Genomic DNA, 57671 nt, shown 5'->3' with positions numbered 1-57671 from the left:
GTTGCCTTAATCGTTTAGCAACCTCGCGACTTATTGGAACCTCTCGATGCTTCCTGTTCTTTGCAATTTGAGAGGGAACGAGTATAGCCAGTTCTTTGAAGTCAATCTGATCTGCAGCGAGCGAAAGAGCTTCATTAATTCGAAGGCCAGTATCCATTAATAGAAGGACCAAAGTTTTGTCTCTCCATTGTGCAAAGAGCTTGTCCTCGTATGAAGCCAAAATAGCATCAACTTCCAAGTCGGTAAGCCCTTGAACCTCTTCGTGAGCATCGTCCTTTACAAGTGGGATATTGCTTGTCGGATTGGCCCTAATGATTCCTTCCGTGGATAAGAATCGAAATATAGTGCGCAAGTTCCTTAATCGAATATTGATTGTATAAACGGATAAACCTTTCGTTGTTCCTTCACGTTGAGTATCGCCTTGATAGGGCAGCCTTTCAGTTCGTAGGTAGTTAATGTATTCCCTTATATTTGTAGCGCTTATATCGTCGATAAAGTGTACTTTCGCGCTTAACCAATCTTTAAAGTACCTAACAGTATCATTATAACCCTTGATTGTGCTGGATCGAATACCTTCCGCTTCCTTTGCGCGAATGAAAATCTCGACCGCTTCATCAAGTGTATACCGGACATCACGAGTCTTTCGGTCATTGTTAGGCTGTCGGTCCTTAGAGACTTTAGGACCTCTTTCTGCAATAAATTTACGTCCCATTCCTTGAAAATCCTCCTTTTGAGAGGCCTGAAGTGTCCTATATACACATTTATACAAGTCCTACAGTGCATAAAAAAACACTGATATTATGTACCTCTTACCGGAAAGTTAAATCCGACAGAAATGCGATAATATCAGTGTTTATAAGGGTTAATGTCCCAGAGAGGATTCGAACCTCCGACCTACAGTTTAGGAAACTGTTGCTTTTTGCTATTTATGTATATTCCTTGATTTAAAAGGGTTTGTATGACTGAAAGTGTGAATATAGTTCCTACAGCCTAGTATGTAGTAAGTCCTACATACACTATTATTGATAACAAAGTAGTAGATGTCAATAGTCTCAATGTAAATAGTTATCGTACTATCACACAACTAGAACATATGTTTTGGTATAATCTATTTGAGGTGATGTCATGTCTTATCATATTATGCTGACAAGAAAAGTTACTGATATAAAAGGTCAATCACAAATTCAAGTCCAAGTAATGGATACAACAGCCCCACAAATTATTTATTTCACACTAGACGAGCATGAAAAGGACGACCTGCCGGAAGCACTAAAAGAATACATATGGGGCATTTTGCCGGATATTGAGAACGGCAGATGGCGTTATACCGGGAACTATCATAAATAAAAAGGGATTCAGATGCTTTACTGAATCCCCTTTATTTTTACCTATTGCCTTTTAATGCTGAAACTACTGTTACATTTGTAACTGGGTTATCCGACACGATAAAATTCTTTTGGTAGTTAAGATATTTGTTGACTATTTCTTCATAAGTCCCTGTATCCTTAATGAACTCCGGGTTGTATATAAAACATTTTACATGCTGTATTTGTGTAAACATGGTATCAGTGTGAACCATATCATTTCTTTTGAAAGGTTTTTTACAAACCATACAATGAGGTTGCACTTTTTCCCTCCCCATAAAACACCCCCTTTCTTTTTTAAACATACACATAGGAAGGTAAGAATACTTAAAAAATTAAAAATATACATTAATCGTTCACATGTCATTAAAGCTTCTACTACGAACGTAATTAAAAGTAATAAGGGAAAATACAAAGCTGTCGTCAACATAGATGCATGAGGATTATCTTACGATTTATTGTTTGCCTCTTCTTTTTCTTTCTTAATCTACAGCAGATTAAACAAATTCCAGGCATTCTTAAATAAAAGGTATGGATTTACCGTATCATTCGTTTTTTATTTTGATAAATATTGGTGGAAATTTTTGTTTAACCTTTATACAATCTAAAGGGAATGAATTTGTTTAAGACAATAAACCTTAAATTAATTATTAAAAAGGAGTAATTAAATTGCCAATTTTAGATTTTAAAGAAATTCCAAGAGCGAATGTTACTAACGGAGAACAAGATACATTCGAACTTTTTGCAAGAGATTTCTTAGAAATGCTTGGGTTTGAAGTAGAAACTGGACCTGATCGTGGACAAGATGGTGGAAGAGATCTAATTGTTATAGAAAAACGGACAGGGATTTTAGCAACTACTCAAGTGAGGTGGCTTGTAAGTTGTAAACATAAGGCTCACTCGGGACAGTCTGTAAACGATGCCGATGAGGCAGATATTAGTGATCGTGTAAGAGCACATAACGCGAACGGATTCTTGGGATTTTACTCTACTATAATTAGCTCCCCATTGGGAAGGAAAATTAGTGCTCTTAAATCAAATTTTGAAATTATGATTTTTGACCAAGAAAGAATAGAAGCACAGTTACTTGTAAATAATGAGGCTGCTGATAGTATTGCTCGAAGATATTTCCCTTTATCATATAACAGTTGGAAATTGGAGCAAAATGAACCTTCTAATTTATTTGATCAATATGAGCCTCTCCGATGCGAAAGATGTGGAAAAGACCTTCTTACAAAAGAGGCAATGCAATTATCTCTTATTTGTTTTGTGGAAGATGTTGATTTTGCAGAAAAACATGATTATGAAATATGTAAATATGAAAATATCTATTTTGCGTGTAAGGGAAGCTGTGATGAAATCTTAGAAACATATTATATACAGAAAGGATTTATCACTAAATGGGAGGACATATCAGATATTATGATTCCTAATCATTATCTATATTGGATTATGGCAGTTATGAACCGGATAAGGGATGGCGAGGATATATATTCGGATATACCATATGAAAAATTAAAGCAATTTATTTTGCTGGTCTCACAATTTGTTGTAAAAAACAGGACGAGTGAACAAACTGAGAGATTAAGACAACTAGCTGAAATACCTGAATATTTATAATATATTAATTTGTAAAAAATAGAAATATGGAGGAACTGCAATGCATGACACTATAACTAGTTATACTTCTCCCGGAATCTCGATTAAACCTATTTCTAAAAACTTATTTAAGTCCTGTTTTATTTGGCAGTTCGAAGATATACCAAAAGAAACATCAGGGTTTTATATCATTTACTCACGAATAGATATACCCCTTTATGTTGGGGAGTCACATGACTTACAGAATCGAATAAAACAACATAATGATGGTAGAACAAAAGGTGAGTATAGGAGAATTAAAAAAGAAATAGCTTTACATTTAAAGGGAGGATCCACAAAAAATACAGATTATGCAGAGTTAAAGAAATATTTTTATCGTGTTGAATATTATGAATGTAATTCTCTCGATAGACGTATTTATGAATTATTTTATATGTTAAAGTTTGAGACACCTTTTAATAAGAAACCTAACATTTATTGTGAATTTAATGGTCACAACTCGTTTAAATATGCAAAACAATATCTGGAAGAACACCTTGAGGAATTAGTTTGCTCAGTGGATGGGGACGAGGTAGATCTGCTCTTCTTTATCGAAGAAGAAGCTGAGTTTTATAAAACAGATCCGGTTGAAATAATGATATGGAAGATTCATAACGCAAAATTTGGTAATGAAAGTGATTTTAGGACTTTTTCAAGGGACATATCTTTAAAGACCAAAGACCTTGGAGTTGAATCGATTGATGGTTTGCCTTTAGAAACTTTTTTGCGTAAATTCATTATGGACCCTGCTAATCCGAAGTTACGTGAGACACTTTTTATTCATGGTTTAGATGAATTTTTAAATACATAGATAAATTTCTATAGATATAATTCAAGAAGAATGACCATCATTCCGATGTTCATTTTTTATTTTTCTAGAACTGTGTCTTAGGGATAATTTCCACAAATAACAATTAATTACCAATGAATGGTGCATAGTTCTGTCGTACAATTATCATGAGGTGGTTTATGTGTTTGTTTCACCGATGTTATTACAAAAGGTTGACAAGCCATTTGATGATGAATCATATATTACGGAACTTAAGCTGGATGGTATTCGGCTCATACTGTCAAAGATTGATAGCAAGGTTCGACTATACACCCGGCATAACAATGATGTAACTGCTAAGTTTCCAGAACTATTGACGATAGATATTCCAGACAGTACTGTATTAGATGGTGAGATTCTTGTTACAGACCAAACAGGAAAGCCAGACTTTGAAGCTATGATGAGCCGGTTCATGTCTAAACGAAACGTGATAGAAAATGGAACGTTAAGTTATGTTGTATTCGACGTTATTCAATATAAAGGGAAGTCCGTCACACGGCTCCCGTTAATAGATAGGAAGCAGCTGCTAGAAGAAATTATCTCCCAGGATACTAGTCTAATCGCAAAGGTTAAATATATTGAAGGTCATGGTTCTGCCTACTTTGATTTGGTACAGAAGCAAGGGCTGGAGGGAATAGTCCTAAAGCGTAAGGATTCTCGATACGAGGTCGGTAAACGCAGCCAGGCATGGCTCAAGGTGATTAATTACCAGTATGAGGACGTTTGTATCACTGGGCTTAGAAAGGGCGAATTTGGGCTTCTACTAAGCTTTCTGGATGGTAAACCAGCTGGACTAATGGAGTTCATGCCACCAGCTGAACGGAAGAGCCTTTACCAGCAGCAACGAATTGTTTCAGAGGATGAAAAATTTAATTTTATCGAGCCATTCAAATGCCGGGTGAAGTACCGGAACTTAACTAAAACTGGGTTGCTCCGGATACCATCATTTGTGGAGTGGTAATAAAAAAATAATGAATCTAGAAGGATGAAATCGTAAAGATTTCATCCTTCTTTATGATAGATTATATATATTGGTAAAAAAGTTTTTTGAAAGTGTTGGAGGACTAAAAATGGGTGCAATTATATTTACGTTTATTATTCTTTTATGTATAGCAGTCGTAATCATGTACTTGTTAGTAACTTTGATAAAATGGCGTTCAAATCTTGCAAGAAAGATTGAAATAATTGGCTATACAATACTTATAGCCTCTATTTTATGGACTGCTGTTGCGAATATGACGAATGATATGTCGACTGGAAGTGATTATCTTATTTTAGATGAGAAATTGAATGCTTTGTGGTTTCTGGAAGATAAAAAGATAGCTTATATAAAAGATGGTGACATTGGTTCTCTGCAGGAACAACATGACAGGTGGTATAATGATTTGGTCGATTTAGAAGTTTCATCAGAATATGTTAAAAAACAAGAAGAAATTGCCAAAATAATTAGTTATGGACTATTTGTTTTATCGACATTGTTTATCTCTGCTGGGAGAATTGGTGAACTATTCGTTACAAATTCAAATGAAGAGGAAGTTAATAAGCGAAAATCAAGATATAGATCGAGGTTTAAAGGGCGTAGGAGACTTAAATAGGTGTTGGAGCGTTACGGGCTTGGAGTTTATTCCGAGCCCTTCTTTTTTTACATACAATTGATACAAAATACATTATTTTGACCTCTTCTCAACTTAAACCTTTCTCTTTAGTTTTTGCGTAGATTGTAGACCGTGGGACACCTGTCATTTTAACAATATCGTTGACGCTCAGACCATTAGATTCTCTTTCCATATATAGCTTTAAGCCTTCTTAATGTCTTTCTCAGCCTTCCCTATACGTCCCATGTGTTTGCCCGGGGCTTAAGAGGAAACTAAACTAAGGCAAGAAATTGAAGAACTTATGGATGATGTGTAGGAAGATTAAATGGTGAAGCCCTCTCACTAATTGAAGGGCTTTTATACAGTGTCCAATGGAATCTTTGACACCGGCAGACTGAAGAGCCAATACAGGTAGCAGCAAATCATATCAGAGAATGATAATTTTATTTTTATCGAGCCGATCTTGTGTCGTGTAAAGTATCGGAACCTCACTAAAGTGGGTTGCTTCGACTGCCTTCCTTTGTGGAATGGATTTTAAAGTGAAAGAAATTTATGGATGGAATCGTAATGGTTCCATCCTTTTACTATGATACATATATGAAATTGTGAAGGAGTGTAAACTAATTACTCAAGCCGGTTTGAAAGTGGGATTAGATTAAATAGGGCAGAGTTAAATGTTAATCTAAAAATATATAAAAACGGAAAAATAGGAAAATGTTAGCAGGAAACCGGCTTAATATGGCGAATTATTTAATGGCATTAAAAAAAATAAATTATTATTGGAAACTAAAAAAGGAGTAGTTTATGTTAAGGAAAAAAATTGAAGAAGTAGTTGCACCAAATAATCAAAATAAACTATATGGAATTTTATTATTCACAGAAAAAGATCCTACTTTAATTAATATGTTAAAAAATGAAACCTATTATGAGGCTATTAATTTGAGGTCTGGAGAAGAGTTAGATATTTTTGCGACAATGTTATTTAAAGGAACTGAAAGATACCCAAAACCACGCCCTGGTGAAATGTCTTTTATGTTGCCTATATGGGTGGAACCGAGACAAAACGAAGAATTATTCTCACTATTTGATATTAAAGATAGTAGAGAACTTCCCCGTTTTGTGCTTTTTGGGGTAAATAGTACTGAAGAGGGAGTAGAGTACTCTTATTATCATAAAGCAAAAATAAATACAGAAAGTATTGAAACTGCATATAAATCAATTGAAGAAATTATAACAATTGCAACAGATGCTGTAAAAACTCTAGAGGAAAAAGGGAGCTATAATCGTGATCAGCTAGAAAAGCTATTGTCAAAAAAATTAACCATTTCAAAAGTATGGACAGGATTAAAAGAAATCATTAAACGGCTTCCTTTTGGAGCTTTACTAGGTAAAATATTCTAAAATTCACCATTATAGGCAACGAGCAGTAATATTGCAGAGCTTGGAATTACTCCAAGCTCAGTTTACGTGATTCTTCAATTACAAAGGTAATCCATCATAATCCTTGCTCCTTAGCCTTAGCGTAAATTGTAGACCGGGGAACGCTCGTCATTTTTACAATGTCATTGATGCTCAATCTGTTTGATTCTCTTTCGGAATAGAGCTTTAACGCCTTCTTAACGTCCTTCTCAGCCTTCCCAACACGCCCCATGTGTTTCCCTTGTGCTTTCGCTCTCTCACGACCTTCTGCCGTTCTATCGGCTATTAGGTCACGTTCAAACTCAGCAATAGCTCCTAACATGGTAAACATAAGTTTCCCAGCTGGGGTTGAAAAATCAATTTGTTCTTTAATGAACACCAGGGAGATTCCTCTACTTTGCAGATCCTTTGTGATTTTATGTAAATCGAAGGTGCTCCTGGCTAGCCGGTCCAATTTGTAAACAACTAGCTTGTCGCCTTCCCTTAAATAATCCATAGCCTTCGCAAGTTCCTCACGTTCACTTTTTGCTCCACTTTGTTTTTCCATAAAAATTCTCTCGCAACCGTATTCAGTTAATTTGTCAATTTGCAGCTCTAAGTCCTGGTCTTTGGTTGATACCCGTGCATAACCAATGATTGCCATAGTTGTTCTTCCTCTCTTGTTGTCTAAAAGTCTTATATCTTTTGTACTTTTTATTCTAGACTAACTTCTAGACAATAGCAACAGCAAAAACAGCAACATTTTTGTATGTTTTTGTGGCTGTACAAAACTTATACCTTTAAGAATTTTAGATTGATGATTTTTTCGTTCTTTATATGGAAAGTTAAATAAAGAGGCATAGTGTACAAGGAGTGGATCATTTTGAAAAATAAATTTCCTCTTGAACCAAATACCAAGATAAAAGGTACAGAGCTGACAATCTTAGATTTTTGGAAGTGGGGATATTCGGATATACTTACTAACTCGTTGAGGGGAGTATTTGCAGAATTTCTGGTAGGCGCAGCAATTGGAGCATTAAATCAATCAAGAATTGAATGGGACGCCTTTGACTTGCAATATAAAGATAAAAAAGTGGAAGTAAAATCAGCAGCTTACATTCAAGCTTGGTACAACGGAACACCTTCGAAGATTAGTTTCAGTATCGGGCATAAAAAGAAGTATGACTATGAAACAAATACATATAGCCCAGACGCAGCCAGGAACGCAGATATATATGTCTTTTGTCTTTTAAAAGAAGAGAATCCAGAAATGGTTGATCCATTGGACACTAGCCAATGGGAATTTTATATTGTTTTAACAAATACGCTGAACAGTCAATTTTCCAGCCAAAAGACAATTGCTCTATCTTCACTAAAAAAAGTTTCAGCGCCTATTTTATATGGTGACTTGAGGTCTGTATTTGATAGTTTGGATTAAGAAGCTTCTACTAACAAAGGATTGAAATAATAGTACTAACAACAGTTTTTTTGGTATAGTAAAGATGGACTAGTTTACAAAATTCGGAAAGAGAAAAGTAGTAACAAAAATTGGTGGAGGTTCTATACATATGGCATTAAATGCAGACATAAATTTTACATCAGACTTATTCGACGCAGCTAATAAACTCCGTGGCAGTGTTGCACCGTCGGAATATAAAAACTTTGTATTACCTTTAATCTTCCTTCGTTATCTTTCTTTACGGTATGAGAAACGCCGTGAGGAGCTTCTTGCGCTGGTTAGCGATCCTAACAGTGATTGGTATATGGAAGACCCGGAAATGAGGGAAGAGATTCTTTCTGACGAGGATCAGTACAGGTCAGAACGTGTATATATCCTCCCAACTAAAGCGCATTGGTCACATATTGTTTCAAATGCCAAACAGCCCACAATTAAGAAGATTTTGGACGACGCAATGAAGCAAATTGAAGAGGCTAATACGGAACTTGAAGGGGTTCTACCTCGGAATATCTATCAAGCAAGTAACATTCCAGCAGAAGGTATCTCCGGGTTAATAGAAGTATTTTCAAGGGATGTATTCGGAACAACAAGCAGTGAAGCAGTTGATGTTCTTGGCGCAACATATATTTATTTCATTTCAGAATTTGCTTCAAGTGAAGGACAAAGAGGTGGGGAGTTTTTTACACCAGCTTCCATTGTAAAGCTACTCGTTGCAATGTTAGAGCCAATCTCTGGTACATTGTTTGACCCGGCGTGTGGAAGTGGTGGTATGTTTGTTCAATCAGAGGACTACACTCCGAATAAACATTCATTGTCTTTTCATGGGCAGGAGAATGTGGATATGACTCTTCGATTAGGAAAGATGAATGTTCTAATGCACGGAATTAATGCTGATATTCGCTTAGGGAACTCGCTACTTGATGACCAATTTATTATCAAAAATGAGGATGGCTCCTTCCAACCTATGCAGTTCGATTATGTTATTGCAAATCCCCCTTTTAATATGAAGGATTGGGGAGCTGGTAGAATATCCAAACAGGACCCTCGTTTAATTGTTGAGTACGATAAAGCTGTAAATAACAGTAACGCCAATTATATGTGGACACAGCACTTCCTATGGCATTTAGCTGAAGGTGGAACAGCAGGTTATGTTATGGCTAATGGTGCAATGACTACTAATACTTCTGGAGAAAAAGAAGTCCGGCAAAAGCTAATAGACGATAATTTTATAGATTGTATCGTACAGCTTCCGGAAAAGCTCTTTTATGGGACAGGGATTCCTTGCTGCTTGTTCTTTTTAAGTAAGAACCGTAAAGGAGAAAAAGGCTTTAGGGAAAGGCAAAATGAAATTCTGTTTATTGACGCACGTAAGAAGGGAACGCTGGTAAGCCGAAGACAGAAGGCTTTGACAATAGAGGAAATCAATGAGATATCATCTATGTATCATGCATATAAAACCGGCGAAGGTAAATATGAAGATATTCAAGGGTTTTGTAGAGTATCTTCAATTGAAGAGGTTAGAGAAAATGACTATAAACTTACTTCTGGAATTTATGTTGGAGCCGAAGAGGTTGAAACAGATAATGTCCCATTTGAAGAAAGGATGGGAGCATTGATAACAACACTGCAAGAACAATTTGATGAATCGAATCGTTTGCAGGAAAGGATTATGCATAACTTGGAGGGGCTCCTATGAGTATACAGTGGCAAGAGTATACATTGGATCAGGTATGTAGTATCACTGATTGCCAACATAAAACAGCTCCGACCGTGAACTATGTTACCCCATATAAAATGCTTAGGACTTCTAACATAAGGAACGGAGAAATAGATAATAAAAATGTTAGGTTCGTTACAGAGGAGATTTATGAGGAATGGTCAGTCAGAGGAAAACTGGAAAAAGATGATGTAATTTTAACTAGAGAAGCGCCGATGGGGGAAGTTGGAATTATTAAGTCTAATGAAAAATTTTTCTTAGGTCAAAGAATGCTTCAACTAAAAGCAAATAAATCAATAATACTTCCAGATTTTTTGTATTATTCTCTTTTAGCGCCGTATCTTCAAAACCAAATAAGAATGCATGAAGGAACAGGGTCTGTTGTTAGTAATATTAGGATTCCAGATTTAAAAAAATTTAAAATAAAAGTACCAACAATTAAAATTCAAGAGAGAATAACCAATATTTTAAGTGATTTGGATAAGAAGATTTTTATTAATGATTCAATGAATCAAACTCTAGAAGACATGTCAATGACCTTATATAGGCATTGGTTTAATGAGTTAGTTGAAACCGACCAAACTAAGAAGCTTAAAGACTATATCGTTTTAAATCCAAGTATAACAGTAAAAAAAGGAACAGTTTTTAAATTTGTAGATATGAAGGCACTACCTACAAATCAAATGAGTGTTTCTGATGAAGATATTATTAGGAAGGAGTATAAGTCAGGAACAAAATTCATAAATGAGGATGTCTTATTAGCGAGAATAACTCCGTGCCTTGAAAACGGGAAATCAGCATACGTAGATTTTTTAAATGAAGGTGAAGTCGCATTTGGGTCCACTGAATTTCTCGTTTTTAGATCAAATGAACACAGCTGTCCACAGTTTTTGTACTGCTTAGTTAAAGACCCTAAATTCCATGAATTTGCAAAACAAAGTATGGTTGGAACTTCTGGACGACAAAGAATACAAAACAGCGTACTGCTAGAGTATGAAATGCCAGACTTAGACCTAGATAAAATGAGAAGGTTTCAAGAGATAACTAATAATTGGTTTTATCAAGTAAGAATAAATACTATTGAAAATCAAACTTTAAGACGAACCCGTGATTACTTACTTCCACGCCTAATCTCGGGTGAAATTGAATTTAAAGAAGCAGAAAAACAAGTCGAGGAGGTGCTTTAATTGGCAAGTAGTTTATATGAATCTGATTTTGAAGAAACGACCATAGAGCGACTAAGGCGCATTGGTTACAACTACCTCCATGCAACAGAGTTGTTTAGTGGGCGAGAAAGTGTACGTGATGTAGTATTGCGTGACCGTTTAGAGGGGTTTTTGCGAAGGAAGTATCCTTCGCTCCCAGTTGAACAGGTTCCAATCTTAACGTCTTTGTTTATGAATCCGGACGGCGTAACAAATCAGCAGCGAAATGAACGGTTCCATGAAATGCTGACTAAAGGTTTCACTTTTTCCTGGGAAGAGGGAATAGAGCGCAAGTTTGAACATGTTTTTCCGATTAATTGGGACAACTATCAAGCGAACGACTTCTTAGTGGTAAATCAGCTGGCAATAGAGGGACGCTTTTCTAGACGCCCGGACGTTATTATTTACATAAATGGGTTACCGTTAATAGTCTTTGAATTGAAAAGCCCTTATAACGACCAGGCGAACGTGGATGACGCTTACACTCAAATTACAAACTACACCAATGATATTCCTCAACTATTCACTTACAATGCCTTTTCTGTTATTTCCGACAACTTAGAGACACTACACGGCGTTCCCGGTGCGCCGATTGAATATTTTGCAGCATGGAAGTCAATTGACGGGAGAACAGTCGACAACAATGTTGCTAATACTATGAAAACCCTTATTGAGGGTATGTTCCAGAAAGAACGACTTCTTGAGTACATTCGCTACTTCTTGGTTTACATGAAAGATGGAGAAAAAAGATATAAAATCGGCGCAAAGTATCATCAATTTTTCGGTGTAAGATTTGCCGTACATGAAACAATTCGAGCAACAAGCCCAGAAGGAAACCGGAAAATCGGCGTCATCTGGCATACACAAGGTTCCGGAAAGAGTATCTCAATGATGTTCTTTGCTGGAATGTTAATTAATAATCCGGAAATGTTGAATCCAAGCGTGGTAATACAAGTAGATAGAGCTGATTTAGACCAACAGTTGCACGATACATTTGAAATGGGCGTAAATCTAGTTGGAAACATTCATCATGCAGAAAGCGCTGACCAGCTACGTGAGTTATTGAAAAATGAATCGGGGCAGATTGTTTTTTCTACAATTGAGAAGTTCCGGTTAAAGACGGAAGAAACAAATGATAAAGAATCTAAGAAAGAAATAAAGCACCCGGTTCTTTCGGAACGCAGAAACATTGTTGTCATATCTGATGAGGCTCATAGAACCCAATATAACGAAGGAGGTTTTGCAGGGCATTTACGAACTGCGCTACCGAATGCGTCACATATTGCTTTTACAGGTACGCCTATTGATTTTGTCGATCGAAATACAGTTGAGTTATTTGGCAATTACATTCACGTTTACGATATGCTACAAGCCGTGCTGGACAAGGCGACAGTCCAGATTTTTTACGAACCTCGTTTAATCCCACTGGATAACACAAATGCGCAACTAGACGAGGATTTTGAGAAACTGATTTCTCAGTCAGATTCCAATGATGGGCGTACTAAAGCTCAGATAAAATGGGCTGCACTAGAACGTGTAGTAGGAACTCAGCCTAGATTAGAAAGACTAGCGAATGATATTTTAAATCATTTTAAACAGGCAGCTAGTCCTCAAGATAAAGCCATGATAGTCTGTATGAGCCGAGAAATTTGTGTAACTTTATATGACCAAATGAGAAAATTGCCGAATTGTCCAAGGGTTGAAATAATTATGACTGGTGATGTGAAAAAGGACCCGGAGGAGTGGAGGAAGGTTATTCAGCCTGGAAGTGAATACCCTCATATCAAAACAAAAGAAGAACAAGATACCATTAAAGAGAATTTAAAGAACCCAAATCACCCTCTTAAAATGGTGATTGTACGTGATATGTGGCTAACCGGCACGGACATTCCAACTATGAAATTCTTATATGTGGATAAACCAATGAAAGGGCATACCCTCATGCAAGCCATTGCAAGGGTGAACCGTGTATTTCCAGGAAAAGAGGGTGGTGTGGTAGTTGATTTTATTGGAATTGCTCAGAATTTAAAGGAAGCAACAAACAAATATACCAGTGGAGGAGGAAAAGGAAATCCAACACTAAACATAGAAGAAGCTCTCAGTATATTTTATGAACATCTCAGTACTGTTCGTGAATTTATTCCAAACGGTACGGACGTGATTAGCTGGAAAGCGTTCGATAAGATTGAAAGAGAGGATTTTATCGCTGAACTTGTTAACGGGCTATTAGGAGAGCGTCAAGAAGCTTTTTTAACGGCGCAGTTGAAACTTAAAAAAGCTCACCAATTAGTTAGACATTTGGATAAGGTGCGTCAGTTCTCAAATGAAATTACGCTTTATCAACTTTTAGCAACCCAAGTCCGTAAAATTCTTGAAGGTCCTGTTAGAACACGAAAAAAAGAAAAAGACCTAGAAAACCAGGTAACTAGTCTGGTAAACGAAAGTATTGAAGCCAAAGAAGCAATTGACCTGTTTGCTGTCGCAGGAATCGAAAGACCCGATATTTCAATCTTAGATGAAGCATTTATGGCTGATTTGGTCGAGAAAAAGCACGTAGACCTTCGATTGAAGTTACTAAAACAATTACTCAATGACGAACTTAAGTTAAAGCTTAAAAAATCTAACCCAAAACAGAAGTCCTTAAAAGAGGCGCTGGAAAAGGCGATCAGCGAATATCATGACCGAGTTATTTCTGCTGCTGACTTAATCAGAATGATGATGGAAGTTCGAAAAGGAATGGAAAATGAGTTGCGCTTCCAGGACGAGCTTGGTCTTTCAGATGAGGAGATAGCTTTTTATCATATTATCGAGAACCTTGGTAACAAGGCATTTACAAACGACTTTATAGCGAACTTGGTTCATAAGGTGCTTGCAGCTATGAAAAAAGAGTTTAAAGTAGATTGGACTAATCCACACCGTTCGGATGTTCTCTCAAAGGTAAATCTAGCCGTTAAGATGGTCTTAATAAAAGAAAAAATTAGTGGGGAACAGTTGAAGTTTTTGACAAATGCGCTGGTGGAACAAGCCAAAGAACAATACAAGGATTGGCCCAGGAATTTCGCGTAGTTCTTTCATTAATTACGGGAAATACAAAATATGAACAATACGAGCGCCGATATATTATCGTCGCTTTTATTATGTAACTCTCAGAATGGGGATGATTTTTTGGAATTTGAAAGGATACCAAAAGTCTTAAAGAGATACGACTTCGGTTCAAAAATGGCGATATGCCAAAGAAATTCGATGGAAATTATGTCTACAAACGGATTAATAGAGGTTGATAAACTCAGAAAAAAGGCACTACCTTGGGAGCTGGAAACCTTTGCTTTATTTTCAGCTACTACATTAAATGAGTATTCAAATTTTAAGTTTGCAGATAAAAAGGACATCAGGCGTTTCTATGAAATCATTTCTGCTATTAGGGAATATGTACATCCACGTTTAAAGTTTGCGAAAGAAAACAATCAATTTGCCGATTATTTTATGATTGTAACAGGATTGAATCAATTTCAAATACAAGAGGATATATATTATAAAATTTACAGATACAAGTATTTGTTTAATTTTAAAAACGCTAATGTTGATATGAAGAAACAGTTCTTAAAGAAATTTGGCTCTGAATACGAGGAGTTTATTAAATTGGGATTTACTATTAATTTCCTCTTTGCAAATGAATTTGTAGACCCCAATATCTACTTATACTTATTAAAAAAATATAACCATGTTGTTACCAGGTTGCTCATTGAAAGGGAAGCTTATGTTTCCCTTCAAGAGAACATAACAAGAGATATAACACAGTATCTTTATGGTTTTAAATATTTTTATCAATTCCCGTTCATTTCTTATCAACAAACAATTTATCTGCCATTGCCACACCTAATTATGCATTCTGTTACATCATCCCTTTTATTTCGATTAACTGAAGGAAACGGGAGTTTACGTCAATTGTTCGGAAAAGAAGTTTTGGAAAACTATCTTTTCCATATTTGCAATTTATCCCAGGATTTTGATGAGGTTGCTTCAGATCGACCATATAACTACAAAGGGGGAGAAAGACGTACATTAGATATAATGATTAGAAAAGGGGAACAATGCTTCATGCTGGACAGTAAAAGTATGGTTCCCAGCGCTTCTTTACGTGATTTGACAGAGAAGGATTTGGAAGGCACCCTTGACAGGTTGGTTAAATCAGTAGTCCAGGTTTATCGCCATTTGGTTGAAAGATTCCAAACTGAATACTTCCCGTTTGAGGAAAACATTAAATTTAAAAAAGAAAATGTTTTTGGTGCAGTTATTTTGCTTGAAGATAGCTTTTTTAGAAGAGAGAAAATAATGAAAAAGGCAGCAGAAGTATTAAAAATCAATATTGAGAGCGATGAATATAAGTATCTTTGTTCAAATGTTAAGGTATTGGGACTGTACGAAATAGAAAAGATGATATTTCAAGAGGAAGAAATATTTCAATTGCTAAAGGAAAACCAAAACAATAAACAAAAATGGTTTGATTATACTCTGTTATATGGCTGGGACAATAAGGAAAAAAGATTAATCAAAGATATTAATCAAGTAGTCGAAAATATTAAGGATGTTTTAAACGAATTTATAGACGAACTAGGCGAGGAAGGTCTCATCGCAAAAAGTATTTAATAAGTGCCAAATAGGATAGCTTCTACATTTTCACCAAGACCTAACAGGTTGTTTAATGAGGAGCAAAAATGAAAGACCACAAAAATGTGGTCTTTTTCATGTTATACGCTAATGGGTAAGCCCTAACTGTTCTTGCTCCTTTGGTGTCTCATCTGAAGTTTTTTTTTGTTAAAAACAATTTAAAGGCATGATCGTGTAATATGCTGCCAAACTTTTATACCAAAGTTATAAGCAATCGGTATCATGGTTTGGTTCCACTTTATGTCAAAATCGGTACCAGCAACATCTCTTATAATTCCAGTGACACTTGCTGCACTTAATGGTCGATTTAGTAATTCAAATCTATCTAGATACATGTACCTTTCTTCGTCTGGTTGTCCTTCATAATCACGGACTTCAACAATACCAGTTGCAATTCCCCTTGCAACAATCCCTACACCACTTGAGTATAAAAAAACAATATCATTTGCTTCAATGGTATCTATGTAATATTTCCATGGTGTATAATATGCTGCACATTTAGCTTCTTGTAACATTGTTTGTTCAGCATTAATATTGTTATTTTTATTCGTATTAATGATATAAACCTTTGCCATTTTTTCTCCTCCAATAAAATTAATGAACTTGTCTAATCACATTTCAATTTAAACAATTCTATAAAACATTTATTTTCTCCTTCATTCATATATTTTTTAACCTTTGAGCATTTGGTAGAACAATTTAATTGTAAAACCATGCTATGTCCTTTTTTTATTCTTCTTTTTCATAAGCTCGTCGCATTCTGTAAAGAGCCATCTCTTTTGCAGCTTCCGGAGTGCTACCATAACAATTCCATACTGCTGTCCTTCCATCTGTAGCCATGACCCTGTATTCGTCCCCATGAACAAACACTTGGTATTTTATCTTTCCACAACGAAAATACCAAAACCAATCCCAGGACCTTCTAAGCCATTCGGGTAGTACTATATACACCGTAAGCACCTCGCCTTCTCATTAATAATTCGGTATTGAGCAGCTGGTCCCTATTGGTAGATGTGTCAGCTTCGTTAAAATTTATTTATTTTTCACCCAGCAGTGGAAACAAGAAGGATACCCTAATTAGAGTGGTTATATCAAACTAAGGAATGGACCACAGACTTGTTAATGATGATTAGGAAAGAGGGATATTTTTGAACGGATTATTAGAAGCGAAGCCTACCATTGCTCGTATTAAAACGCAGCTTCTTGATCTTGCTGGGGAGCTCATTTCTGATGATTTAACAGATAAGTCGTATGCAATAAAAAGGATATTGAGGGTCGTGGAGCATATTGAAGAACATGATGTTGAGGTCAAGGAGATTATTGATACTATAGCTATAAAATCAAAATTGATATAAAAACAAACTCATCCCAAGGATAACTGTTAATCCATAAAGCGAAGCTGCCATATTGGTAGCTTCTTTTATATTTGATAAACCAGCTGGACGGTCGAATTTCCTATTATTTTATAGAATCTAGTTCAATAGATTCAATTTAACGCACTGCATGTATCATTATGCGATTAAGTAAATAAAGTATAAAAGTCTAACCTAGATGTTTATGTATAAAGATTCGAAAAAGAACCAAGGTGGTGATTTTTTATGAGCAAAAAAGCTGAGGATTTTCCGGTGGTACTTAACGCAAAAAATATCTCCGAAATAATGAAGGTTTCACTTAGAACTGCATATGAAATTATGGATTACCCGGACTTTCCCCTCATTAAAATTGGAAGGTGCAAAAGGGTGGAGAATGAATCATTTTTGGCATGGATAGAACAGCAAACCTTGAAAAAAGTAAACTAAGAGATTTATAGCATTGATTAAGCAAAATTCGCTCCTTGAAAACTTAATAAACATAGAAAAAGCAACAACCACCAGGTTATATCAACTGGGTGATTGCTGCAGATGTCCCTTTAAAAAATATGAAAGCCGGTGACCCTTTATGAGTAATAATAACATAAATTTCCGGTTTTTAGCCAAAGAAGTAATAAAACGGTTAGATATATTAGAGGTTGCTAAGAATGAGGGGCTTCGCCTAAGAAAAACAGGAAGAAATTACTTTGCAATCTGCCCATTTCATTCAGAGAAGACACCGTCATTCTCTATTAGCCCTACAAAGCAAATGTTTAAGTGCTTCTCATGTGGAAAGGGTGGCAACGTAATTACTTTATTAGCTGCCCTCAGAGGGGTTAATAACGGGAAAATAATCAATCATATGCTAAAGCTTTCGGGCTCGTTAATAATTTGAAAGTAAGTCGGAATCAGCAGCATGAGATAAAGCAGCGAATGATAAAGTTTGAATTTAAAAACAAGGAAGAAAGTAATTTCGATCAAGTATACCGGTTCTTATGCGACCAGGTTCATGCTTTTAAAAGGGCTATGAAACAAGCAAAGAGCCTGGAAGAAAGGAACATACTTCAAGAGCAATATGATATATATAACCGATTGCCATACTATGAATACTTAGTGGGTTGTATGTATGGCGATTATGGGCAAAAAGCCCAGCTAGAAGCATATGTAGCTGGAGAGAAGGTGATGAACGCATGGAACTCACGGACGAACAGTTAGCCTGGTTAGATGATTATAGAGGTAAACAGAAACCTCTGGAAAAAGGATATTTTGAGGAAGCAGATGATGATAAAGGCAGTCAGTTTTTTGACGGTAAAACCTTTATTCCCTCAAGGTTAGGGGATACATTAATTGAACAGTTACCGTTAGTTTATGATGGTAACCATTTATATCACTATGAAAATGGTGTCTATGTGCCGAAAGGTGATTTGTACATTAGAAAAATGGCACATGATTTGTTGGGTGAAAGATTCAGAAGGCGATATGTTGAGGAAGCAATTTATTATATCGAATCTATTTGCTATAAAGAAGTAAATTCTGTAAATGAAAATGACGGTATCATTAATGTCGCCAACGGGCTCCTTGATGTAACTACAGGTGAATTATATGAGCATACACCTTCAAGATTTTCAACCATTCAGTTGCCTGTTAAGTACGATCCTTATGCCGATTGCCCAAATATAAAGAAGTTTTTAAGTGATGTATTGCCGTCAGATAGCATTCAGATGATGGAGGAAGGGTTTGGTTTTCTTATGCTTCCCTCTACCCAATACGAGAAGGCTATGATGTTAACCGGAGATGGTGGAAACGGAAAAAGTAAATTGATTGCATTGGTAGGACATTTTTTAGGAAATGTAAATGTTTCAAATGTTCCATTACAGGATTTAGAAAATAATCGTTTTAAGCTGGCTCAACTATATGGCAAGCTTGCTAATACTTTTGCTGATATTCCTTCAAGTGCCTTAGAAAAATCAAGTACCTTTAAATCTATTGTTAGTGGCGACAGAATGAGTGCTGAATTTAAAGGGAAGGATTCATTTGATTTCACTCCGGTCGCTAGATTGATATTTTCAGCAAATGAGCTGCCAAAGAGCTCTGATTTAACCAATGGATTTTTTAGGAGGTGGCTTATCGTCCCATTTCCTAATAAGTTTGAAGGTAAAAATGCAGATAAGAATTTAATGGATAAGTTAACAACAGAGGAAGAATTAAGTGGGTTATTAAACCTAGCATTGAACGGCTTAAAACGATTGAGAGAACAAGGGCATTTTACCGAAAATGAAACAACTATGACTGCATTAGATAACTATAAACGTGACATTGATAATATTTCAACGTTTATCGAAGAAGAATGTATGTTAGGGGAAAATTACAGGGTAATCAAGAGGAATCTATGGTGTTACGACAGTGGGTAAAAGCGAACAGGCAGAAATAAGTTTTATAACCGAGTGGAATCAAGGGTAAAAGTAAAAATTACCCGACCAAATTCAAAAGCAAAAGAAGAATATATCGGAATTGGCTTAATAAATCCGTTTCATTAAAAATACAAAATGGTGCAAAAAAATAGATTAATATTTTGCACTGTTTTGTTTAAAAGTTGCTATAAAGTTGCTATAAAGTTGGAGTTTAGTTTTCATTATGTATTAAGTGCAAACTTTTGGAGGTCTAGTGCAAAAAGATTCAAACTTTTTTTAATGGAACTTGCACATAAAAACCTTTTAATGACGGGCTTTATAAGGGGTAGTGCAGAAATTCAAACTTTTTTCAACTCTTTATGAAAAAAATAAAATAATAAAAAAATATAAAGAACCAGATAAAAATATTGAATTTTTGCACTTAGCCTATTCACCGGAGGAATAAACGCTGATGAGGTGATTAAAAATGAACACCTTCCCATTTCATTATAGATTTACTGCCAAGGAACTAAAGACGCTTCTGCAAAGGATTACGATTTTAGTTGACAGCCGGGAACAGCAGAACCAGCAAATCCTCGAATACTTTGATTCTAAGAAAATTCCTTATGAATCTACTAAGCTAGAAGTAGGTGATTATTCCGTAAAGCTGCCGAGTTGTCCGGAGCTTGGGATAATTAAAGATATTCATTTACCTATAACCCTAGAACGCAAAAACTCCGTTGACGAATTGGTGCAGACCATTAAAGACAGAACCCGCTTTGAGAACGAGCTTATTCGAAGCCAAAAATTAAGGTTTACACTTTTGGTGGAGGATCCAAACGGCTATGAAAATATACTTCGTGGCAATTACCGAAGCCAATATGAACCTAAAGCTTTCCTGGCTTCGCTGAAATCGTTTGAAACCCGGTATGGATTCTCTACTGTCTATATCCCAAAACGAGCTGCTGGTCACTTTTTGTATCATGAGCTTTACTATTTTGTGAGGAATTACTTGAAAGGGGCTATAAGCTAAAACGTCTGTTAGAAAGGTGGGCTTAATCATGGAAAATTATTTAACCAGAAAGCAACAAGCCTTCGTTCTGGAATATATAAAGGACCATAATGCGACCCAGGCAGCAATACGAGCCGGATATTCAAAGCGTAGAGCGTCCGAAATAGGGTATCAGCTACTACAGAAAACTACAGTTTTAGGGGCAATAAATGCTCTTCAAGAGGAAATTCAGCAGCAATTAAAAATGCAATTTGTACAAGACGCTATAAAGGCAAGAGAGGTTTTGTACGAAGTGATGGTTAACCCAAATAGCTCTGATAGGGACCGAATTGCTGCAGCCAAGGATTTACTCGATCGTGGTGGGTTTAAGCCAACAGAGAGGAAAGAGCTGAGTGGTTCTCGAGGTGCTGCAATTGAAATAATGTTTGTGGAACCTTTAAGTGAAGATAAGAAATAAGGATTTAGTGTTTTACTTCAATAATAAAATGTAGCCACCAATCATTAATGACTGGTGGCTTCTTACGCTTTATAACTTTTTTCCTTTACGATTAAACAATCTTCTTACTGGTGAAAATTTATTATGTTGTTGACGGAGATGTTCAGAATCCATTTGAATATATTTTCTAGTGGTTTGTATATCTGCATGATCAAGAATTTTTTGTAGAGTGAATACATCTCCACCATTTAAAATGTAATTTCTTGCAAAAGTATGCCTAAACATATGAGGGTGTAATTTAGGTATATTTAATTTCTTTTTTAATCGATTTAGTCTTTTTCTAAAAGCGTCGGCAGTAAAATCATCTCCATATGCATTCATGAATATCTGTGTACCTTGCCCAAAATATTGTTCCGTTTCATCTAATAGCTGTCTTAACCTTTTGGATATTTCTCGACTTATCGGTATTTCCCTGTACTTCCTATTTTTAGCGATTTCAGAGGGGACTAATACGGTATTCTGTTGGAAATCTACTTGGTCGACTGTCAGTGTCATTGCTTCGTTAATTCTTAATCCGGTGTCCAGTAATAGTAACACTAAGGTTTTATCTCGCCACTGAGCAAATAATTTATCATCATAGGATTCTAAAATTGAATCTATTTCCTTATCAGCTAAACCTTGTACCTCTTCATGAGCGTCATCTTTAACCAGGGGAATATTCATTGTAGGATTTTTATTAATTATTTCTTCATTGAATAAAAATCTGAATATGGCTTTTAAATTTCTTAATCGAATATTAATTGTACTCACTGATAACCCTTTACTGGTTCTTTCACGCTGGTTATCGCCTTGATAGGGTAATCGTTCGTTTTTTAAATAATTTATATAATCACGTAACGTAGTACTGGTGATTTGGTCAATGTATTCAATATCGGGATTTAACCACTCCTGGAAATATCTAACCGTATCATAGTACCCTTTAATGGTACTCTTCCGTATCCCCTCGGCTTCCTTTGCTTTGATAAAGATTTCGACTGCATTTTGAATAGTATGTTGGTCAATCATTGTATGTCGGACATGATTGGACTGTCGGTCATTGTTTGTATTTTTTTGCCCTCTTTGTGCAATAAATGTGCGTCCCATTAGTAATTTTTCCTCCTCAGATGGAGGCTGTATGTCCTATATACACATTTTTTCATGTCCTACAGTGTAGCAAAAAACAGCAAAAAAACGCTAAATTTATGCTAACTCACTCTACCCTTAAAACAAGGGTAAAATAGCATAAACTCGGCGTTTTCATGTTTTGTATGTCCCAGAGAGGATTCGAACCTCCGACCTACAGTTTAGGAAACTGTTGCAGAAGACTGCTCCTCTATAAACGTTGATATTACGCGATTTATATGACCTGAAGTGTATGTATAGTTCCTACAGCCTCTAAGGAAGATGAGGTTTATGGACGATTAATCGAATTATTTAGTCATCCACATGCAAGGCGTATTGCTAGGGTTTATGGTCTAGATGAAATTGAAGGGAAATATCGTAATACTGAAGTATTAAAATTAATTGATGATCACAATCAAACCCAATATAAAAATAATGTAGAAGAAATTATTAAAATATGCTGGTTATTGTCCACATATCCTAATCTTGTGGAGAAAAGAGAGCAATTAAAAGGATATATTGAAAATAAGGAAATAATAAATCAAATTCATTCAACCATTGTAGGAACTAATACATTTGATGTTCCTGAAGAAGTTGAACATTCTATGGAAAAAGTAATTAGTATTCTAAGGACCGTTAATTTGCCAGAATATATAGTAATGAAAAAGAGAAATGGGGAATCTACGTGACGAAAATTAAAGGATGGAGAATAAATAATATACTAGAACTCACAAAGAGTTTATCAATAGCTCAAAATAAAAAGGCTGAAGAAGTAAGAGAAATGGCAGATAATGTTTATAAAGACATTATAAATGGTCAAAAAGATAAACTTGATGAATTTTATAATCTAATTTATGAGACTATTTTATTGGAAGAACGATCTAATGCTACTAATAATATAAATAAATTCCTTAAGAATCATTATCAAACTGATGAATTTAAAAATGAAGAATCTTATGACGAAGAGCCTGCTAAAAGAACTCTAGGCATCCTTATAGAAAGTAGTTTTACAGCAGAAAGACAAAAGAAATTATCAAATGACTTATTAAATAAATATACTGAAGTACAAAATATCAAAGAAAATCCTGAAGAATTTGCTAATGAATTAATAAATAATGCTGTTGAAAAAGCAAAGGAAAAAGTTAGTATGGAGTTATTTAATTACAGTAAGGAACATTTAGGATTTTCAAATAATATCTTTTTAAATAAGAAAGTTTAATCGCTATGTTTATTGTAGGAAATATTAAATACAATAAAAGGATTTGCCGCTATTAAACAAACGGCTTCAGTTGAATATTAATATTCGACAATCAGTCACTATCCTAATAAAGTTGATTATTTATTGATTGCTAAACAGTACAACGATACTGGCTGTATACAACTATTAAAGAGACGATTACTCCAAAAGTAATCGTCTCTTTCTTACTTAAAGACTAAAAACTAAGAAAATAAATAGCTGTTCATAATCAGTTGGTATTTTTGGTGTTTGAATAGGTAATCCTTAGTTTACAAATAAAAACTAAGGAGAGTTGATTTTATGAACTTAGGAGAGAAAATATTATCAGATTTAGTGGTAGCATTAATAGAGTTATATCCAAATATCGAAGTGGAAACCACAAAGAATAAATTATCTACTGTTCTATCAGAGTATTATATTCAAAAAGTTAAATTAGGAGAGGTGCACCCTGATCTGGAGGATAAAATACAGTTGTTCATATCGGCCAAAAGACTAGAAGGTTTAAGTTCTATTACTCTAGACAACTATCTCCTAGAATTAAGTATGTTTGCTGATGTCGTAAAAAAGAAGACTGAGGACATAGCTACAGCAGATATACGAATGTACCTAAGTCAAGATGGATCCTTAAAAATGAGCACAATCAGAAAGAAACTATCTGTTTTAAAGAGTTTATTTAGTTGGTTGGCTTCTGAAGAATATATTAAACGTGATCCAACTACAAAATTAAAAGCTCCAAAAGATGAGTACCGTCTTCCTAAAGCGTTATCAATCGAAGAATTGGAAATGTTAAGAGAAGCATGTGAAACAGTTATACAACGTGCTTTACTTGAAGTATTGTATGCAACCGGCTGTCGTTTATCTGAAGTTTATGGGTTAAATATAGCTGATATCAGAATAGGAGCACATTAGTTATAGGTAAAGGTGATAAACAAAGGGAAGTCTATTTTTCAATTAGAGCAATGTATCATTTAAATAAATACTTAAAACAACGCGAAGATGACTGTAAAGCCTTAATGATTACAGAGAGAAAACCTTATAGAAGGTTATCTAAACGAGGAATTCAAAGAGAAATAGGAATGATAGCTAAGAAAGTGGGTCTACAAGACACGGTTAGTCCTCATGTTTTAAGACATACGTTTGCAACATTAACATTAAATAATGGAGCTGAACTCGTAGCTATACAAGAGCTATTAGGTCACAGTTCACCAGATACCACACTAAGATATGCCAAAATTACTCATGAACGGAAACGTGAACAACATAAAAAGTATCTAATTCAATAAGGTTTGTTTGTCATTCGACTTATACTGCGCAACAAATAATTTCGTTTATGAAAGAATGTACTTTATTAAAGAGGTTTTATTTATCGGAGGTAGGTGTTTAACAATCAGGCCAGATTGTGGAGGATTATTTTAGAAAATATTTTTGATAGAGTAATGATATAAATTAACGAACCAGAGTTGAATAAAATTTAAAGTTCTTTATATTTAGGATTAATCAGATTTTCAATTATTATTATTGTATTTATAGATTTAACAAATAATGAAATTGAAGGTATTAGGTATAATTTGTCGAAATTGATTATGTAAATTCTGTTTGAAGGAGAAATTGTAATGAGTAATAATGTCCTTTTATTATTTGAAAAATACAAGTCTAATACTGATGCTATACAAACTAATAGAGGATTCCTATATCAGTACCTAAAAACTTTAAAAACATGGGTATTTGATGCCATAAATAACACAGAAAATGAAATTTTTTGTGAAACAGAAGATGATATAAAAGAAGTAAATTATGATGTTAAAAGTTTAAAATTCACACAAGTAAAATGTTACTCTAGCAACTTAGGAACCCAAGACGAAGAGATTGAAAAAACCATCTACAATTTCTTTATTCTTTACAATCTATACCCAGATTACAATGGTCAATTTCATTTTGAAACAAATACAAATATAAAAAGAAATGACGAAATACTTAAAAACTGGTATAAAGATCAAGAAAATATGAGTAATGACCTTATCATTAAATGTAAATTAAGAGTTCAAGAAATATTGAAGGGTATGACAGAGAAAAAAAAGAAATCAGAAATTCAGAAAATAGAAAAAAGGATTGCTAAGCTAGATCCTATTTTGCTTGAAGAAATAGACTCACTTAAAAAGGAAAAGGATACTGTAATAAAAGAATTTAAACCATTATTTGATCGAATTAACGAAGACCACTATCTAGAATCATTTGTTAAAAGTATTAAGTGGAATTTTGAACAAGTAGAAGGAGAAGAAGCTGTCCGAATTATAAAACAGGAGTGTGTAGATAGTTTAAAAGGATATACAGATAAATATACTTATTTATTATTAACTCGATTGTTATCTGAAATATATCTTCGTTCTTCAAATACTAAAGTTGATGATAGAAAATTGAATAAAAGTTTACTTGACGAAATAATTAAAGAATCCGAACAAGAAATGTCGGATAAGAGTGATATATTCATAACAGATTCTTTAAACCAAATAACCGAAAAAATTGATGAACTTAAAGGTTTTGTTGGTGAAGAATTTCATTCTGTGAAAGAAATGTTGGGTACAGCAATAACTAAACCACCAAGTTACGAAATTGAAAAAATGATTAAGATGTATTTAATTAGGATTGAGTCTTTCCTCGAAAATAATATGACTCTACCTTTTCAATCTGAAATAGATAATGATTTGATAAATAACTCCTATTTTAATGATTTTTTTAAAGATCCAACTTGGAAAACAAAAATTATATTACATATTAGTGAATTTGCAAGGGCTTACGGTGATAATAGCTTGATAAGAGAGAAAGGAATTATTGATAAACTTTTGGAATTTAATGGTTTAGATATTTCCTACGACGAATATCGGACTAATATGCGTAAGAAGGTTAATTCAATATTAGCGGAATTACCAGATAATGAAATTACAAAAGATTTTAAACCATCATTATTCCAGATATTTACCCTTTTAAACGATAGATATAACAAAGTCCTGATGATTACCGGTGAATCTGGAGCGGGGAAGACCCATTTATTTAAAACTATGCTTTCATCTCATAGTATAGAAAAAGAAATAAAAAGCTACTCAATTAGAATTCCTTTAACCGTTAGTGACATAAGAGAGAAAGGATTTGAAGAAGTAGTATTATTTAATCTAAATCATTTTTTAGATTGCAAATTTACTAGTTTGTCTGAATTTAATAGTTATGTAATTAATCTTGAAAGAAATGGAGTTAGTTTTAGGGTCATTTTTATTATTGATGATCTACACATTTTATGTATTTCAAATCCAAAGATTTATGATTATATAAAAGAGACAATAAAGAGTTATACGAAAAATGATTGGATAAGCTGGTGTATATCAATAAATGAACTAGATCAATATTTGATAATGGACAATAGTGATTTCTTGAAAGATTATTGTTTCTCAAATAATTCCGAAAATGACGCTCTTAATTTATTTGTTAATATGAGTACAGTTAACAATAAAAATAAAGTGTGTTACAAAATACTAAGCAATTATGGTATAGATACAAATGTTATTGATGAACTTCCTGATAATATAAACATTAATAATAATATTAAAATGTTAATACAAAATCCTTTGATTTGCTATGTTTACGCAAATACTGTCAGTGATAACGAAAAAGAATTGCATAATATCTGTTATTTTGATTTTATAAAAAGGTACTCTAAAGTGAAGAAAAATCAAATGATTCAATACTCTACAAGGGATCTGTCGTTTAATGAAAAAGACGCTAAAATCGATAATGAAATTAATCAAGTTGTAAGTTTTTTAATTGATAATAAGAAGTTGACATATATTGAAGATGAAACAAATAGCTTATTTCAAATCTTAAAACATAGTTATGATGAATTGCGCTCAGTACACCTTGCAAGTAAAAGAATTATAGAAACAAAAGATTTATTTCAGGACCGTAAAGATATAGTCATTGAATTCGTTTTTCCATTATACTGGGCTTTTAAAATACTATTGCATTTTATAGTGAAAAATGATTGGTCGGCGTTTTCACTATTAAGAAAATCATTTATTGAGTTAAAAGATGAGTTATTTATTTATGAATTACTTTACTTAGACACAGATATTGAAAATAACATTGAAATGTTAACTCAAGAGATTTCAAACGGTTTAAACAGCGATAATGGAAAAGAACAATTATTCTTTGTTGCAATAAAGACAAGCGTTAAATGTCAAGGAATAATATTCCATAAATTGTTGGAAATTGAGGAACTCATCTTAAATAAAAAAGAAACTTTCGGTTTATTGTACTTTCTGTTGCATACTAATGCTAGGATTGATGAAAAGTGTAAAGTTCTAGGAAGAAATTTAGAAAGAATTTCAGAGTATGAATTAGGTGTTTACCTTGAGAGTTTATGTAAAGTAATGTTTAATAACTTGAAAGAACTAAAAAAATTAAAAAAGTGCATATCTGAGTTTATATGTACAGATGATACAAGGATTAGTGAAACAATTGGAAAAATTGCAGCAAACTACTTTGCTCGACTTGTTGATGGGATGCCTCTGGAAGATGTTATTCATACTCACCTTATAAACTTCTTATCTGACAATCTAGAAAAAATAAGTGAAAGTAAAATTGGAAAAAATAATACTTATTTAGATTACTTTTTGCGCTATTTATTCAGAGCTCTAATTGAGAATAGTAAAGACAATAGATTTTTATTACACGAAATATTGTTAAGCAATAATTTTTATTACTTAGAAGATAGAGATGAAAAGTTCAAACCTATTGAACATATTTTAAGAAGTAACAGCGCTATTGCTTATGGGTCTTATTATAAACATCTGAATCATTCTAAGAAAAAAATCTTCAAGAAATTATATATTGATTGCATCACAAATCTTTTAGAATCAGATCTAACTAGATTGAGAGTCTTAGCGTATCATTTTATATCTAATACTTTAATTAATCCTGAGGATCGGAACTTAACTCTGGAAAGAGAATTTATCCCATTATTGAAAATAATTTATGAAGATAAACGACTTAATAACTTTAATAAAGGGCGAAAGTGGTTTTATGATAAGAATCTTAATCCAAGTTCCAAATAACATCTTCGGATAAGAGCAACTAATAACTAAAAGTTTGTTGCGCAGTACAACCTTACTGGTTACGAAATATATTTTTTAACCGCGGTCACTTTTGAAGTGATCGTTTTTCGTATTTGACTAAATACAATGCAATAGAGATGATCTTCAATAATTGGGTGCATTTCTTTATTATGAAATGTGCCTTATTTATGTTTTGAGCAAGACCTTAGATCAAACAATCCTCATTTAACAAATGGACATATATGTTAAAATATATATAATATTTTAACTATTAAGTACTTCAATGCAGCAGGTTGAAGAATGATATTGATCTCACTGTGTGGAAATTAAATGAGAAATTTAAAAAATTTTTTCAAAGTGTCAACAACGGTTTATTTTTCCCCATTTCCAACGGTTAAAAAATCCCCAATTTCAGCGTTCAACCTTGTATTGGTTGAACGCCAGCCCGTTGTTTTTCTCTTAACCTATATGATTGTCCTTTAATATTAAACGTTATTGAATGGTGCAATAAACGGTCGAGAACGGCCGTAGCTAAAACATCATCTCCAAATATTTTCCCCCATTCAACGTAGGATTTATTGGACGTAATGATTATAGATCCATGCTCATACCTTTTTGAAATGATTTGAAACAATAGATTAGCACTAAGCTCATCAAATGGAAAATAACCCATTTCGTCAATAATTAATACTTCAGGAACACACAATTTATTAACTAGGCGGGCAGTAGTTCCACGCTGCTCAGCCTTTTTACAAGATAAAATAAAATCATCACATCTGGTGTAATAGGCTGTATTTCCTTGTTCTATTGCTTCAATTGTTAGACCTATTGCTAGGTGAGTTTTACCTTTATGTAAAGCTTTGCATAACGGTAATTATCGAAAGTTTTTGTTTATGGAAAGACCCTAAACCAAATTCTACAAACATGTAGGATATGCATTTAAAATCTTTCCATAATATTTTATCTACAGAGTTCCTGTAACCAATTAAGTAAATCTTTATTTTCATCCCACACAGGTATATCCTGTTTAACAACCTCCATATAAGCAGATTCCAATGCTTTCCTCTTTATTTGAGAATTTGTTCTTGCATAATGTTCAGTTGTACTTACATTGACATGGCCTAATAAGTCTCTTATATAAATAAGATTCACACCTGCTTCTAATAGATGCATAGCCTTCGTATGTCTCATCATATGGGGGTTCAGTTTAATTGGAAACATTAATTCTGGGTGAAGTTCCTTAGCTATTATTAAATATTTCTCCAAAATTTATGTTTCCATTCCAAAATAGAGGAGTGGTGTACTTTATAAATTGATGCGACTTCGTTTATCGAATATTGATTATCCTCCAACGCTTTCAATATCTCGAATTTTACTTCTACAGAATAGGACCTTTTAGACATAATAAATACTCCCCCATAAGTAGCCAGATTTTTTATTTTTTAATCTGTCTACCTATTGGGGAGCATATCATATCAATGTTTGTGAGTGTTTTTTGTTTGGGCAAATAAGTCCATCATACAATTTTTTTATAGCTAAACAAGGTAGTGCTCTGCACCACAAAATTATTATGTTAGAAATAATCACATTTTTATGAATAAGTTATAACCTAGATCCCAATTTCAGGTTTAAGAATTAATTAACAATCATATTTAAATGCCAACTTATCATCAGTACTGAATTATGAAAATGTAGTGGATTCCACTCTGTCTTGCACAGCGATATTTCAAGTTGCCTGCCGAGCAAAACTTTACAAGAGAAATTTAACTTATTAATGAAATTAATAAGTATATTATAAAAATTATCAATATATGATAGTATCAATTTATATACACTATAAAAATATTGGTATTAATTTGTTTTTTACATAATGCTTTTTAACAGATGGAGGTAAAAGATGAACAATCGTTTATTCGATTTTGTTAGACAATTTTCAAATGAGTTAGCTGATCTGGCTGACCGAATTGAAGATCATTTATGGGATCAACCTCATGCGACATTGACCCAGGCTCGTTTATATTGTGAAGAGATAGTAAAGAAGATTAGCAATACAGAGGGAATCGAGAATATCTATCCCCTAAAGCCTGCAGAAAGAATCTACAAACTATATAAACAGGATATCATTTCAGAAGATATTTATATGAAGCTGGAATGGATTAGAAAAATGGGAAATAAAGCGGCACATAACGTGAAAGAAATTGTGGTACAGGATGTGCTGGAAGCTCACAAACTAGTATTTGAGATAAGCGTTTGGTATGTGGAAGTGTATGTCAGTCATCAATTTAACGCGCCAGAATATAAGCTTCCTGCCAAAACCATCCAAGATGCAAACGTCTTAGGTGTAAATGACATAAATGAACTAATTAAGCCTTATTTTGATCAGACATTGCAAAGATTTGATGAAATGAGAGCCGAGATTCAACTACAATTAGAAGCAATAAAAGTGGAAAAAGAAAAGGACCTAGATGTTAACACAAAAGCCGTAAATATTCAGCAATCAGAAATAAAAGCTCCAACAGAAACTTTGATTAAAAAGCAGGATGAATATCACATACGTCTCCAATTTAGAGGTGAAACCATTTTATTAACATCTAAACTAGCAAAAACACCTATATTAGACTTACCGGTAGTTGGATGTAACTATTTGTTACGCGAACTTTCCCGAGTGGGTATAGATTCTCTAGTGAAGATTACGGAGCCAATGGACTCTCAGCATTTGAAATTAAATGGTATTGGCCCTAATGGTATGGAGAAATTCTGGAATCAGCTTATAAGCTTACAAGATTCAGTTTTGTTGGAATTAGAACAAGATAACAGCACGGAAGAGGAAAATAACACGATCGAATTACCGGAAGAAAAGATACCTTTAAGAATAGAAAAAGAGAATATTGTTAGGATATTTGAAAAAAATAATTTTGATATTACCAATGAAACCCCTAAAGCAATAGAGTTTGAACATGCAATCAGTAAAGAAATTGTATACTTGCTGGCTAATAAAGAGACAAGCGTTGTCTTGCATCCAACGACTGTTCAAAAAGATGATTTTTTAAAAAGTAACGGAAAAGATCGCAGTAGTACGGCATTGAGAAAATTTCCAAAAGAACAAAATAAGGGTAAAAGTCCAATTAATCATGGATTTTTATTTAAATTTAGTACTGCTCCTGAATTAGATACATTTTTTAATAGATTCAATGAAATAATTTGTTTACCGAAGCAATTTAACTAATTTCATTCGAGTGATTTATCTTGAAAATTCTAAATATTATTGATTATTTTCAAAGGGTGGACTGTTTTTGGTACACCTTTTTTGTTTATATTAGCTGTTAGCTGGTGGGATATGGTTTATGCTGAAATTGGATTACTACTACGATGAAGAGCAAAAGAATTTTTGAAAGAAGGCAACTAATCCATAACCGGGAGTTGCCTTTTTACGTTTCTTGGAATAGATAAACTAAGCTATATTAAATTAAGACATAACCATCATGATTACAGGTAATCTTCTCAACTAATGAATGTAGGATCAGCGGTATTAATTCTTTCAGTGTTAATACATCCTAGTTTTTTTTCCGACATGGGTCGCATAATCTTTATTTTCACATTGTTTTGAAGCTGTTAATAGGTATTGTAATAACATAGGGTTTTTTAGATATGAGAGTACTTGACAATTAATTTGGATTCATTCTTTATTACTAGATAATTATTTTTTGGAAATATTATGTTAAAATCTAGTTAAAAACTAGATAGATTAATTGGAAACAGTAGAAAAAGTACCCAAAGTATTTATATCATACAGTTGGTCATCGGAAGAGCATAAGAAATGGGTTCTTAATTTAGCAGAAAAGTTAGTATCTGAATCAGGTGTTGATGTCATTCTTGATTTGGGTCATGACCGATTTCAATTTATGGAAGAAAGTATTAAACTCGCAGATAAAGTTTTAGTAATTTGTGACAAAACTTATTGTGAAAAAGCAAATGGTAGACTAGGGGGAGTAGGTACCGAAACAATAATTATTACCCCTAGCGTTTACAAAGATATAAAACAAGATACGTTGACGCATCGTGATACGAGAAGGGGTCAAAAAGAAGAAGAAAATAAAAAAGAAAAACAACAACAATAAGCTTTTAATCCAAATAAAGAGAAAAATCCAGACACAGAAAATAATCAAAAAGATGTAGATGTAAAAGAAATTATTGAGTTTTGGGACAACAATGGATTTGGTTTTTCGAAAGTGAATGCCAAACAACAGTTAGTATCTTGGATAGATGATTCTAGCTTTTTACAGCCGAAAGAGGTGATTTTAAAAGCGATGAATATTGCCTGTGCCAATAACAAGCGAAGGCTGAGTTATGTGGTTCGGATTCTGAAAAACTGGGTAAATGACTCCTTACTGACCGTAGAAGAAATTGATTCTTTTTATGATAGTCAAAATTCTGCACAAAAGCATATGTGATCTAGCGAATCGTTGCCTGCTGGAAGATCGGCCATAGTTATTTCTGTCCAACGATTAAACAGGTAGATGATGAACAAAAATGGTATGACCGAATTATTAGGTTGGAAATTGCTCAGTTACTAAGAGAATATTGGTTTGATCAAGAGGATAAAGTGAATGGGCTCCTTGACAGACTCAAATAAGATCCCGATAAAAAATCTCTATTATATGCTTTGTTATGCATGGGGGCATCTGGCTGAAAAGGAATTTGCCAATATTGCACGCGAAGATGAAAAAGATATCAAACACTTATTAACTAGAATCCTGCTGGTTAAACTGCGCTCCCTAATTAAGCGTGGATATTTTAAGGAATATATCGGATTTCAGGAAGAAACCTCTACCTTAAGGGGGAGGATTCTATTTCAAGAATCCATCAACATCTTTTCCTTTAAACGGGGCAAAATGCATTGTGAATATGAGGAAATGAGTCATAATATTCTCCATAACCAAATCATTAAGTCGACATTGTATTATATATTACAAAGTCCAAAATTAGCGAAAGAGCTAAAAGATGAAGTGATTCAAGTATACGTTCACTTTAGTGAAATTAGCTTAGTAAAGTTACATCCTAACTTATTTAAAAAAGTGAAGCTGCATCGAAGTAACCAGCACTATCGTTTTGTATTGGATATTTGCCGGTTTCTCAATGAGTCACTACTAAGTCAATGAAGAAAATACTGACGATAAATTTGCTGATTTTGAAAGAGAACCCAAAGCGATGGCCAGATTGTTCGAGGATTTTGTCCGGAACTTCTACAAAAAGGAAACCCCAGAATTTCGTGTTTCTCGGGAAAATATTTTTTTGGGAAGCAGAAGGAGAAGATGTATCCTACTTACCACTTATGCAGACCGATATTTCACTAGAGAGCCATACCAGAAAAATTATAATGGGTACAAAATACTATCAACCAACTCTAACGCAATACAAAGGTTCACAAAAACTAATTAGCGGAAACCTATATCAGCTTTATGCCTATTTAAGTAACCACAACAAGGGCTAGAGAGAAAGAAACAGTCGGGGTACTTCTGTATCCGAAAAAGGGTAAGGAGTTAAATCTTTCGTATGTTATAAAGGGGTACCCAGTTCGGATTTATACTGTCGACTTAAATAGGGAATGGCAATCGATACATAAAAGGTTGGTTCAAATAGTGGAGTACTGCTAATAGACATTAATCTAAGTAAAAGGGAACACTAAAATTCTGCTTCTAGTAAGAAAACATAATCTATCGCATATTTAGATGCTATTAAGTTACTTGCCATTTTAAAGAAAACCTGCAGCGGGACAATATGAAAATGTATATAGCAAGAAAGCAGAAGGACGATATGTTTTTGAACGTCTCTCTATCAGTTTGTTTCCGTTTAAACATAATAATATGCCAATAATATTACCGGGAGGATGACTAACTCTCGGATTTTTTATTTGTAATTGTATGTTATTGAAAGATTCAAAAAAAATAATGATATACTTTATAAGTACAATTTTGCCATAGGAGGAATTAAGATGGAAGAAAAGTACTCTCTTAATTCAGGAACCTTGAGATTCCTAACAAGTTTTGAAGATCATGTAAAGACTGGAAAGTGCTACACAATTCAAGAATTAGTAGATGTGTTAGAGGGTTCTCCCTTTAACAAGGAACAATTTAATTTCTATAAAAAGATGAAAAACAGTTCACTGTGGTATGAACTAAAACTTAGTGGTAAGTGGGAAATGCAGAAAAAAGGGGTGTTTATAAAGAAATAAAACTCCTTTAATTATGAAACAAGTGAACAGATAGGTGATAATTAAATGAATAATGAAAACAAAGTCAACATATTAGAAGTGGCAAGAGAGAGTGTAAAAAATGGTGCATATAAAATCGGCTATAAAAAACGAAAGTATTACATACTAATTGTTCGACTTTCCACTTCTGAATGTCTAAAACGTATTAGTTAAAGAAAATGAATGGATAGATAGTATTGAAACTGAAAAAATAGGAAGTCAAAGCAAACATGGTAGTCTAAAAATAGCAAAAGATGCTGGTATAGACTTACTCCTTAAACACTTTCCAAATGCACAGCTGAGTGAAACTCAAATGGTTTTCTTTATTTACGAAAGAGATGGATATTGGTCTGACGAAGGATCTAAGGTACTACAAGAGCTTTTTGAAAAAGGGATAAAGAGAAGTAAAGATATTAAGGTAAGGGGTTTGAGCGAAGTGGATGAAAAAATTCCTAAAAATTTAATTTTATATGGTCCTCCAGGAACAGGAAAGACGTTTACTACTACTGAGAAGGCATTGAGGATATGTGGTAAATGGAAAAATGAAATGAAAGAAGATGAGAACCTTGCTTGGAGTGCCTATGATGAAATAGTTCAGATGGGGAATATCAAATTTATTACATTTCATCAATCTTATTCATATGAAGAATTTGTAGAAGGAATAAAAGCTGAAGTGGTTGATGGAAATATATCTTATGAATATGTTGATGGCATATTTAAAGAAATGTGTAAAAGAGCTACTAAAAGTCCAAGATTTTATAAGAATGAAAAAATTGAACCTAACTATGAAGTGGTTATGGTAGAAGAAAATATAATATATATCAAAGGTGAAAATACATCTGGGATAGCTCCAATCCCTTTAGACTTAATAGAGGAATTAGCAAACAATGTAATAAATGGTGTTATCTCTCTGAATGAAATTGGACAGGGGACAAACAAGGATAAAGCTTCAATTAAGTACGACAATCATTTATTAGGATACAAATCAATCCTAAAAAGGCTAGTTATGAATTATTTAAGCAAATTAAAGGATAACCAAACGAACGAGGATAATTATGTTTTAATTATTGATGAAATAAACAGAGCAAACATAAGTAAAGTATTTGGTGAATTAATTACCTTAATTGAAGAAGATAAAAGAGAGAGAACTAGCGTAACACTACCTTATACAAAAACTCTATTTACCGTTCCAAAAAATCTTTATATTATTGGAACCATGAATACTACAGACCGTTCAATTGCTTTAATGGATTATGCATTAAGAAGGAGATTTCAATTTGAGGAAATCTCTTCAAAAGCTGAGTTGTTAAAAGATAAGAATGTGTCATTTGAAGAAGAAACGTTAAATCTAGGAGAGTTATTAGATACCATAAACAGGAGGATTACTTATTTATTAAACAAGGATTATACTATTGGACATGCTTATTTTTGGAATGTCGATAAACTAGAAACACTAATCGAAATATTAATTAATAAAATAATCCCTTTGTTAGGAGAATACTTTTACGAGGATTGGGAGAAAGTTGCCCTTGTACTTGGAGATAATCAAAAAGAGCCTGGGGTTATGAAGATAATTATAAAAGATAAGAAAAGTACTCCGACAGTTTTATTTGGTAAAACATCTGAGATGTTTGATGAAAAACAAATCTTTATGTTAAATCCAGACTTTGGTATAGATAAAAAAGCTACATTTATTACTTTAAAAAAAATATATAGTTAACGTTGGTGTACAAATGTATAGGATTATTAAAGTTGCAGAATATGAGAGAATTTTCATCAGAGACTATTTTTCTGAAGAAAAAAAGTTTATAACACAAGAACAGGCCTCTCTTCTTCGAAAAAATGAGAAAAAACTTGGTAAAAAGGTATTCGAATGGAGTTATGATTTCTTAACTCCTATAAATTGGGTAGGAGTATTCATTATTCCAGGATTACAAGTTGAGATTTTTCCTAAGCTTGATAGTGATGAGGATGCTGATAAGTTAAGAGATGAGCTGCTCTTTATGCTATCTTATACTCGAAGAGTTCCTTATAGAATAACAAATGAAGGAGAGTTCAAAAAAAGTAAGGACTCTCTTTTGGAAATATACATTAAGGTGTTTATTAGAAAAGTTAACGAAATAATTAAACAAGGATTGTTCAATGGTTATAATTTGAAAACTGCAAACGAGAACTTTCAAAAGGGGAAGTTACTGATTCAAAAACAGATTACATTTAATCAATTAAGGAAAGAAAAGTTTTATGTTGCCTATGAAGAATTAACTGAGAATAATCTACTTAATATGATAGTGAAAGCTACTATTGATTTACTATTTACGAGGACAATGTCTTTAAAAAATAAAAGTGACCTAATTATTTTAAGGAATATCTTATCTTCTATAGATACTAGAAAATTTAACAAAAATCTTATCAAAAGAGTTAAATACAATAGATTAAATAAATATTATAAAGAAGTAATTGATTTATCAAAGTTGTTTTGGAATTATGATGCTCCAAGCTTAAATTCTGGCAACAATATAAGTACAATTGGCTTATTATTTGATATGAATAAAGTTTTCGAATCATTTATAATACAGAGTTTATTGATATTTTCTGAAAAATTAACCGAAAAAAGTTATGAAGTACAAAGACAGATTAAAAGTAAATATTTATTCCAAGATAATAAAAATAAGAATTTATTTAAATTAAAGCCCGATATCATTTTAAAGAATGTTCATACGGATTCACCTGAATTAATTATTGATACAAAATGGAAGTTGCTTGATACAAGAAAAGAAAATTTAGGGATTTCTCAGTCTGATATTTATCAAATGTACGCTTATGCTAGGGAATACAACGTAAATAACTTAGTATTATTATATCCTTTTCATAAAGACCTTAATGTCGAATTGCCCATATTTACGAACGAGAGCATGAGAGAAATGATTACTTTAAAAGTAAAGACTATTGATTTATACTCTGTTTCAAATAATTTTAATGATGTTTACAAACAGCAGCTCTTTAATATTATATCTAATTAAAATTGATAATGTAAATGTTTTGGGGTCAGACCCAGATTTTTTAGTTGATATAAATTTGGCGGCTTTACGTTTAATGTTAGACTTGCTTCTGATGCTCCATTACCTTCTTCAAGTAGTTACCCATTCAAATGGATAGCTATTTTTTTTGGAAAAATTTTTTTCAACCCACCCTGTCCTTTTTCACTGTTTATTTCTATATAGAAGGTGAGAAGCAGATGACCCAATCGAGGGTATCACATTTCCGAACATGATAATAAAAAGGAGAGGTTGGAATGAGCAAGTTGTTAATAAAAGAAAATCCTGTCATGATTATCCCGTCGTTGGCGGTAAAGATTGGCCTAAATGAGGCGGTGGTCCTTCAACAGACTCATTTTTGGCTATCGATTAGCAAGCATGTGATTAAGGGGAAACGGTGGGTTTATAACACCTATTTGGATTGGCAGAAGCAGCTGCCCTTTTGGTCGGTGAGTACCATCAAGCGGACGTCTTGAACGTCAGGGTTATTTAATCTCAGGGAATTGGAATAAAGTGATACTTGACCAAACGAAGTGGTATACGATTGACTATGTGAAACTAGCAGTACTAGAAGAATCACAGAGTGAATAACGATTAGGTCAAATTGACAACCTGCCTATTCAAATTGAGCCAGTCAATAGTTCAGGTGGACCCATTGAACAGACCAGTTTGAACCAAGCGATACCAGAGAGTACTGCAGAGATTACTACAAAGAAACAAACTCCTGTTGTCGAGATTATCCACTACCTGAATGAAAAGACCAGGATGGACTACAAACCTAGTACATATAAAACCCAAGAATTGATCAAGGCCCGATTAAACGAAGTGTTTACCGTCGAGGATTTTAAAAAGGCGATTGATTCGAAGACAACCGAATGGCTAAGTAACCCTCGGATGAGCAAATACCTTAGGCCCACAACCCTATTTGGAAGTAAATTTGAATCCTACCTCAACCAGAAATCCTACAAGAAAACCTTGAGCGAGGAGGATTTTGATTTAGATGTTTAAGCGAGAAACATTTGACTTATTAATTAAAATAGCCGTTTTTTATAATCAGCTTTAAGTAAATCAGGAAAAAGTGAACCTGTGGCATGAAGTACTGAAGGATTACACCTTAGCCGAAATCCAAGGAAATCTATATACCTTTGTGAAGAATTCCTCCTACCCTCCTAAATTAGCTGAACTAATAGCACACGCGAACGATACGAAGATGGTTCCAAATTTGGAGGAAACACGGATGTCAACCTCCAAGTTGATGCCAGCGAGTGGAACGGTTGTTCAACGAGAGTTAGCGAAAATGAGAACTATTTTGGGGATTACAAAGGGGGCAAGTGGTGCACAAGCTTGAACCATTTAATAAAAGCGAAGAAGAAGCATTGGTTGGCGCATTATTCTTAAATCAACACTTGGTCAAAGAATGCACCATTCGTCCCGAGCAACTATATACCAGGGAACTGAGACAAATTTATTCAGCCATCCGTAGTTTAGATGAAAAAGGAAAGCCGGTTGATCTCATCACACTGATGGAAGAGGTGGGCGATGATAATATTAGTTCATTTGGCGGAGCTAGTTATTTTTACCAATTAGCGGGCAAAGTCCCCTCACTAGCCAACTTTCATTCCTACGAAAAAGTAGTCAGGGAATATGACCAGAAAGGAAAGGCCATACAGATTGCCGAAAAAATCATCGAGTGTGCATTCGAAGCAAATATCACCAAGACCTTAAGTGAAGGGATTTCCGAATTAATGGCAGTAGAGGAGGATCAAACCAATGAAGATAACGGCGATATTACCCCATCGTTTGTGAATTTATTCGAAGACTGCGAGAAGGATTTGGGCGATATTGTCGGGATTCCTTCTGGCTTTACTCACTTGGACCGGCTAACTGGCGGGTTTCAAGAATCAAATTTAGTGATTATGGGGCACGTCCAAGTATGGGGAAAACGGCATTAGCTTTGAATATGGCGCTCCATGCGGCCTTTCATGATGTGAGTGTGGTCTTCTCCCTGGAAATGTCAAAGAAACAGCTATTTAAACGAATCGCTGGTTTTACGGGGAGGATTGACAGTCTCAAACTGAAAAATCCGAAAAGGGAATTTCAAGAGGAAGATTGGCAGCATTTGACCGATTCGATTGGAACGTTAGCGAAAGTCAATTTACATTTATTTGACCGGGCAGGGATGGATGTCCACTATATTTGGTCAAAGCTTCGGAAGATTCGCCGCGAGTACGACCAGAACAAACGGATCCTTGTGGTGATTGATTATCTGCAGCTGATTACAGGGGATCCGAAATGCAAAAGTAACCGCCAAGGAGATTAGTGAAATAAGCAGATTGTTAAAAACAATGACGAGGGAACTGAAAGTCGACGTTATTGCCCTCTCACAGCTGAGCCGTGGTGTGGAAAGCCGCCAAGACAAACGGCCGATCCTGCCTGACTTAAGGGAAAGTAGATAGCTACCAGTCTAGTCCAGTAAGCTCTATTAGGAGACTATTATGAAAAAATATAAAAATAAATATAAAAATAAATATTATATCCATTTCGATACCAAGAAAAAATATAATATTAATCTACATAACTACATTACCAATCCAATAGAGATAAAATCTCATGGATTTTATCCTTTTATTCATTTTGAAATAAAATTTATAAAATATGTTTTAAAGAAAAAAGAATTTGAAAAGGGAAATAAAATAGAAATAAAAGAAAAAAAGAGCAAAGTTCGAAAGATTAAATATGCTGCTCATATTGATCGTTTTATTTATCAGCATTATGGTGATTTATTAAATAATATGTATAATCTTCATGTCAAAATGCTAGGGATAAATAGAGTAGTAACAGCATACCGGAATAATTTTAAGGGGAAAAATAATATTCATTTTGCTAAAGAAGCATTTGAATTTATTGCAAAACAGGATAAAGCATTCATTTTTCTTGGAGATTTTACCAACTTTTTTGATAATCTCGATCATGCTTACTTAAAAAAACAGCTATTAAATATTTTTAAGTTAAATAGCCTTCCGGATGATCATTATGCTGTTTATAAAAATGTTACAAAGTATTCTTACATTAATTTAAGTGATATTGAAGCTTACTATTCAAAATCGAGTAAAGAAATTAAAAAAGATGGCAAAATAAAATTCTTTGAAACTAAAGAATTCCAACAAATAAAACAAATGTTTTTAAGGAAAAATGAAGATAGTTTTGGAATACCTCAAGGTTCTTCTATTAGCTCAGTATATTCAAACATATATATGATGGATTTTGATAAAAATATTAATAATTATGTCACTAGTAAAAAAGGAATGTACAGGCGATACTGTGACGACTTTATAATAATAATCCCAATCTGTGATGAAGTAGAAATACCCACACATAAAGAGCATATATTTGATCGTACTGGAATGATTCCTAAACTTGAATTGCACCCTGATAAAACTGAAAGTTATATTTTTGATAGAAAAGTCAAGCCAGTGATTAAATCCATGGACAACACTAATCGATACCTATTTAACTATTTAGGTTTTAGTTTTGATGGAGTAAAGATTAGAATACGAGATAAAAGCGTGTTTAAATATTATTCGAGAGCTTATAAAAAGGCGAGAACAGTTTTACGTCATAAACGAAAGGGCTCTGACAAGGAGAAAATAATAAGGAGGAAATTGTTTAATATTTACACTTATATAGGAGATCGTAAATATTATAAAAATAAAAATGGAAATTTTTTAACTTACGCTAGAAAAGCTCATGAACTTTATAGTAATAGCGGGCTATTAAATAGCGAAATTAACAATCAATTAAAAAGACATTGGTATGAAATTGGAAAAAGGATAAAAGGCTGACAGCAAGAATAATTTATTCTCCCACATATACTAGTAGAGGCATTTGATATGATTCCGAAAAAGTTGATCGATGAAACAAAAAATCTGTTTTACTTAGGGACTAACCTAAGAAAAGTAGACAATATAAAACACTTCCTAAATGTTACAGTGTAATTAGTACATTTATCGGAGGTGTTTTTGTGTGGGCAAAAACGTATATTCATCGCGAGTCAAAATGGGCGGAGATAAAATTGAAAGTAAATTATCCAACAAAGAGATTATGGATAGTTTGGTATTAAGAATACATCTCAAATTAAAACATGGATGAAATGGTAAATAAATGGAGAAATGAACATGAGGATTTAATCATTGGAATTTGTAAATCGACCAATTATTGTATGGACACTAGAAAATTAAAGCCATTCTAAAACGTCAATATAGGATTGCACTTAATTGAAATACCGTGCAAAGAATTATGCAAAAACATCATTTGCAATGTAAAGTAAAACCGAAAAGAAAATGGAATTAACAAGGGGAAAGTGAAGTGATAGCATTCAATCTCCTTGATCGTGATTATAGTGCAAGTAAACCAAATGAAAAATGGGTTACGGACAAAATAGGTAAGACATTCAATCGAGAATAATAAAAATAATTCAATGAAAATAGATGGGCGACATTCTTATTATGTATGTAAAGTTAAGAGACTAATCAAACAGCCGATAAGCATGAAAGTTATCGGCTGTTTTTGATAATCTATTTAAATAATTCTAAAATCTCCGCATAATCAACTTCTGGATCAGGTTCTAGAATACCTCTTTCGATTGCATCCAGCATTCGTTGTTCTTTTTCTCTTAAACGGTCATAAATACGTTCATCAATTGTATTTCTTTCTCCTTCTTGGCCTTCAAGCATGAAGTAATAGTACTTGGTATAATCAGTATCTTGTAACCCAAGTCGGTGAATACGGTCACGAGATTGTAGCATGTGTGTAAGGTTAAATGAATACTCTAAATAAATAGCATCATGACAATTACGATGTAAGGAGACAGACTCAGCTAATGTATGCGGATTTGTAATTAAAACCTCAATTTCTTGTCGTTTGAAGGCTTCAATAATTTCCTCACGTTCTTGTTGTGGTGTACTACCATAAATTACAGCTGCTTTAACACCTTTAGCTGATAAGTCTGCGTATACTTTATCAATCGTATTAACGAACATGCACCAAAATAGTGCTGTTTTTCCTTCATTGTGCAGGTCGACAGCTAGGTCCACTGCAGCTTTATATTTAGAAGTTGTTGATATTTGCTTGATAGTTTCTATTTCCTCATTTGTAAATACAATTTCGTCTTCATCAAAATTATTGAACCAAATTGTTTGGTTATCTTCGCCGTACATTTCAACACGATTGATGGCTTTTAATAGTAGCTCTGGATTAGCAGATGCTTGGATAAGACGAATATATAAGTGTAGTGGATTACCTGCGTACTTTTTGTATAGTAAATTAATAATATCCTGTTCTAAATGATTAGCAGGCACCATGATAATATCATCTGGATTTGCTGGTGGAACATTAAGTTCTGTTTTAGTTGTCCTCCAGAAAAATGGATATATCTTGTCATTGATTTTTTGGCTTTTTAAGACGTCTGGATTTTTCAAATCGTTAATTTTGAAGTTGAAGAATTTCTTATACTCATCTGTATATAAAATATTTAAAAAGTTGTAGATATCTTCATAAGTATTAGGAATAGGTGTCCCTGTTAAAACGTATTTATAAAGTGGCTTCTCTGCAATTTTTTTCGCAACCTGTGCACGTTTACTACGTACGCCCTTGATTTTGTGTACTTCGTCGAATATAAGTATTGTACGCTCATCAATTATATCCATTAGGATTTTTTCATATTTTTGAAGTGACTCGTAGTTAATTAAAATAAGATTTTTGTTCAAACTATTTATTTCAAGTTGTATAGCAGGTGCTTCTTCATCATGTATATCTAGTAGTCGAAGTGCTTTTTTATCACCAAAGTTCTCTGCAAACTCAAGTTTCCAGGAGAGGAAAGAGTTCTTTGGACCAATCATAACAATTCGTTCTACAGCATTGATTTTAGGAGAGTTCAAGTAAGCAAAAACACCATAAATCATTGATGTTTTACCAGCCCCAGGAACAGAGAAATTTGCTGCCTTTTTCATTTGTTGCATGTAAAAGGCACTCCACATCTGCATTTCACGCAATGGACGATGCAATTCATTACTGACGATTTGCTGGAATTCATCAAAACGATCTAAAATCTGTTTATCTTGAGATTTTAACAAAATCGCATATTTAGACCGTTCCTCAATCCAGTATGCCTGTTGTTCTAAAAAAGCTGTTAATTCATGGCTAACTATAAAGTTGAATTTTTTTCGATTAGCTAATCGGTCCAGTATTTTAATGATATCCTTCATCTCGATATATGTTAAATCGGATTTAAAATTAGGATATTCGCCATTTAAATAGGGTACTAGTTTTTGTAGAGCGTAATCAGTTGGTTTAATAGTATAGGATGTAAGTGTATCTTCTAAAAAAAGTTGACCATCATTAATAGATAAAATTAACGCATCCTCTGTTAACATTTCTGGATTCAAGATGAGCCTCCCTTTATCGAATGACATGATTTTTTGCTTGATTACTTCATTGATTTCTTTGACATAGACTTGCTTCATTTGAGCTTTATTCTCCCAAAGCACGTCGAATTCTTGGCGTGCATGAACTATCTTGATCTGATCGAATTCAGAGGCTAACCATGATGTTGTTATATCAAAGGATTCAAAGTTATTTTCGATTGCTGCTTGAGTTTCATTATTAGAGCCAGTAAAGTATATTAAATTTCCTTCTGCATCTTCACATAGGCCAAATTTTGAATGGAATATTCCAGAAGTTTTAAAGCCAATCTTAATATCAACTTTACCTCTTGCGATTAAATGAGCAAGATTGTGAAAATTAATTTGTTCATCAGTTGTGAGTTCCTCATTTATTTTTGATAATAAATTATTAATCAGTTGTTCACGTAAATCGTAGCCCTTCTTAATTAAATCAAAATCTTCTTCACTAATATCTTGAGAAATAATAAGCCGCATTTTTCCGCCATTATGAATGAGGCCCTTTAAGCCCTTAGCATATGCTGCGAGGGCTTTAGAGCTAAAGTAACCACTTACTCGATCATAGGATGTTGCTATCTGTAGTACCGGGTTATAAAACTCATTCACAATGTTGGATGTGGTCGTATAATAAGAAGGTTTTAAAGGAATCTCCTTAAATACCAAGCTTTTCACCGAACAACTGAATTGTAGAGTTAATATTATCCATTAAAGATTTAAATTCTTGTTTAGAAGCGGCATCTATACGAGAGATTTGATCTGTATCAATAGAATCTAGAGCTGTAATGGCGCGTTTTAGGGATTCAACCGGCTGCCCTTGGATATTTGAAATTATTGTTTCGGCGATTTTGTCTTCGATAAGGGACTCTGATTTCTTTTTAGACGGTAATTCAGCATTGACTTGGCGGATTACTTCTTTGGTTACATTTTCTTCCTCATGGAAAGTTTCATAAACATCTTCAACAATTTCTTCGTATTCTTCTAAAAACTCTTCACGGTTACCTGCACGTAAAATGTTTTTACCGATATCACGAATATAACGAGTAGTATCACCACGATGTGGGATGGCTAATGCTGCAAATAAAGCATTACGAATACGTAAATACTCAGCTTCATCAGATGCGTCTTCTTTATTTAAAATTGACATGATTTCTTGTAATGGACCATCTAAGTTTAAATCACGAGCTACATAGTACTTTCCTTCAGCATTTATAAACTTAAGGAACTCAACCATTAATGTCGCTTTTTTCACCATTTTTTCGACTTCTGATTTCCTCTTGTTTGTGTTAAAAGCATAATCTTCTACCGTAAATAATTTGTCTTGAACAATAACTGAAAATACTTCTACTAAGTTGTCGATTGGGTCGTAATCCACTGGACGCTCTTCAGCATGTTGTAAGTTTAACTCTAAACGCTTAATATCAGTATCTGTTAAGCCGTCACCTTGGTCTAAAATAACTGCTTCAAAATAAAAATTATGTCCTTCTCTATTCAGTAACCGAATACATGTGAAACGTCTATTTCCGTCAATTACTCGACCATCATTTAATACAACACCTGGTAAGCGTTGACCAAATAACTTAATGTTTTCTTTTGTTCCTTTTAATGCTGTTTCGTTTGAATCGATGATATATGCTTCTAAGATTTTGTTATAAGCTTCTTTATCCGAAAAATCCAGTACGTTTCCTTCTGATTCATAACGGTTAATAGAGCTAATAATACGACCATTTTTGTTGTTATAGTGAAGCACTTCTACTGGAATGCGGTATACCTTATGATTTTCTGTTTTGCCTTGGATTGTTAATTTGCGTGTTGCATCCGTTTCTTGGATAATTTTTTTGTCTATTAATTCTTTTAACGATATAGTAGTTGTTGTCATGTGTAATTCCTCTTTTCTGATTGATATAGATATTATTAATATATCTCCTCGAAGAACGATTCTTTGTCGCAAAAGAATTTTGATAAGTCGGGAGAGTAGTAAACATCAGTGTTTTGTAATAGAGTAATTGCTTTCTGAAAATCTACTTTAATGCTGTATTCATGTATGATGTAATCAATCAAATCATAGCCATCGATTGAATCGAATTTTTGAATAAGCCATTTTAAAAAGTCTACAAGTGATACATCATCATCTTGGATTTTAAATATGTATCCAGATGCTAGAGTGATAGTTCTAATTTCTGAATCGGCCCACAAAATTCGATCGTAAAAGATGCTTTCAAATCCTATGTCAAATAACTCATGATTAAAACCTTTGTTTTTGAGAAAAGCTATAGAAAAATATTGTTCTTCTCCTGCGAACTCTCGTACTTGATTTTGAAAGTCGATAATTAATGATTTCTGAATGCCCGCTTTTTCTATCATTCCCGATGTGATATACATATCTTTTTCGACTTTTAATAAATCAAGGCTTCTTTCAAGGTCATAGATTACTTTCCTAAAAACTTGTGTGTGATTTATAGGCAATCTTTCGTTAACATAATAATCTTTTGAGAGAATCGAGTCGATGAAATATCTTTCAGCATTTTTGTAATCATTTTTCAAGATATATTGACCCCTGATGCTATAGCCTAGCTTGTTAAGTAACATATTATTTATTATTCGATCTTGAAAATCCTTAATTTTCTTAGAGCCTTGTTCAATAATTTCTTCTATTGTATAAATATCTGCTATTAAAACAGAACGCATATAAGCCATTTCTTCTTCACTTACTTCTTCATATTTAACTTGTATAATCTCTTCGCTTACATATTCAAAAAGATTCGCCTGGATGAAACTTTTTAAGGAATTTTTCCGAAGGTAGTAAACATTGTAGACATAGTCGACAAAATCATCAATGTGAATAGGTGCCTGTTCGTGAAAAAGGTGAATAATAAAATCTTTTTTCTCAATATTACCTACTGTAAATTCCGGCATTCGATTGTACGAAACATTTTTAATCTTGATAAAAGTTCGGTAAAGATTATGCAGTTCATTTGCATTACGAATATCTATTTCTCGCATAAAATCAATATTCTCTTCATATATTTTGTACATACTATAAATGCCTGTAGGTAAATCCACTAATTCTTTTAATCGATCAAATTCTCCTTCAGTCAGTTGATCAATATCAAAATAACGAAAATTTTGACTGCGATCGTGAAGAGCATATCTGCTTCTTTCATGCATCCCTCGTAATGACTCAAGAGTTTCAGCTAGATCGATATTTAAGTTGTGCTTAATGATGTATTCGTTGTATTTCGGAAAAAGGACTTCACTGTTAGTAGTGTTACGTCCAAAATAAAATAATACATCATCGAAAACCGCTAATTTGTTCAAGTGGGTAAACTCATTTTTATGATTCATGAATCCGTTATTATGTCGTAGAATTACCTGCATTTGTTTGTCAGTAAATGAGAATTTATTAATATTTTCTAAAAGATCCTTAGTACCTTTTTTGTAACGAAGAGTTAAGTAGTTATAAACTGAATTTGGTTCACCTGTTAAGTCACAAAACAATTCTCTAGTAATATTGAATTGTTTAAATAAATCCCTATACAATATATCTTCTTCTGTATAAGTAATTATCTTTAACGCAGCTTTTTCTCTCAATGCAACAGCCTGACGGGAAATATTTAAATCGTCAGAAATTTCTTGTAGCGTTTTGTTTTCTATAATTCTTGCAACCAATACATCTCTATTTTTCAAGTTAGAGTAGGCTAAATAATCGCGGATGCTTTTATACTTTTTTCTGTACCATAAACCTTTAGAAAAAAGTAAGCTTTTTTTGACAAAATCATAAAAGATTTCTTTAGTTATGTCAGGTATAGCATCTGATAGTTGCTCGAAATTGAAGAATTCACCAGGTTCGAGAGAATCAATGTAACTCTGAATTAAGACGTTAGGTTCTATTTTCTTTTCAGGTATTCTTGTAATGTGTGAAGGATTGATTATTGATTCAAGAGCATTATAGGCATTCATAACACGCTTGTATGTTGAAGGACGACTATTTGGTGAGACGTTTAAAAAATCCTGCAAAGTAATTTTTTTTAAATCTTCATACTCTATACCTAATGATATAAGCAAATTAATATTGTGCTCAGATAATCCAGTAATTGCTAGAAATTTTACTGTAACCCGATTCAGTTTTTCGGGAGGCATTTCGTCTAATGCAGCTTTAATTTTAAGGATTAAAGATTTTTTTTTAGTTAGTGTTTCTTCAAGATAAGATGTATTCTCTAAAAAATCTTTAGATGTAAGATGGAGTTTTTTCACTAACATATCGATAGTTTGTAAAGATATTCGATGTCTGTCATCTAGAATGAGATTATATAAACTGTGTTTATTAACAGCATTAATATCATACATTAAATGAATCACCTCATTTCTTAATAATAGCATTACCTTTAGAAAATCAACTTATTTAATACTAAACTAAAAAAAAATAAAAAACAATATGAAAATCAAAAAATAGCTAATATACATTCCTTTACCTAAAAAGATCGCCTAACAAATTGTAGGCGATCTTTGTTATTGAATATAAGCTAAATAGTCATTTTTAGTTAAAAATAGTAAGTGCAATGGTTCGGAATAATATTGGTCAATATTATTTGATTTAAGTAGTTTGTTTAATGTATTGAAATCTAACATTATAGAGTATGTTTCATTTACTATTTCAATAATATTATCGATGGATAAATAAGTTTGCTCATCTTTATATAAAGACTTTAGAAATAGTGATAGATTGATAGCTAGGGGAGTCTTAATGAAAATCAGATGGCCACATAGTTTCAAATTTTTTAAACGACCTGGTCTTTTTAAAAGTGATTCATAAAACATCGGTTCAAAACCGAAATCTTCAATAGTGTGATGGAAGCCTTGTTCTTTTAAAGAAGTTAGTGTAAAATATTGTCCTTTTTGTACAAAATCTTCAACCGCTTCTCTATAAGTGATTAACATTTCACTTTTTATGCTCGCTTTTTCGAGGGCTACTCGAGTTAAGTAGGTATTACCATCAATCTTAAAAATAGAATAGCTGTTTTCCATATTCTCTAATTTACGTTGAACAAATGCACTTACCCATACATCATCATTAGGTAAGGTGAAATAACGATCCTTTAAAATCTCACCGGTAAAATAATAATCAAGGCTGGTAAAGGTATTCTTTAATATAAATGGGGGAAATAAGTTGTAACCAATATTTTTAAGTTCTGATTCTACTAAATCAAAGGCATTGAAACTTGGGAAAATCGTTTGAGTTAGTTTAATATAATGGTCGATTGTGTAAATGTCATTTGAGAGTAGTGGACTAACTTTTTTATAATCATAATTTGAAAAAATTTGATTATTTATTTGATTGGAATCAATGTTTAAAGAAGGCATATCAGATAAAATTTTTTTTACGTAAGTTGCATTAAACCAGTAACATTGCTTCGTAATAAACTGGCCATCAGGTAATTCCACAGTATCATCAGCGTTTTGAGCTTTAGGACGAACGTGCATCACTTTAGATTCCTTTAAAGAAGGTAAATTATTTTGTGTAATTAATTTAGTGCCTTTAGTTACTTGAGTTAATATTACACCATTTTGAACTTTTTGTTTTAATAAGGACCAAAATGCATATAAGTCATTATTTAGTGTTTCTTCAGGCATTTTCCATAATTTAAGCCCTCTAAAATAGAGATTTCGGCCAACATATTGAAAAACAACAAATAAAAACGTTGTATTGCTAAACTTTTCTTTTACAAAACTGTTACCCCATTCTTCATTCACTAATTTATGAAATTGAATTTGTTCGAATGACATAGCTTCTTTAGGAATTCCCTTTTCGTTTAAACGAACGGTTTTTATAGTTAAATTTAAATCTTTTTTTAAACTTTTAATATCAATATTAATGTATTTAAACATTGCGTTTACTAAAGTGGTGATGGAAAGTTTATTACTTAATAAATTTATATTTATATCTACCATATTACCTACATCGAATACATTTTTATTAATAAATGTATCAAGTGAAGAAGTGATTGGTATGTTATTTTGCATAATAAAATCTCCTTTAATATAGAATAATATGTTTTAGATTAATTATACACTAGTTTATATTTTAAGTAATGAAGTTAAAATAATTGGGATATTAGATAAAAATAGTTAATCTTTTTTCTTTATATTACGAATATAAATAAAGATTACAGGCAGGAAGATTTTAAAAATAGAGTAAAGAAATATGTCTATATCTCAATATATTCGCACTTCCAGAGAGTCAAAATCATCGATTTGACATCTCTTCACTAGATCCAGAGGAATTCCCACCATCATGAATAAAATGGACGCGGTCAGAACTGTTCGACCCAATTGCAGCTGGCAAATGGGAAATCCTATTTTGAAGTGTATCACATCTGGAAAGGTAAAGTCGGGGCCTGGTGGAACAGTCGTCCGTTCAACATCCTTTCCATATGTCCTAATTCCCATGCACTAGCCAAGAAATGGGGGAGCAATTGATTAGTTCGATTCTCCAGGGAAGGGAGCTGCTACCCAGAAATAAACCATCCCGCAGGAAGTAGGAGCGTTCCATGGGGATTATTATGTTGTTGATATTGTCAATTCCGCAATCAAACAATTGTGATTAGTGGCATGTATGTAGAATTTTTTATGCGTTGCTTGAACATTCTTTGGAAAGTGAAATTGATTATTCAATAAATCAAATAAACTCCCCTCTATCTGCGTGTGGTAGGAGGGATTCATCGAAAAGAATTGCTATTTAATATTTGACAATTAAATAGGACCTAAGGGAGTGTTATTTATGGAAGGACATGTTTTTTCAAAAAAACAGTTAGAAACTATTTTTAAAAATGTTGTTGGCAAAACATTAGGGGAGGTAGATAGAAATAATGTTTTTGAACGAGCAAAAACAAATCCGAAAATCACAGGTATTGTAGGAAATGTGATTGAACAGTCTGTACTCGGGTATCCACCGGACTCTAAACAAAGGCCAGATTTATTAGTTGATGGTAAGGAAGTAGAGTTAAAAACAACAGGTATAAGAAAACCAAAAAAGAAAAGTAAACATCCAATTGAGGCGAAAGAGCCCATGTCTATCACTGCCGTTTCTCCCCAAAACATATCAAATGAACATTTCGACACATCTCATTTTTGGCATAAACTCGAAAATATGCTGTTGGTTTATTACCACTATGCTTCTAATGAAACAGTTACAGCAATCGATTATGCAAATTTTGTGATTGTGGACTATCAATTTTATCGTTTTTCCGAGAAAGATAAGGATATCTTGAAAAATGACTGGTCTATCGTAAGAAACTTTATAAAGGAATTACAAGAGAGTTATGACATACCGGAAAATGAGTATCATAGGATTTCTTCTGAATTAAGAAAAGACTTAATGTTTATTGATATTGCTCCTAAATGGCCTAATAGACCAAGATTTCGGTTAAAAAGAACAATCGTTTCAACGATTGTCCAAAAACATTTTGGCGAAAAGTTTGAAAAACTAACTACTAATTATTCTACCTTTAAAGAATTAGATGAAAAATTACATAACTTAACAGAATTATATCGTGGAAAAACGATTTTACAACTGATGTTGGAGCTAGATATTCCTGTTAATAAAGCTAAAACAGGGGATGTACATAAGTCTATTTCTGAACAATTAGTTGTAAAAATGTTTGGTGCAAAAGTAAAAAAAATCAGTAAGATTGAATTGTTTAATAAAATAGGAATTATACCGAAAACGGTCACTCAAACCAAACAGGGGACCAGAACAGAGGATACGAAATTATTTACTATCGATTTTACCGAATGGACAGATGAGAAAATTGAGTTTGAGGATTCTTTTGTATTTAATTATTTTACTAATCAGCATTTTTTGTGCATTCTATTTGAAGAATGGTCAGTTTCTTCTAGTTTACTTAGGAATAAATTTTTGGGATTTAAACGATTAATTTTTCAAGATCATGTAATAGAAAATGATGTAAGGAAAGTTTGGAATGAGGTTAGAGAATTAATTAATAACAATCAATTAAAAGAATCTCCAGAATATGATAAACACGGTCGTTCCATCATAAATAAAACAGGAAAATTGAGGACTACTATTAATTTTCCAAAATCGAAAGATCATGATTTTTTTGTTAGAGGCTCAGGTGAAGATTCAAATAAAAAACCATTGGTAATTAATGGGATTCATATGTATAATCAGAATTTTTGGATAAAAGGAAAAACTTTAGTCACCATGCTAAATGAAATAGATTTTATTTGATATATTGCTGGGGAAGGAGATAATCGGGTTATTGAAAGTATTCGCAGCCCGTTTACAAAGTTTTCCTACCTCTCATTCGATGTCATGGTGATTAAACAACTCCGTACTTTTGTCATTTTGTTAGAAGATATGGCAACAAAGCTTTTGTTCTTTCTAGTGATACGATTTCGATCAAAGAGCATTTCTCACGTCTTGCAGATTTGATGAGAAAACATAATCCAATTAACCATACTATTTTACAAAAAGAAGAAAAGCGGTTAATAAATAAATTAAATGATAAAATCTCACAAATTGAGGATGAGCGTTTATTCTTATAAGAAGATATCGGTCAGGCGATTTCGTTTTATTTTAGCGGCAAGTTTTCAGATGAAGAGGATGCTTTTATTAAACCATTCATCGAAGTGGATGGGGAGGCATTTAAAAAGAATATTAAAAAGGTTTATTTAACTGGCCTAGATGAACAAGGTTTACCGCTTAGTGAGTTTAGTACTCCGTGGCCATTACAGGATGAGACCCTCACCTTGTTAAGTGAAAGACATCGGGTCCCTGAACTGAATGAATTACGAAACAGATCTATCAAGCAAATTTCGAGATATTTACTTTTTATCGCTTTAGAGTTTTTACCAAACGAACAACTAGAGCAATCTTGGATTCGAAATTTCCTTAATCGCGTTGAATTACAAACGACAGTATATGTCCATCAGCTCGGTTTAAACGTAGTAAATCATAAATTTGATTCCAAGGAACTTGGTCATATCAATGAAAATCCTTTTGATTTTGCGTGCCATACTACTGATGAAGACGAGTTAAGATCAGCTTTTGATGAACTGAAATACGAGGATATTCTTGCCGAATACCAGTTATGTCAGCGCCGTTTTTATTACGGATATGTACTAGGCCGATATCCGGTCTTTTTCGATGAGTTTATTCATCAGTTCATTTTCACTGAGATAGTAAAGCTAGTAAAACGGTATACTCTGCAAGCCGATGATAAGGTCATAAAGCTTGTTAGTGAATTGTTCCCGCAGTGGACTGAATTCAAGAAAAATGCGCTTGCACAAACAAGTATTGGATATGCCTGACGTAGGCAAGAAAGACAAGATGTAATTCATGGAGAATGTTTCAGTAAGTGAAACGCGTAAGAACTTTCAGTTTCCTGGCTTGAAGAAAGAAGATAGAATAAAACTTTTCGAGGAAGTCATGAAAAAGAAAGAAGACATCATGAAGAACTCAAAAAATCCATCACCAGAAATGGCAGCCACACTGGATGCCAATCCTGGATATAATTGCCGCTTCTGTCCCCATCTTTATTATTGCTCAGCAGGAGTATATGCGGTGAAGAAAAATTAGTATGAATGTACAAGTATGGAAAACTGTCGCAGCGAAGTTGGCGTACATTAGAGGAAACGGTGCAGCCCTTATCGATTGTGGAGGAAATTACCTTGATAGCAGTAAAAGAGATTAAGGATAAAGGATTACTGGTATCGGCTAAGGAATTATTAAAATCAGGGAACATCAAATTAGATGACGATGATGATGATTGGCCATAAGAGGTTCGTATTATAGTAGAGAGGTTGATTCAAGTATATGGGCAAGAGCTTTAATCATACACTAAAAAAACAACAGCAAGATATTGTTAATTTTAAAGGAAATGAAGTCTTGATTCGTGGGATTGCTGGCAGCGGGGGATGGTTATCTTGATGCCAATCGACGAGGCCGTGGTAGTGAAGTTCGGGTAACTGCTCCTGACTGACGTACTGAAGCTGTACCTGTTGAAGATCCTGCGCTTAGCGAAGATTATTTTATGTTTCCATTACAAGAGCATATACGTATTTGCAGCTTTATTCTCATGGCGAACCATCTCGATTATTGAAGGAATTAGATAATCAGTATTTCGATAAGGTGAGTATATAACCGTAAAGATGCTGTCTCAAAAGGTCGTTTTATGACGCTCTTTTGAGCAGCTTTTTATTTTCTTATTTTTTATGCACAATAAAAAGGTGCCCCGAAAAGATATTACTTTTACAACACCTTCTCTTTCATTCTAAGGGACTGATACTTCTATAAAGGAATTGGATTATATTAATCAGATTAAAAACTAGCAGCTCTTTAGCTGAAATAGTACCATTTTTGTTAAGTTTAAACGGAATAACTTTTAACTCGAAACATAAATGCTCAAAGTCTTGCCTAGATTCAGAATTAATCGTATAACCAAAGAATCTTTCTTCAATTACCTGACCAAGACCACCTTTTGCTTTGGTATTGTTTAGCCTGTTTATTACATTGATTTCTCCAATGGTTTTACCTTCCGGTTCCTGAGCTTTCAATAAACAATCATCCATCTTTAAAGTTTGTTTAAAATTTAGTTAGAACGATCGTTCTTATTTATGATATAATTAATTTATAAAGATTTATTGATGATATTTTTTGTCATCCTTATTATGGAACTGAAAAACTCATGGATTTGTGGTAAGATAATCTAATCTATTCTTTTTTAAAAAGGTAAGTAAAATCTCGTTGATTATCCCAATTAGAACTTATTTTATTGGTTGATCTTTTTGTCAATTGTTATTATAATATTTCTTAGGTATATTCAATACCGAAAGGATGTTCGTTATGTTGAAAGTTATAGAATTATTTGCTGGAGTGGGGGGTTTCCGACTCGGACTTGAGAAGACAGAAGGTTTTGAAGTAGTGTGGGGAAACCAGTGGGAACCCTCTAAAAAGGCACAAGATGCTTTTGATTGTTACGCTAGAAACTTCGAAGGAAAAGGACTTCATTCGAATGAGGATATAACTTCTGTTAGTGAAAAGATTTTAAGGGATTTAAATGCAGATATTATTGTTGGCGGTTTTCCATGTCAGGATTATTCAGTTGCCCGAAGCCTTTCTGGAGAGAAGGGTATTCAAGGAAAAAAGGGAGTACTATTTTGGGAGATTATAAGGCTTGCAAATGAAATAAACCCCAAATACATTTTACTTGAAAATGTTGATCGTTTATTGAAATCTCCTTCAAAACAAAGAGGCAGAGACTTTTCGATTATGCTTGCTAGCTTTCGAGATTTGGGCTATTCAGTTGAATGGCGTGTGATTAATGCTGCAGAGTATGGACAAGCACAACGGCGGAGAAGAGTCTTTATTTTTGCGGTTCGGAATGATATTCAGTTTATCCAAAATAAAGCAAATTTAGAAGATTCAACTATGCTTCGCTCGGAGGGCTTTTTTGCAAAAGCTTTCCCTGTATTGGATGATGAAGGTAAAAAGTTTCATGGCTTTACCTTTTCAGAAGACATAGTTGATATTTCAGATAATTTTACTAAAACATATTATAACTCAGGTATTATGAGGGATAACAGGGTTTATTCAGAAGAGTTAACCCCTGTCATTGAAGAACCTGTTACATTAGGAGAAATCCTTCAATCAGGAGTTGGCGAAAAATATTATATAAACGATAGTGCTAAAGAAAAATTTATATATTTAAAGGGTCCAAAAAAGATAGAACGTACTGCAGCAACTGGGCATAAATATATCTTTTCAGAGGGTGGAATGGCTTTCCCTGAGACTCTTGATAAACCTGGTCGGACGATGTTAACGAGCGAGGGGACAATTAACCGGAGCAGTCACGTTGTCTTAGATCCTGAAACGAATCGTATTCGAATTTTAACTCCAGTGGAATGTGAACGATTAAATGGTTTCCCAGATTATTGGACAGAAGGCATGTCAGATAGGATGAGGTATTTCTGCATGGGAAATGCCCTTGTTGTGGGCTTAATTGAGCGAATGGGTAAAAGAATTCTAGAAGTTGAAAATGAGGATTTAGAAGCACTAAAGGAACAGCCTCAGCAAATGAGTTTACCCGTTTAGATTAAAAATTATCAAACGAAAAGCCCGGGATGACTTAAAAATGTGTCCCGGTTTTTTTATTACCTATTTATAACTTTCTATTTAAATAGTGGTAATAATTTTTATCCCGAATATTAATCAGAGCGTTTTCATATTTTGGTATAATATTGGAAAATAAGTTTACGAAAATATAAAAAATTACGGTTTAATAAGGGGAAGAAAAAATAATAAATCAACCATTTCACACCACCTAGTTTAATTCTGTTTTATTTATATCGAATCTATTATAAGCCTAGAGTATTCTTATATCCGTGAATCTCAGATGAAAATTGTCTCTTCATAGCAAGAGTTCAGAATTTGGACAAACATATAAAGCTTTGGTTGATGAATAACGGAAACCTGTTCATGGATTAAACATAGTTCGGAATTCAAGACATCAGTATTGTAATATCTTGGTTAAAGTCATAGACCAATTCACTATCATACAAGGGGGAATAATTTATAATGGCAAGAACAAACAAGGTTAAATTTTTAGTAGATTTAAGTCCTAATACTCAACTGACTCACAAAGTATTATCGAGTTACACTTCATTGTTTTTTAAAGACTTCGCAATTGGCTCAATGTTTCACAGTGGTGATAGAAAGAATAAATTTTCAATCAATGCAATTGAAGGTAGCGAGTTTGAATCCTATCTCAATGAAAAAGTTGGAGCAACTGTAAAGTCTGATTCAGAAACATACAAGGTCGCATGGCTAGATTTAAGCAAGGAAGCTGACTTTGAAATTTTAGAAGAAATAGCTGTAGAGTTGCCGAAGTTTGAAAATGCAGGCTTGAGAACACTTTATGAGCAACATTAGGATCTCGTTTACTATTGGGAGTCTTTAGTGATTAAACACATAGGTTTGAATTCACGACTTGGTTACAGAAATTAATAAAACCCGTCTTTTATTATCAGTGTGTAATATAAGTGGAAAATTTTTCAAGTAACCCATCCTTTTGTATATTAGATCCGTAGGCGTAAGTAAATTTATGAGAGTAGCGTTCTAGGGGTGCTGCTTCTTTTTATATCGATATGGTATTATTCTCCTATACAAGAATTTCAAGGAGTAGATTGCAGCCTATTCTTTCTCTCAAAATGAACCAGAAAAGATTAACTTAATTTATAAGATAATTAAATTGAAAAAGAAAAATCCTTCCTAATGTAAAGTGTACCCGTTGTAAAGGACATTTTTAAAAAAGACCTAGGCAGTTTCAAGAAGATGATCTCTGTATTGAACAG

At 33.4% G+C, this 57671-nt stretch carries 52 protein-coding genes and 3 pseudogenes (1 of these 55 running past the window's edge); 40 read left to right on the top strand and 15 right to left on the bottom strand.

Annotated features, from left to right (window positions below; translation table 11 throughout):
• Positions 1-712, bottom strand: partial view of a tyrosine-type recombinase/integrase gene (locus AB7942_RS23910; RefSeq protein ID WP_369448824.1) — the 5' portion only. It extends 335 nt beyond the left edge of the window; only the first 712 of its 1047 coding nucleotides appear in the window; the start codon lies at positions 710-712; the stop codon falls past the left edge of the window.
• 413 nt (positions 713-1125) lie between these two features.
• On the opposite strand from AB7942_RS23910, the gene AB7942_RS23905 reads away from it, so the two are divergent.
• On the top strand, positions 1126-1347 hold the full coding sequence (locus AB7942_RS23905) for a hypothetical protein (protein WP_369448823.1): 222 nt from the start codon (positions 1126-1128) through the stop codon (positions 1345-1347).
• Positions 1348-1384: 37 nt separating this feature from the next.
• Here the strand turns inward: AB7942_RS23905 and AB7942_RS23900 are convergent, their stop codons facing one another.
• Positions 1385-1642 carry a hypothetical protein gene (locus AB7942_RS23900; RefSeq protein ID WP_369448822.1) on the bottom strand — a complete coding sequence of 86 codons (258 nt, stop codon included), beginning with the start codon at positions 1640-1642 and terminating at the stop codon, positions 1385-1387.
• 391 nt (positions 1643-2033) lie between these two features.
• Here AB7942_RS23900 and AB7942_RS23895 point away from each other — a divergent pair, with 391 nt between their 5' ends.
• The 4 genes from AB7942_RS23895 (at position 2034) to AB7942_RS23880 (ending at position 5426) form a co-directional block, all read left to right on the top strand.
• Positions 2034-2984, top strand: a complete 951-nt coding sequence (locus AB7942_RS23895; protein ID WP_369448821.1) for a restriction endonuclease — start codon at positions 2034-2036, stop codon at positions 2982-2984.
• 40 nt (positions 2985-3024) lie between these two features.
• The gene (locus AB7942_RS23890) at positions 3025-3813 is read left to right on the top strand and encodes a GIY-YIG nuclease family protein (RefSeq protein ID WP_369448820.1); all 789 of its coding nucleotides are present in this window, start codon (positions 3025-3027) and stop codon (positions 3811-3813) included.
• Positions 3814-3973: 160 nt separating this feature from the next.
• Positions 3974-4792, top strand: coding sequence for an ATP-dependent DNA ligase (locus tag AB7942_RS23885; RefSeq protein WP_369448819.1), 819 nt, complete (start codon positions 3974-3976; stop codon positions 4790-4792).
• A 109-nt stretch (positions 4793-4901) separates the two neighbouring features.
• A complete protein-coding gene (locus AB7942_RS23880; RefSeq protein ID WP_369448818.1) occupies positions 4902-5426 on the top strand; it encodes a hypothetical protein in 525 nt (174 codons plus the stop codon).
• An 88-nt stretch (positions 5427-5514) separates the two neighbouring features.
• Here AB7942_RS23880 and AB7942_RS23875 read toward each other — a convergent pair.
• Positions 5515-5687 (bottom strand): annotated as a pseudogene (locus tag AB7942_RS23875) (recombinase family protein); the annotation flags it as partial.
• Positions 5688-6230: 543 nt separating this feature from the next.
• On the opposite strand from AB7942_RS23875, the gene AB7942_RS23870 reads away from it, so the two are divergent.
• On the top strand, positions 6231-6827 hold the full coding sequence (locus AB7942_RS23870; protein ID WP_369448817.1) for a hypothetical protein: 597 nt from the start codon (positions 6231-6233) through the stop codon (positions 6825-6827).
• Between the two features lie 94 nt (positions 6828-6921).
• On the opposite strand, the gene AB7942_RS23865 is transcribed toward AB7942_RS23870, so the two are convergent.
• A complete protein-coding gene (locus tag AB7942_RS23865; RefSeq protein ID WP_369448816.1) occupies positions 6922-7488 on the bottom strand; it encodes a recombinase family protein in 567 nt (188 codons plus the stop codon).
• Positions 7489-7707: 219 nt separating this feature from the next.
• Here AB7942_RS23865 and AB7942_RS23860 point away from each other — a divergent pair, with 219 nt between their 5' ends.
• From AB7942_RS23860 to AB7942_RS23840, 5 genes are all read left to right on the top strand, one after another.
• Entirely contained in the window at positions 7708-8262 is a 555-nt protein-coding gene (locus tag AB7942_RS23860) for a hypothetical protein (protein WP_369448815.1), read from the top strand.
• A gap of 130 nt (positions 8263-8392) precedes the next feature.
• Complete coding sequence (locus AB7942_RS23855) at positions 8393-9979, top strand: type I restriction-modification system subunit M (protein ID WP_369448814.1); 1587 nt, start codon at positions 8393-8395, stop codon at positions 9977-9979.
• Positions 9976-11187 carry a restriction endonuclease subunit S gene (locus AB7942_RS23850; RefSeq protein WP_369448813.1) on the top strand — a complete coding sequence of 404 codons (1212 nt, stop codon included), beginning with the start codon at positions 9976-9978 and terminating at the stop codon, positions 11185-11187. The genes AB7942_RS23855 and AB7942_RS23850 overlap by 4 nt, the downstream gene beginning before the upstream one ends.
• Positions 11188-14271, top strand: coding sequence for a type I restriction endonuclease subunit R (locus AB7942_RS23845; RefSeq protein WP_369448812.1), 3084 nt, complete (start codon positions 11188-11190; stop codon positions 14269-14271). It begins immediately after the preceding gene.
• 99 nt (positions 14272-14370) lie between these two features.
• Positions 14371-15852 carry a hypothetical protein gene (locus tag AB7942_RS23840; RefSeq protein WP_369448811.1) on the top strand — a complete coding sequence of 494 codons (1482 nt, stop codon included), beginning with the start codon at positions 14371-14373 and terminating at the stop codon, positions 15850-15852.
• Positions 15853-16031: 179 nt separating this feature from the next.
• Here the strand turns inward: AB7942_RS23840 and AB7942_RS23835 are convergent, their stop codons facing one another.
• A complete protein-coding gene (locus AB7942_RS23835) occupies positions 16032-16448 on the bottom strand; it encodes a hypothetical protein (RefSeq protein ID WP_369448810.1) in 417 nt (138 codons plus the stop codon).
• 154 nt (positions 16449-16602) lie between these two features.
• Positions 16603-16824, bottom strand: coding sequence for a hypothetical protein (locus AB7942_RS23830; protein ID WP_369448809.1), 222 nt, complete (start codon positions 16822-16824; stop codon positions 16603-16605).
• A 197-nt stretch (positions 16825-17021) separates the two neighbouring features.
• Between AB7942_RS23830 and AB7942_RS23825 the strand changes: the two genes are divergently transcribed.
• The 7 genes from AB7942_RS23825 to AB7942_RS23795 all read left to right on the top strand — a co-directional run bounded on the left by AB7942_RS23825 (position 17022) and on the right by AB7942_RS23795 (position 21081).
• Positions 17022-17228: a hypothetical protein gene (locus AB7942_RS23825; RefSeq protein WP_369448808.1), complete on the top strand. Its 207-nt coding sequence runs from the start codon at positions 17022-17024 to the stop codon at positions 17226-17228.
• Between the two features lie 243 nt (positions 17229-17471).
• Entirely contained in the window at positions 17472-17672 is a 201-nt protein-coding gene (locus tag AB7942_RS23820) for a DNA-binding protein (protein WP_369448807.1), read from the top strand.
• A 139-nt stretch (positions 17673-17811) separates the two neighbouring features.
• Complete coding sequence (locus AB7942_RS23815; RefSeq protein ID WP_369448806.1) at positions 17812-18117, top strand: CHC2 zinc finger domain-containing protein; 306 nt, start codon at positions 17812-17814, stop codon at positions 18115-18117.
• A gap of 38 nt (positions 18118-18155) precedes the next feature.
• Positions 18156-18437: a hypothetical protein gene (locus tag AB7942_RS23810; protein WP_369448805.1), complete on the top strand. Its 282-nt coding sequence runs from the start codon at positions 18156-18158 to the stop codon at positions 18435-18437.
• Positions 18413-19633 carry a DNA primase family protein gene (locus AB7942_RS23805; RefSeq protein WP_369448804.1) on the top strand — a complete coding sequence of 407 codons (1221 nt, stop codon included), beginning with the start codon at positions 18413-18415 and terminating at the stop codon, positions 19631-19633. The genes AB7942_RS23810 and AB7942_RS23805 overlap by 25 nt, the downstream gene beginning before the upstream one ends.
• Before the next feature lie 466 nt (positions 19634-20099).
• Entirely contained in the window at positions 20100-20645 is a 546-nt protein-coding gene (locus tag AB7942_RS23800) for an ERCC4 domain-containing protein (RefSeq protein WP_369448803.1), read from the top strand.
• Positions 20646-20673: 28 nt separating this feature from the next.
• Positions 20674-21081 (top strand): terminase small subunit, encoded by a 408-nt coding sequence (locus AB7942_RS23795; protein ID WP_369448802.1) that lies wholly within the window; start codon positions 20674-20676, stop codon positions 21079-21081.
• A 69-nt stretch (positions 21082-21150) separates the two neighbouring features.
• On the opposite strand, the gene AB7942_RS23790 is transcribed toward AB7942_RS23795, so the two are convergent.
• Positions 21151-22203: a tyrosine-type recombinase/integrase gene (locus tag AB7942_RS23790; RefSeq protein ID WP_369448801.1), complete on the bottom strand. Its 1053-nt coding sequence runs from the start codon at positions 22201-22203 to the stop codon at positions 21151-21153.
• 703 nt (positions 22204-22906) lie between these two features.
• On the opposite strand from AB7942_RS23790, the gene AB7942_RS23785 reads away from it, so the two are divergent.
• The 4 genes from AB7942_RS23785 (at position 22907) to AB7942_RS23770 (ending at position 28560) form a co-directional block, all read left to right on the top strand.
• Positions 22907-23440 (top strand): hypothetical protein, encoded by a 534-nt coding sequence (locus tag AB7942_RS23785; protein ID WP_369448800.1) that lies wholly within the window; start codon positions 22907-22909, stop codon positions 23438-23440.
• A gap of 318 nt (positions 23441-23758) precedes the next feature.
• Positions 23759-24367 (top strand): phage integrase N-terminal SAM-like domain-containing protein, encoded by a 609-nt coding sequence (locus tag AB7942_RS23780; protein WP_369448799.1) that lies wholly within the window; start codon positions 23759-23761, stop codon positions 24365-24367.
• A 2-nt stretch (positions 24368-24369) separates the two neighbouring features.
• A complete protein-coding gene (locus tag AB7942_RS23775; protein ID WP_369448848.1) occupies positions 24370-24741 on the top strand; it encodes a tyrosine-type recombinase/integrase in 372 nt (123 codons plus the stop codon).
• 330 nt (positions 24742-25071) lie between these two features.
• Positions 25072-28560, top strand: a complete 3489-nt coding sequence (locus AB7942_RS23770; RefSeq protein WP_369448798.1) for a dsDNA nuclease domain-containing protein — start codon at positions 25072-25074, stop codon at positions 28558-28560.
• A gap of 418 nt (positions 28561-28978) precedes the next feature.
• Here AB7942_RS23770 and AB7942_RS23765 read toward each other — a convergent pair.
• The 3 genes and pseudogenes from AB7942_RS23765 to AB7942_RS23755 form a co-directional block, all read right to left on the bottom strand.
• Positions 28979-29407: pseudogene (locus AB7942_RS23765) on the bottom strand (ATP-binding protein); the annotation flags it as partial.
• 113 nt (positions 29408-29520) lie between these two features.
• Complete coding sequence (locus tag AB7942_RS23760) at positions 29521-29826, bottom strand: tyrosine-type recombinase/integrase (RefSeq protein ID WP_369448797.1); 306 nt, start codon at positions 29824-29826, stop codon at positions 29521-29523.
• The gene (locus tag AB7942_RS23755; protein ID WP_369448796.1) at positions 29811-29963 is read right to left on the bottom strand and encodes a transposase; all 153 of its coding nucleotides are present in this window, start codon (positions 29961-29963) and stop codon (positions 29811-29813) included. The genes AB7942_RS23760 and AB7942_RS23755 overlap by 16 nt, the downstream gene beginning before the upstream one ends.
• Positions 29964-30457: 494 nt before the next feature.
• Between AB7942_RS23755 and AB7942_RS23750 the strand changes: the two genes are divergently transcribed.
• The 12 genes and pseudogenes from AB7942_RS23750 (at position 30458) to AB7942_RS23690 (ending at position 41687) form a co-directional block, all read left to right on the top strand.
• Positions 30458-31786, top strand: a complete 1329-nt coding sequence (locus AB7942_RS23750) for a DUF4145 domain-containing protein (protein WP_369448795.1) — start codon at positions 30458-30460, stop codon at positions 31784-31786.
• Between the two features lie 523 nt (positions 31787-32309).
• A complete protein-coding gene (locus AB7942_RS23745; RefSeq protein ID WP_369448794.1) occupies positions 32310-32678 on the top strand; it encodes an SEFIR domain-containing protein in 369 nt (122 codons plus the stop codon).
• 69 nt (positions 32679-32747) lie between these two features.
• Complete coding sequence (locus AB7942_RS23740; RefSeq protein WP_369448847.1) at positions 32748-33011, top strand: DnaD domain protein; 264 nt, start codon at positions 32748-32750, stop codon at positions 33009-33011.
• A gap of 156 nt (positions 33012-33167) precedes the next feature.
• Positions 33168-33719 carry a 5-methylcytosine restriction system specificity protein McrC gene (locus AB7942_RS23735; protein ID WP_369448793.1) on the top strand — a complete coding sequence of 184 codons (552 nt, stop codon included), beginning with the start codon at positions 33168-33170 and terminating at the stop codon, positions 33717-33719.
• Positions 33720-34552: 833 nt separating this feature from the next.
• Positions 34553-34792, top strand: coding sequence for a hypothetical protein (locus tag AB7942_RS23730; RefSeq protein ID WP_369448792.1), 240 nt, complete (start codon positions 34553-34555; stop codon positions 34790-34792).
• A 331-nt stretch (positions 34793-35123) separates the two neighbouring features.
• A complete protein-coding gene (locus tag AB7942_RS23725; RefSeq protein WP_369448791.1) occupies positions 35124-36530 on the top strand; it encodes an McrB family protein in 1407 nt (468 codons plus the stop codon).
• A gap of 13 nt (positions 36531-36543) precedes the next feature.
• Positions 36544-37830, top strand: coding sequence for an McrC family protein (locus tag AB7942_RS23720; protein ID WP_369448790.1), 1287 nt, complete (start codon positions 36544-36546; stop codon positions 37828-37830).
• A 272-nt stretch (positions 37831-38102) separates the two neighbouring features.
• On the top strand, positions 38103-38321 hold the full coding sequence (locus AB7942_RS23715; RefSeq protein WP_369448789.1) for a hypothetical protein: 219 nt from the start codon (positions 38103-38105) through the stop codon (positions 38319-38321).
• A gap of 193 nt (positions 38322-38514) precedes the next feature.
• The gene (locus AB7942_RS23710) at positions 38515-38853 is read left to right on the top strand and encodes a conserved phage C-terminal domain-containing protein (protein ID WP_369448788.1); all 339 of its coding nucleotides are present in this window, start codon (positions 38515-38517) and stop codon (positions 38851-38853) included.
• Between the two features lie 326 nt (positions 38854-39179).
• The gene (locus AB7942_RS23700) at positions 39180-39797 is read left to right on the top strand and encodes a DnaB-like helicase N-terminal domain-containing protein (protein WP_369448787.1); all 618 of its coding nucleotides are present in this window, start codon (positions 39180-39182) and stop codon (positions 39795-39797) included.
• Positions 39779-40301: pseudogene (locus AB7942_RS23695) on the top strand (DnaB-like helicase C-terminal domain-containing protein). Before AB7942_RS23700 ends, AB7942_RS23695 begins: the two are co-directional and overlap by 19 nt.
• Positions 40302-40340: 39 nt before the next feature.
• On the top strand, positions 40341-41687 hold the full coding sequence (locus tag AB7942_RS23690) for an RNA-dependent RNA polymerase family protein (RefSeq protein WP_369448786.1): 1347 nt from the start codon (positions 40341-40343) through the stop codon (positions 41685-41687).
• 732 nt (positions 41688-42419) lie between these two features.
• Here AB7942_RS23690 and AB7942_RS23685 read toward each other — a convergent pair.
• The 4 genes from AB7942_RS23685 to AB7942_RS23670 all read right to left on the bottom strand — a co-directional run bounded on the left by AB7942_RS23685 (position 42420) and on the right by AB7942_RS23670 (position 50321).
• Positions 42420-44975 (bottom strand): SNF2-related protein, encoded by a 2556-nt coding sequence (locus AB7942_RS23685; protein ID WP_483310904.1) that lies wholly within the window; start codon positions 44973-44975, stop codon positions 42420-42422.
• A complete protein-coding gene (locus AB7942_RS23680) occupies positions 44956-46179 on the bottom strand; it encodes a hypothetical protein (RefSeq protein WP_369448784.1) in 1224 nt (407 codons plus the stop codon). Before AB7942_RS23680 ends, AB7942_RS23685 begins: the two co-directional genes overlap by 20 nt.
• A 35-nt stretch (positions 46180-46214) precedes the next feature.
• A complete protein-coding gene (locus AB7942_RS23675; RefSeq protein WP_369448783.1) occupies positions 46215-48647 on the bottom strand; it encodes a sigma factor-like helix-turn-helix DNA-binding protein in 2433 nt (810 codons plus the stop codon).
• A gap of 162 nt (positions 48648-48809) precedes the next feature.
• Positions 48810-50321 (bottom strand): PDDEXK family nuclease, encoded by a 1512-nt coding sequence (locus tag AB7942_RS23670; protein WP_369448782.1) that lies wholly within the window; start codon positions 50319-50321, stop codon positions 48810-48812.
• Between the two features lie 757 nt (positions 50322-51078).
• Here AB7942_RS23670 and AB7942_RS23665 point away from each other — a divergent pair.
• The 4 genes from AB7942_RS23665 (at position 51079) to AB7942_RS23650 (ending at position 54098) form a co-directional block, all read left to right on the top strand.
• Positions 51079-52548 (top strand): MutH/Sau3AI family endonuclease, encoded by a 1470-nt coding sequence (locus AB7942_RS23665; protein ID WP_369448781.1) that lies wholly within the window; start codon positions 51079-51081, stop codon positions 52546-52548.
• Between the two features lie 521 nt (positions 52549-53069).
• Positions 53070-53630 carry a hypothetical protein gene (locus AB7942_RS23660; protein WP_369448780.1) on the top strand — a complete coding sequence of 187 codons (561 nt, stop codon included), beginning with the start codon at positions 53070-53072 and terminating at the stop codon, positions 53628-53630.
• A gap of 28 nt (positions 53631-53658) precedes the next feature.
• A complete protein-coding gene (locus tag AB7942_RS23655; RefSeq protein WP_369448779.1) occupies positions 53659-53898 on the top strand; it encodes a hypothetical protein in 240 nt (79 codons plus the stop codon).
• A 5-nt stretch (positions 53899-53903) separates the two neighbouring features.
• Positions 53904-54098, top strand: coding sequence for a hypothetical protein (locus AB7942_RS23650; RefSeq protein ID WP_369448778.1), 195 nt, complete (start codon positions 53904-53906; stop codon positions 54096-54098).
• Positions 54099-54587: 489 nt separating this feature from the next.
• Here the strand turns inward: AB7942_RS23650 and AB7942_RS23645 are convergent, their stop codons facing one another.
• A complete protein-coding gene (locus AB7942_RS23645) occupies positions 54588-54875 on the bottom strand; it encodes a MutH/Sau3AI family endonuclease (RefSeq protein ID WP_369448777.1) in 288 nt (95 codons plus the stop codon).
• Positions 54876-55164: 289 nt separating this feature from the next.
• Here AB7942_RS23645 and dcm point away from each other — a divergent pair, with 289 nt between their 5' ends.
• On the top strand, positions 55165-56412 hold the full coding sequence (gene dcm / locus AB7942_RS23640) for a DNA (cytosine-5-)-methyltransferase (RefSeq protein ID WP_369448776.1): 1248 nt from the start codon (positions 55165-55167) through the stop codon (positions 56410-56412).
• 483 nt (positions 56413-56895) lie between these two features.
• On the top strand, positions 56896-57249 hold the full coding sequence (locus AB7942_RS23635; RefSeq protein WP_369448775.1) for a hypothetical protein: 354 nt from the start codon (positions 56896-56898) through the stop codon (positions 57247-57249).
• Positions 57250-57671 lie beyond the last annotated feature (422 nt).

This window comes from Neobacillus sp. BF23-41 (assembly GCF_041106275.1).
The sequence above is the reverse complement of the archived record's forward strand: the minus strand, read 5'-3'. Positions and strand labels throughout refer to the sequence as shown.

Bases quoted from the DNA above. Each gene is read 5' to 3' on its own strand.
- AB7942_RS23905 (WP_369448823.1), top strand. From the start codon at position 1,126: ATGTCTTATCATATTATGCTGACAAGAAAAGTTACTGATATAAAAGGT.
- AB7942_RS23900 (WP_369448822.1), bottom strand. From the start codon at position 1,642: ATGGGGAGGGAAAAAGTGCAACCTCATTGTATGGTTTGTAAAAAACCT.
- AB7942_RS23890 (WP_369448820.1), top strand. From the start codon at position 3,025: ATGCATGACACTATAACTAGTTATACTTCTCCCGGAATCTCGATTAAA.
- AB7942_RS23880 (WP_369448818.1), top strand. From the start codon at position 4,902: ATGGGTGCAATTATATTTACGTTTATTATTCTTTTATGTATAGCAGTC.
- AB7942_RS23870 (WP_369448817.1), top strand. From the start codon at position 6,231: ATGTTAAGGAAAAAAATTGAAGAAGTAGTTGCACCAAATAATCAAAAT.
- AB7942_RS23865 (WP_369448816.1), bottom strand. From the start codon at position 7,488: ATGGCAATCATTGGTTATGCACGGGTATCAACCAAAGACCAGGACTTA.
- AB7942_RS23855 (WP_369448814.1), top strand. From the start codon at position 8,393: ATGGCATTAAATGCAGACATAAATTTTACATCAGACTTATTCGACGCA.
- AB7942_RS23850 (WP_369448813.1), top strand. From the start codon at position 9,976: ATGAGTATACAGTGGCAAGAGTATACATTGGATCAGGTATGTAGTATC.
- AB7942_RS23835 (WP_369448810.1), bottom strand. From the start codon at position 16,448: ATGGCAAAGGTTTATATCATTAATACGAATAAAAATAACAATATTAAT.
- AB7942_RS23820 (WP_369448807.1), top strand. From the start codon at position 17,472: ATGAGCAAAAAAGCTGAGGATTTTCCGGTGGTACTTAACGCAAAAAAT.
- AB7942_RS23815 (WP_369448806.1), top strand. From the start codon at position 17,812: ATGAGTAATAATAACATAAATTTCCGGTTTTTAGCCAAAGAAGTAATA.
- AB7942_RS23810 (WP_369448805.1), top strand. From the start codon at position 18,156: ATGATAAAGTTTGAATTTAAAAACAAGGAAGAAAGTAATTTCGATCAA.
- AB7942_RS23805 (WP_369448804.1), top strand. From the start codon at position 18,413: ATGGAACTCACGGACGAACAGTTAGCCTGGTTAGATGATTATAGAGGT.
- AB7942_RS23800 (WP_369448803.1), top strand. From the start codon at position 20,100: ATGAACACCTTCCCATTTCATTATAGATTTACTGCCAAGGAACTAAAG.
- AB7942_RS23795 (WP_369448802.1), top strand. From the start codon at position 20,674: ATGGAAAATTATTTAACCAGAAAGCAACAAGCCTTCGTTCTGGAATAT.
- AB7942_RS23790 (WP_369448801.1), bottom strand. From the start codon at position 22,203: ATGGGACGCACATTTATTGCACAAAGAGGGCAAAAAAATACAAACAAT.
- AB7942_RS23780 (WP_369448799.1), top strand. From the start codon at position 23,759: ATGAACTTAGGAGAGAAAATATTATCAGATTTAGTGGTAGCATTAATA.
- AB7942_RS23770 (WP_369448798.1), top strand. From the start codon at position 25,072: ATGAGTAATAATGTCCTTTTATTATTTGAAAAATACAAGTCTAATACT.
- AB7942_RS23755 (WP_369448796.1), bottom strand. From the start codon at position 29,963: ATGTCTAAAAGGTCCTATTCTGTAGAAGTAAAATTCGAGATATTGAAA.
- AB7942_RS23750 (WP_369448795.1), top strand. From the start codon at position 30,458: ATGAACAATCGTTTATTCGATTTTGTTAGACAATTTTCAAATGAGTTA.
- AB7942_RS23735 (WP_369448793.1), top strand. From the start codon at position 33,168: ATGGGCTCCTTGACAGACTCAAATAAGATCCCGATAAAAAATCTCTAT.
- AB7942_RS23730 (WP_369448792.1), top strand. From the start codon at position 34,553: ATGGAAGAAAAGTACTCTCTTAATTCAGGAACCTTGAGATTCCTAACA.
- AB7942_RS23725 (WP_369448791.1), top strand. From the start codon at position 35,124: ATGGTTTTCTTTATTTACGAAAGAGATGGATATTGGTCTGACGAAGGA.
- AB7942_RS23720 (WP_369448790.1), top strand. From the start codon at position 36,544: ATGTATAGGATTATTAAAGTTGCAGAATATGAGAGAATTTTCATCAGA.
- AB7942_RS23715 (WP_369448789.1), top strand. From the start codon at position 38,103: ATGAGCAAGTTGTTAATAAAAGAAAATCCTGTCATGATTATCCCGTCG.
- AB7942_RS23690 (WP_369448786.1), top strand. From the start codon at position 40,341: ATGAAAAAATATAAAAATAAATATAAAAATAAATATTATATCCATTTC.
- AB7942_RS23680 (WP_369448784.1), bottom strand. From the start codon at position 46,179: ATGACAACAACTACTATATCGTTAAAAGAATTAATAGACAAAAAAATT.
- AB7942_RS23675 (WP_369448783.1), bottom strand. From the start codon at position 48,647: ATGTATGATATTAATGCTGTTAATAAACACAGTTTATATAATCTCATT.
- AB7942_RS23670 (WP_369448782.1), bottom strand. From the start codon at position 50,321: ATGCAAAATAACATACCAATCACTTCTTCACTTGATACATTTATTAAT.
- AB7942_RS23665 (WP_369448781.1), top strand. From the start codon at position 51,079: ATGGAAGGACATGTTTTTTCAAAAAAACAGTTAGAAACTATTTTTAAA.
- AB7942_RS23655 (WP_369448779.1), top strand. From the start codon at position 53,659: ATGGAGAATGTTTCAGTAAGTGAAACGCGTAAGAACTTTCAGTTTCCT.
- AB7942_RS23650 (WP_369448778.1), top strand. From the start codon at position 53,904: ATGTACAAGTATGGAAAACTGTCGCAGCGAAGTTGGCGTACATTAGAG.
- dcm (WP_369448776.1), top strand. From the start codon at position 55,165: ATGTTGAAAGTTATAGAATTATTTGCTGGAGTGGGGGGTTTCCGACTC.
- AB7942_RS23635 (WP_369448775.1), top strand. From the start codon at position 56,896: ATGGCAAGAACAAACAAGGTTAAATTTTTAGTAGATTTAAGTCCTAAT.